Below are 48,109 nucleotides of genomic sequence, written 5' to 3' on the forward strand. Positions count from 1 at the left end.
CCAGGCCCGCGATCGGGTTCTGTTCGGGGGCATGGCCCGCTCCTACAGGGGTGAGCAGTTACTGCTAGAAGAGCAGAGAATGGAGTCAACAAGTACCCATATCAAGTTTGGACCGCCATGGACCCACAAGACGTCGGAAATAGCGAAGAACCTTCAGAGACGACAAATTCTCATATGGGCCCACCGATGTACCACAGTACTATAGGGATTCCACGAACCTTGCAACTCGTCGCGGAAGCTGGCTCCGTGTGCAGGCATTTGGAGTACGATCAGTATCCGGAACTACACGTCTACATCGTTTGCCAGCGTAAATGATAAGCAGAGGACGGGCAAAGGCGCGCAGCGGCGTGCCCATCCTCCGGGCTGTTTTCATCGCGTGACCACCACCGGCGTCCCCACCGGCGCATGCCGGAAGAACTTGGTCGCCATCTCCGGTGGCATACGCACACAGCCGTGGGAGGCGGGGTGGCCGGGTACGTCGCCGGAGGCGTGGAAGCCGATGCCGCCGTTGAAACGGATAAAGTAGTTCATTTTGGCGCCCCGGTAGTAGGTGCCCGGCGGGCGGCGGTGGCGCCTGGTGTCCACGTCGGAGCGCACCACCTGGTGGGTGTCCTTGTCCACATAGCTGCCGTAAAGGGTGGAGCGGTGACGCCGCTTCTTCCCTCGCACCCGGAAGTGGCCTCTGGGTGTGCGGTAACCGGACCTGCCGGAAGAGACTCGCGATACTCCCACCAGCTCATTCCCCTTGTAGAAATAGGCCCGCTGCTCACTCAGGTCGACCCGTATCGAAGGGGAACCGGGTGCGCTGGCGGCAGCCTGGTCATCGAACCAGCTGGCAGATTTGGCATCGGCCGGGAGCGGTGTCAGGGTGAAAAAACACAGCACCAGGCCGGACAGAAACAGGGAGTATTGCCTTTTCTCGCGCATAGGTCCCACCTCTGCTGTCGAGCCTAAGATGGTGTTACGCGAATGCTTAGATGAAATGCTTCTTTGCGAGGCGGGTTTTATTGGGAAGCAGTCTGAGGATCACCTCTCCCACCGCAATTGATGGAAATTGAATTCCCTGCTCTCATTTACGCCCGAAAAACCAGTGGTCCAGGGAGATGACGCCCGCTCCCCGCGCCATCAGGTAGAGCAATACGGCGGCCCAGACTCCGTGGGTGGGGTAGGCGTCCGGGTATACAAAAATCTCGATCACCGCGGTCATTATCAATAGCGCCAGCGCGGCGAAACGCGTACCCAGGCCGAACAGCAACATTATCGGGAAGATATGTTCGGCGGTGGCGGCCATCACCGCCGCGGTCTCCGGTGGAATCAGCGGCAGCTGGTATTCGTTGCGGAACAGGTCCACCGCCGAATCGGAGAGTCTTGGCCAGCCCAGTTTGAACACGCCGTGCACGATGTCGATGTTGAGCCCCGTCACCTTGGTCTGTCCGGACAACCAAAAGACCGCGGAGATGGAGAAGCGCCCCAGCAGGGCGATAAAACTGTGCGGAATCCGCTCGCACCACTCAATCAGTTTTTTCATCGCAAGTTAACCGTCATGGTCACCGGCAGTAGGGTGCGCCATGCGCGCCGCAATGCCGAGCGGTGCGCGCGGCGCACCCTACACCGGATCACAGTTCACTGAAGTCACCATCCCCCACCGCAACAGCGCCTCCAGACAGCGGCCCAGATCGAATTCGCGATCCCCCCCGGCGGCTTCCGCCGCCTCGCCAAAGGAGTCGCCGCGGGCGAGTGCCTCGACAAAATCGCAGTCCCCCGCGCACATGGGCAACAGCCGCACTTCCAGGCCGCTGCGCAGTATCCAGCCGCACTCGGCGGCAACGGGGTCCACCTGGGAGATATCCAGTTCGCCCCGATGCGCATCCCACAGGGAAAAGACTGCGAATTCCGAGCGCAGGCAGTGCAGCGACGGGTGCAGCCCCAGACGCAACGCGGGCAGGCACTCCGGTTCCCGCAACGCCGCCTCCAACACCTGGGGCGCCGCCGGGTCGGCGTCGGCGGCGTGCAGTGCGACCAGGCAGTGCATTTCCAGGCGCGCCATATCCGCCAGGTAGGGGACGCTGGCGGCGGGCGGAAAACTGTCCACGAATTCCGCGAATCCCTCGCCGTAGCGCGCCAGCAGCGTCGAGCGCGGCGGCCGCGCACGCACGAACTCGCGGCCCATGGCGCGGAAGAATTCCTCGCCCACTAGTTCGCAGGTGACCGGGAAAGTCTGCGCCAGGGATTCCACCAGCGACACCACGACGTTGTTGCGGTAGACGGCGAAGCGCTGCCCCGGGTCGGAGCCGTTCCAACTGGTCAGGTCCGGGGGCGTCGGCGCTTCCGGGTCCAGCAGTGCGGCGGCCCAATGCTCTTCCACGGTCAGGCCTCCCGCACCGCACAGGCGCTCAGATAACCCTGCGCCCGCACCGCCTCCGTGCACAGGGTCTCGAATGGCGGAATATCGTTGTCCCACTCGATCAAGGTGGGTAGCGGGCCGGTCCGCTCCAGCACCGATTCGTAGGCCCGCCACACCGCCCGGTCCACGGCGCTGCCGTGACTGTCGATCAGCAGCGGGGCGCCCAGGCTGTCGCGGTCGCGGTAAAACCCGGCCAGGTGAATCTCGCCCACCGCGTCCAGCGGCAATGCGGAGAGAAACGCCTCCAGGTCACGGCCGTGATTGGTGCAGGAGATATAGGCGTTGTTTACATCCAGCAGCAGGCCGCAGCCGCTGCGCTTTACCAGTTCGCCGATAAACTCCGCCTCGCTGTAGCTGGACCCGGAGAACTCCACATAAGTGGAGGGGTTCTCCAGCAGAATCCGCCGGCCGAGCGCCTCCTGCACCTGTTCGATATGCTCGCACAGGCGCTCCAGGGTGCGCCGGGTGTAGGGCAGCGGCAGCAGGTCATTGAAAAAGGTGCCGCCGTGAGAGGACCAGGCCAGGTGCTCGGAAAAGACCGCCGGCCGGTAGCGGTCGAGCAGCGCGCGCAGGGCCTGCAGGTGCCTGCGGTCCAGGGGCTCGTCGCCGCCGATAGACAGGCCCACGCCGTGCACCGACAGCGGGTATCGCGCGCACACCCGCTCCAGGTAGTGGTGCATAGGGCCGCCCGCCACCAGGTAGTTTTCCGCGTGGATTTCAAAGAATCCCAGCGGCGGCGCTGTCTCGAGCACCTGGCGGAAGTGCTCCGGCTTGAGACCGACACCGGCCGCCACTGGCAGGCCGGGGTTTTCGTCCGCAATCATCGGTGATCAGCCCTTCTCCTGGAACGGCTGCAACTGGCCCTTGCCGGTGGGGGAGCTGGGCGATGGGATTTCCTTGCAGGTGCCCTTGGGCACATACTTCCAGGTATTGCCCTGGTAGTCTCTCTTGGAGGAGCCCGCGCAGGTGGTGCCGGGGCCGTCGGCACAGTCGTTCTTGCCGGCCTGGGCCACGCCGTAGCACTTCTCCTTGTCGCCTTTGTCCTTGTCACCGGCCGCCAGCGCCGGGGAAGCCGCCAGGGTTACCGCGGTACTGAAGGCAAGCGCCAGCGCGGCCGGGGTCACTTTGCGATTCATATTCGTCTCCGGAGTCGGAAGTAAAGTCGAACGGTGCCTCAGCGAGTGGCCGCTCCCTCTGACGCCGCCGCGGCGATTTCACCAATACGGCTCCCTGACAGAACAACCCGCCCAAGGAAGTATAGCCAGCCACTTGTAGGACATTTATAGGGAATGGTCACGGGAATTGCGAAAGGGCCACAGGGGTGGCAGGAGGTGCGGGTCGAGAACACCTGCCCTACGTCGCCAAGCTTGCAATCGCCGGAGGCTGCCCCTAACCTTTCCGCATTCTATTGCCCCGAACGGTTTCGGCTACATGCGCATCCTTACGGCAAAATCAGTGCTGCTGCTCCTGTTGCTGGTCCTCTGTGGCCAGGCGCTGGCAGCACCCTGTGCCGAAATGGATAGCCACGGGGAGGGGCAAACCCCGGCCGGGTCTATGCACGACACAGGCCGCGACATGCATTGCGACAAAGCTGCCGGGGCAGATCACTGCACTGAGACCACTGCGGTCGGTGAGAACACGGACTGCGACCAGACCTGCGGCTGCTGCCCCGGCCACTGCGTCGGCGCCCTGCCCGCCGGCGACTTCCAGGCCACAGCGCCGTTGCGCAACACCCCGGCCACCGCTTACGCGGAAATCAATTCCTCCCCCGAGCCCGAAACGGCCATTCGCCCACCCATCCACCCCTGATACGGGGTTGGTGCGCCCGTCGCTGGCACCTTTTCTTTGTTTCCTGATCCCCGCGCGCCGGAAAGCGGCTGCGCCTGTCCAATGACCCGAAATGAGGCCATTCCATGAACCGCAAACTGTTCGCCGCCTACCTGGGCGGCCTAACCCTGCTGGCACTCTCCGCCTGCGCTGAAGACAACTCCGCCGACAACGCTGCCGCTGTCGAACTGACCACCTACAAAAGCGCCACCTGCGGCTGCTGCAAGCTCTGGGTAAAGCACGCCGAAGACCTCGGCTTCGCCGTCACCGCCCGTGATGTGGACGACCTGGGCGCAGTGAAAAACCGTCACGGTATAGAACCCCAATTCCAGTCCTGCCATACCAGTGTGACCAGCGACGGCTATGTTTTCGAAGGGCATGTCCCGGCAAAACTGGTCCGCCGCTTCCTGCAGAACCCACCCGCCGGCGCCCGCGGCCTCGCGGTGCCGGCCATGCCCCTGGGCAGCCCGGGCATGGAGTACGAAGACAAATTCACCCCCTACCAGGTATGGCAGCTCAACCGGAACGGCAGCCGGGAAATCTACGCCGAGATCACCACCGCCGCAGAACAGTTCTGAGGTCAGAAAAAGTGAAGAAACCGAACAACGGCAGAATCCAATTACCACAACTGTCCCGGCGTACTTTTGTTATGGGCGCCGCTGCGAGCGCGGCCCTACTGTCGCTGCCGGGCGGCCTGCGCGCCGCTTCCCAGCAATCGGGGCCCCGCCAGGCGGTGCAGACACTGCGCGGCAACCACTTCGATCTGGACATCGGCTACACCAGGGTGAATTTCACCGGCCGCGAGCGGCAGGCCACCACGGTCAACGGCAGCTTGCCGGCGCCGATCCTGCGCTGGAAAGAAGGACAGAAGGTCACCCTGAATGTCACCAACCACCTGGCCCACGACAGCTCCATCCACTGGCATGGCATTATCCTGCCCACCAATATGGACGGTGTACCCGGCCTCAGCTTTAACGGTATCCAGCCGGGGGAGACCTATCACTACCAGTTCGAAGTCCAGCAGAGCGGCACCTTCTGGTACCACAGCCACTCCGGCTTCCAGGAACAGACCGGTCTCTACGGCGCCATCGTGATCGACCCGGCGGAGCCGGACCCGGTGGCCTACGACCGCGAATACGTCGTACTGCTGTCCGACTGGAGCGACGAATCGCCGCTGGATATCTACGGCCACCTGAAAAAGGAGAGCCACTACTACAACTTCCGCCGGCGCACCGTGGGCGACCTGTGGAGCGATATCCGCGAAAAGGGCGTGGCACGCACTTTCCGCGAGCGCGGAATGTGGAACCGGATGCGCATGTCCGATACCGACATCTCCGACGTCACCGGCTACACCTACACCTATCTGATGAACGGCCAGACTCCGGACGACAACTGGACCGCGCTGTTCAAACGCGGTGAGAAGGTGCGCCTGCGCTTTATCAACGCCGCCGCCATGACCATCTTCGATGTGCGCATCCCAGGCCTGAAGATGACCGTGGTGGCTGCCGACGGCCAGAATGTCGAGCCGGTCACCGTGGACGAATTCCGCATCGGCGTGGCCGAAACCTACGATGTGATCGTCGAGCCCGCGGACGACCGCGCCTACACGCTGTTCGCACAGGGTATCGATCGCACCGGCTTCGCCCGCGGCACCCTCACCCCGGAATTGGGCCTGCACGCGGAGGTGCCCGCGATGGACTATGCACCGGTACTCACGCACCGCGACATGGGGATGGGACACGGGAACCACGGTTCCCCCCGGGAGCGCGGAGCTCCAGCTCCGCATGCGGGCCACGGGCCCGCCGCAGACTCCGGGGAAATGCACGGCGGCATGGACCATAGCCAACACCAGATGGGCGATATGGGCGGCATGGCTCACAGCCAGCATAACGGCATGGACAATATGGACCACAGCCAGCACCAGGTGGGGCCCGCCGACTACAGCCTGCACGGCGGCCGCGGCAATCTTGGCGGTATGCAGGGGGTGTGGTTCACGGAAAACCTGGGCCGTGCCGGCCACGGCAGCAACAAACCCATAGTGCACTTGCCCAGCGAGTTCGCCTACACCGTGGACATGCGCGCGGAACAACCCATGGATGGCCTGCACGATCCAGGCATAGGGCTTCGCGATCACAAGCAGCGCTATGGCCGCCGGGTCCTCAACTACGGCGATCTGCGCAACCTCACTCCGACCATCGACAAGCGCGAACCGGAACGGGAACTGCAGCTGCATCTCACCGGCAATATGCACCGCTATATCTGGTCCATGGACGGCATCCAGTTCGACGATGCCGAACCGCTGATGCTCAAGTACGGCGAGCGGATTCGCATCACCCTGGTCAACGACACCATGATGACCCACCCCATCCACCTGCACGGCATGTGGAGCGAACTGGAGACCGGGGATGGGAATCGCATTCCGCGCAAGCACACGGTGCTGGTGCAGCCGGGGGCCAAGATCAGCTACCTGGTGACCGCGGACGCCTACGGCCGCTGGGCCTACCACTGCCACCTGCTGTACCACATGCCCGGCATGTTCCGCGAAGTGCGCGTGGTCTGAGGAGATGAAAGCAATGAAAAAAATTGTTTTGCTGGCAGCGATGGTCGCGGCACAGGCCAGTGCGCAGAGCGACTATAACGGCACCCAGGCAGAGAAACCCATGGAAAACGGCAAACCGGACAGCCACGAACGGCTGTTTACCATGGTTATGCTGGACCAGTTGGAGCTGCGCGAAGAGGACAGCGATGCGCTGAAAGGCCATCTCTGGTTCGGCGGCAACCGGGACAAGCTGTGGCTCAAGGGCGAGTGGGAACGGGAGGACGGCGAAGCCGAGAACGCCGAACTACAAGCACTGTACAGCCGCGCGGTGGCACCCTTCTGGGACCTGCAGATGGGCCTGCGCCACGACTTCAGGCTGGAGGACGGCCCCAGCCGCACTTGGGCGGCCATCGGCTTGCAGGGTCTGGCGCCCTACTTTTTTGAAGTGGACGCGGCGCTGTTTATCGGCGAGGGCGGCGACAGCGCCATGCGCTTCGAGGCCGAGTACGAAATGCTGTTTACCCAGCGATTGATTTTGAGCCCGGAAATTGAACTCGATTTCTACGGCCAGAATGATCCGGCCACCAACACCGGTTCCGGCCTCTCGGACATGGAAGCCGGCCTGCGCCTGCGCTACGAAATCACCCGTCAGTTCGCGCCCTATATTGGCGTACACTACGAGAAGAAATTCGGCGAAGCGGCCAGCTTCGCGCGCGCAGACGGAGAAAGCGTCAGCGAAACCACCTGGGTCATCGGCCTGCGCGCCTGGTTTTGACGGACTTGACCGACGCACCCTTGTAGGAGCGGCCCATGGCCGCGATCAGACTCTGCCGACCGGCAAGATCGATCGCGGCCAGCGGCCGCTCCTACACAACCAACAATAAACTCTTAGGAGAAACCAAAATGAAAATTCCCTTGTTCGCTATCACCCTCACAACCCTGACCTTTGCCATTTCCGCCCAGGCCCACGATCCAAGCCAGCACAAAGACAAGGCAGAAAAACCCCAGTGCGCCGCACTCAAAGACATGGATATGGAAAAAATGGACAAACAGGACCCGGTCACCCAGGCACTGATCAAGAAATGCATGAAACAGCTGCACCCGGAAGAAAAGCCCGAAACAGAAAAATAACGGAGCCGACAATGACGGCGATAAAAACCCTCCTGCTCACCGCGATTGTCCTCTGCCTCGGCTTCGTGGCCTTCATCTACTCCGGCACTTACCCGGTCGGTGCTGACGCGCCACACACCGCGTTTACCAACTGGGCACTGGAAACCCTGCGCGACCAATCCATCGAGCGCGCATCGAAGGATATACAGGCACCGACCCTGGACGACCCGGAACTGCTGATCAAAGGCGGCCCGGATTACCACGAGATGTGCTCTGGCTGCCATTTGAAACCGGGCAAAGACGAGAGCGATTTCACTGTCGGCCTCTACCCGGCGCCGCCCGATCTCACCGAACGCACCGGCGATCCCCGCCGCCAGTTCTGGGCAATCAAGCACGGTATCAAGGCCTCCGGCATGCCCGCCTGGGGCCCCACCCACGACGACCAGCGTATCTGGGCCATGGTGGCCTTTCTGCAAAAACTGCCGGAGTTGACGCCACAGCAGTACCAGATACTCACCGCGCGCGACGAAGAGGCCCCCGGCCACCATCACTGACCAGGAAAAATACAATGCAAAAACTATTCAAGGTTCTCTGCGCTTCGGGATTTTCAGTTTTACTGGGCGCAATTCCTCTCGCCGCCACCGCCCACGGCGACAAACCCCACGCAGAAAAAGACCCGGCGATGTTTTCCGGCATGAAAACCGGTGCGGGGAAAACCGTACAGGAATTCCACCGCGCGTTACGCGAAGGCGACGAGAATGCCGTACTGAGTGTACTGTCGGACGCAGTGGTTATTTTTGAAGGAGGTTCGGTGGAACGCTCGGCACAGGAATACGCCGGCCACCACCTGCCGGCGGATATCGCCTTCCTGAAACAGATGGACGTTTCCCAGCAGGAACTGCAAGTACGGGAGGCCGGAGACCTGGCCTTCGCCTACGGGCGCTCACGCCTGAAAGGCGATTACAAGGGAAAGGCCCTGGACCTGCAGAGCATGGAAACCCTGGTGCTCAAACGCAGCGGCGGTGAGTGGAAGATCGTTCACGTGCACTGGTCGAGCAGATAACCCGGGAGCGCGGAGCGGTTTATCTTTCAGCGCTGAAGGCTCCAGCTCCGCTTGCGAGCCGAAGGCTCTCCTGCCGATTTGTCCCAGGGTGCGCCAATCCGCATTTATTTCTCTAACACTGCCTCCACCTTGTCCGGCGTTACCTCCACCCCGCTGTTGTCCCAGCGGCTGTAGACGAAGGTCAGCACATTGGCGATTTCCTCGGCGGCCAGGTTCAGGCGCGGCATCACATTGTTGTAGGTTTCGCCGTTGACCAGGATCTCGCCCTGCAGTCCCTCGCCGACAGCACGGATAGCCCGCTCCACATCCGCGTTCAGGTAGTCCGAAGCAGCCAGCGGTGGAAAGGTGCGGGCCACACCGCGGCCATCCGGCATATGGCAGGCGGCGCAGGCGCTCTGGTAGATGCGCTCGCCGCGGGCAATGCGCTCTTCCCGGCTCTGCGCCCCGACCGGTTCGGGCGCCTTCTCTTCCGGTATGGATTGAACTGCCGCCCCCTCGGCCAAGTAGACCCTCTGCCGCCGCGGCCCTGAGAAGAGGGTTTCGTCCTCCTCGCCCTCTACCACTACCTTGCCCAGGGCGCCCTTGTTGAAGGCACGGAAGATGGAATGGTCCACCAGCAGGAATTCGCCCGGCACTTCCACCCTGAACTCCACGATCACCGCCCCGCCCGCGGGTATCAGCGTGGTCTGCACATTGTGATTGGCTGTGGTTCCACCCTCGATCATTACTGTGTCAAAAATCTCACCGATCACGTGAAAGGAACTCGCGAGACTGGGGCCGCCGTTGCCCACGTAGAGACGAATCGTCTCGCCCTTGTTCGCCCTCAGTGCATTGTCACCGCTGAGAGCCCCCACCGAGCCGTTGAAAACCACATACTCCGGCTGCTCCCGGAGCGCCTTTTCCATATCGAAGGGCTGCAGGCCGCGCTCGCCGTGCTTCCCCTTGGTATAGAACTCCCCCTGCACCACGTAATACTCCCGGTCGACCGGCGGCAGGCCGCCCTCCGGCTCTACCAGGATCAGCCCGTACATGCCGTTGGCGATATGCATCCCCACCGGGGCTGTCGCGCAGTGGTAGATGTAGAGACCGGGATTCAGGGCCTGGAAGCTGAACACGCTCTCCATGCCCGGCGGCGTCAGGGACGCCGCCGCGCCGCCGCCCGGGCCGGTGACCGCGTGCAGGTCGATATTGTGCGGCATCCTGCTGTCGGTGCGGTTGGCCAGGAGGAATTCGATCACATCGCCGCGCCGCGCGCGGATAAAACTGCCGGGCACAGTGCCGCCGAAAGTCCAGAAGGTGTAGTCGACGCCATCTGCCAGCCGCATGATCTTTTCCTGGACCTCGAGATGGACGATCAACCTGGTCGGGTAATCCCGCTTTATAGGCGGCGGCACCTGCGGCGGCGGCGTGAGCACCGCCACCTCCTCACCGCGGATCTGCGATGCCGCGGGCGGCGACCAGGCGCTGTCGCGGGAAGATTGCCTTCCGCTCGCAACCGGGCCGTCTTCCTCCCCAGGGCCACAGGCGGCAAGCGCCAGCAGGCACAGAAATGCGAGACACGATAGCGAAGCCGGTTTGGTATTTTCGGGATGGAACACCAGATCACCTCCTCTGCGGGGAAGGGCCGCATGCTCGATCACACCAGCATGGACGCAAATCCGGTGCGCTTCCAAGCGGCGGCGGTGGAGCAGGCGCCATTCCGATCCCGCCACCCTCGCCTTCCTAACGCCACTGTCCGTACCGGTCCGTAGTGCCGGTTCATTAACCAAATCCCAAGCCATCCAGCGCGCCTGTTACACCCCGTTCGTGAGTGCCGACCACATGGGTATAAATCGTCGTGGTACGAGAGCCAACGGAAAAATGATCACCGAGACCGATATCTCCGCGCAGAATCCGCAATTGCCAGAAATCAGAATAGAAACAAGTGGTTACACTTCCCCTCTGAAAATGAGATAGGAGGCACGGTGATCACCTTGTCAAAAGCGGGAACCATACAAGAATCCCCTACAGCCTTGACCCAATGGGGCTTTGCGGGCATTCTGTGCGAAATTCCACCAAGAGATATCGGCCTGGGGAAAAGTGGCCTTGGAGGCCACTATATAAATATTATGCTCAAGTAGGAAAAATCATGAAGCACGTATTTTTAGCCGCAATGTTTTTGATTGTTAGTGGTTGTGCATCCCAAGAACAGAGAGAGATTGAGCTTCCTAAGATTGTAAGTATTAAAGGGGAAAATTTTGTTTCGGCCGCGATTTTCAGAGAACATGAAGTAAATATCAGGAAGCCAGATAGTGGTGAATTCTCTATAAATATTCCTGAAAAAGAAGCGCCAAATTATTTTGTTTGCGGTGGTGTATACTGGGATGGCCTCACTCAAGGCCAAAGAATTCTTGATGAGGCCAATTTGGTACTGGATTTCAAAGGAGTAAAGGAGGTTTGGGTTCCAATTGAAGGTAAGCCCAAGAAACTATATATATTCGAAGTTCGATAGCATAACCAGGCCATGCTGACGGTCGTCCTTCACAACACGCTTCGCGCCAAACGTTACGGCCGCCGCAGATGGTAAGGTTACCCAATAATTACAGAATAGAATTCTTATGAAATTTTCATTGATAGCGGTAGCTTTAATCTTTATAAGTAATTTTGCAACGGCAGAATCGAGCACTTTAGAATCCAATAAGAAGTTGGTGGTTGATTTTTATACTGAGGTATTGTTTTATGGAAAATCTGAGGCTATTGATAAATACATTGGCGAAGTATATATACAACACAACCCGAATTTAGGAGATGGAAAGGAAGCCCTTCGCCAACTAATTAAAAGTTTTCCTCCAAGAGAAAAGGGTGCCCCGCCCACTGGCGAAATCGTTCGCGTGGTGGCAGAAGGCGACTTGGTCGTATTGCATGTAAAAAACTACGGCTGGCCTGCACCAAATGGCGGAGCAATTGTTGATATATTTAGAGTCGAGAATAACAAAATAACTGAGCATTGGGATGTAATTCAAGCAATTCCAGATAGCTCAAAGAACAACAACACAATGTTTTAGGTATGGCTAATAAAAATACCAATTTGATCTCATTACGCTGCGCTTCACCCGGCAAATTACATTGGCGTTAGCTATGAAGAAGGTAGTTGGAGTGATCATACTCGGTGTCCTTGCAATAGCAGGATACATGTTGGCGACTTCGTTATATGTACCCGAACCAGGGGGCGCAGATGTTGACAGAACGGTATCGCAAGCCGCCACACCACCATCTCTTGAATGGCTCAATGATGTGGATATGGCAGCCGATCCGATGACGTTGCGAGGTAATAATATTTACAAGGTTATCTGCCAGGTGGGACACCCGGTGTTGGTGTCGCGTCAGGATCTCGATACTGCATACCTCGTCCACTTCAAGGGACCTTTCGTCCAGACAGTGGGTGACGACGACAAGCACCGTTTCGCTCATCTGGCACTGGAAGATGCTGATACAGGAAGCTGGACGACCACGATTTACTACGACCGTATCGAGGGATACCTGGACAACGCGATCAAGGGAGAGCTGTTGCAGACCCTAAGAATACCGATGATTGATTCTCTACTTCCCTCGGAAGGTGCATTGGTCGACAAGCTGGGGCGCTGGGATTACGAGCATCCCCGTTCAGGCAACAAAAAGAGAGTTGTGTACGCACAAAGAGTCTGTATGCAAGGGCAGCTGCGACCGGGTGCCTATTTCGATATAGTCGACGGTCGGTTGACCAGAGCCAAGGCAGTCAAGGATCGCGAGAGACTTACCCAGGTCATTTACGATCAGCGAACCTATTCCGAAGAGAACCCCATCTATTCCATTCAGGATGATTTCATCGCCTACGGCGAAGAACCCGTTGCACGGGACGGGGCGCTGGATGTCCTCCTCGAGTTTGTGGTGGCCAGGGAGCTGGGGCAATGGGATAAGGCTTACGAGCATCTCGGCATGGAGCGTGGCACCGATGAGTCCTTGCGAAGGCTCTCCCGTCCAACAGAAGAGGGAGTCGAGATGGATGTGGCTTCGCTGAAATACCGGACGGTCGGGTACCAGGATGAGACGTTGGAGGTACTTGTCGAATACAACCTCATGAACGGAACCCACGTCCAGCATCGTTATGGACTCCGGCCGTTTAATGGCCGTTGGCGGATCGACTATTAAAGCGGAAACAGCCGGCCGCCGTCGGTAAGTGCGATACTGATGCGGTGCAGAATGAGTTGAAAGCCCGAGAACGCTCAACCGCAGACGCCCTGCAACAGTGCTATACCGCCCTGTCCCGCAGGACCTGCGTCGGGTACTGGATGCGGACATCAAGGGCTGCTTCGACCAACTCAGTCACGAATGGCTGTTGCAACAGTGGCCGAAGTGCGGCTATATCGATCGACAGGTCTACTACCACACTGACGAAGGTACGCCGCAGGGCGGTATCATAGGGCGGGTTCAACTACTACCGCCCCTGGGTATCCAAGGCGACCTTCGCCCTGATCGACACCCTGGTCTACCGGGCGCTGTGGTGGTGGATGCGACGGCGACACAAGAACCGCCAGGAACGCTGGCTCTACGGCCATTACACCCGCCCACAGCGTACGCCAAACGGCAGCTACCGGCGAGTGTTTACCGGCCAGACCCGCACCGCTCCGGGGGTCACCCGCCGGGTGACCCTGTTTAAACCGGGCGACCTGCCGATCCGGCGCCACAGTAAGATCGTGGCAAAGGCTACCCCATACGCGCCGGGCTATGGAAGCTACTTCCGCAAGCGCTGGCAACAGGAGCGGACCAACCGGAGGGCAGACCGGGCCTATCTTGCCAGATACCGACTGGCGGCGTAATGTGGAGCGCAAATTTGTTGATAACGAGTCAAACCGCCGGGTTCAGCGAGCCCTAGAGGGACTTGAGCCGTATGCGGGGAAACCCGCACGTACGGTTCTTAGAGGGCTGGGAGCCGGTAACGGCTTCCCACCGCCTATCCGTCGCTGGTGGAGGGTGTTGCGGAGCAGAAGCCGATAACCCACTTCCGGCAAATACTGAAATTTATCGCCAGGGAGGGTGTGGAAACGCCCAGCCCGCAAACCTATATGGAAACGCAGGAGGGCCTCAAACATTGAACACTTTTTCCCGATAAGAGTTAGTAATGCAAAACAAAATAAAGAACATTGTCATTGTCGGCGGCGGCACCGCCGGCTGGATGACCGCCGCCGCCCTGTCTCGCGCCATGGGCACCCAGCTCTATAACATCACCCTGGTGGAATCCGAACAAATCGGCACCGTCGGCGTCGGCGAGGCCACTATTCCGCTGATCAAGTTCTTCAACAATATGCTCGGGCTGGATGAAGATGAATTTGTCCGCGAAACCAAAGCCACATTTAAACTGGGCATTGAATTTAAGGACTGGAAAACACATAACCACAGTTACTTTCACCCATTTGGCAATATCGGCGTCAATATGAAAGGCGTCAACTTTATGCACTTCTGGCTGCGCTGGCGCGCCCAGGGCGGCAAACTCGACTTCCTCGCCTTTAACGCCGAATCCGCCGCCGCCGAGGCGAAACGGTTTATGCGGGTGGGGGCGCAACCCGGACCGAAACTACTACCCGATATCAACTACGCCTACCATTTTGACGCCACCCTGTACGCGGCCTATCTGCGCCGCTACGCCGAACAACGCGGCACCCAACGAATCGAAGGGAAAATTGTCAATGTCACCCAACACCCCGACAGCGGCTACATCGAAAGCCTCCAGCTCGATAACGGCCAGACCGTTGCAGGCGACCTGTTTATCGACTGTTCAGGCTTCAAGGGGCTGCTGATCGAGGAGGTCTACAAAACCGGCTACACCGACTGGAGCCACTGGCTGCCGGTCAACAGTGCCGCCGCGGTACCCAGTGAAAACACCGGCGATCTCTTTCCCTATACGCTCACCACCGCGCGCGAAGAAGGTTGGCAGTGGCGCATTCCCCTACAGCACCGTACCGGCAACGGCTATGTCTACTGCGATCACTATATCAGCGACGATGAAGCCGCCAGCAAGCTGCTCAACAACCTCGACGGCAAACCGCTGGCCGAGCCCCGCACCTTGAAATTCACCACCGGTATTCGCAATAAATTCTGGGTTAAAAACTGCGTTGCCATCGGGCTGTCGAGCGGCTTTCTCGAACCCCTGGAGTCCACCAGTATCCACCTGATCCAGCGCGCCATATTCCAACTTCTGGAACTGTTTCCGAAGAACGAGATCAGCGATCTCCTCAGCAACCGTTTTAATCACGAGATGCAGACTGAATATGTCGAGACGAAGGACTTTCTTATTGCCCACTATGCGGTCACGGAGCGGGAAGACACACCCTTCTGGCACTATGTGAAGAACATGGAGCTTCCCGATTCGCTGAAGGAAAAACTGGAAATGTTCCGTTTGCGTGGCGAAGTCATGGCCGACAAAGACGCTTTCTTTAATGAGGTGAGCTGGTTTTCCGTACTGTTCGGCCAGGGGCTGCGACCGGAAGGTTACCACCCGGTTGCGGACACCCTATCGGAGGACGAACTGAGCACGCGCCTGACCAAGGTACGCGCCGGTGTGCAGAAGCGAGTAGAAATGATGCCCTCACACTCCACCTACCTTCGCTCCGGGAAACTGAAAGCATCCGATCTGAGTTAATTATCCAAGCCCTGCATTAGCCGTGCGGGGCCGCATCGCTGTGGCGTTGGTGCGACAAGAGAAGCTTGGAACATTCTTGCAGGGTGAAAGTCCCTGTCGGGTAAGGTTGGCCAGCTACCCGTATCGAGTCTTGCGCGCTGCGCGGAGCATCGCGAGAGAGGCTGGAGAACTGATTTTATGGGGGAAAGCAAATAACGGCGAGCGGGGAGCACCCGAAAACGGACAGGCCGCGTTCCAGTGCCGGTGCGCCCCCAGCGAGAGCGGCGAGCCAGACCGGGTTCTCATAGCCTTTGAGTGGCTTGAGCTGTATGCAGGAAATCCGCACGTACGGCTTTTAGAGGGCTGGGAGACAGTAACGGCTCCTGGATACCCAACGTTTTATTGTGGTTATGGAGTAATCGCCAGCTGCTCCATAGTTGTTTCATGGTAAATTTAAAGGAAATATAGCATGCCAGAATACAATCAGAAAATTCAGCAAAAAGTTGAAGAAATAAAAGCTAAATATAAAAGTAGAATTGAAGATATCCAAAAAGAGGGCGCTGCAAGAATTAAGCGTATTAACGACGACGCACCTGACCCGTCAAACTTTGAAGCAGCTATAAATTTTACCTTTGATGTTAAATGGAAAATTACGTCTATAAAGTTTGATATTCCAAAATTTTCTATGGAGCGAGAAACGCTGAAGTTTGATATCCCTGAAGTCAGAATGAAAACAGAAAGCATAAAATTTGATGTTCCAGCAACTCGCATGAAAAGAGTGTGCCTTTTCAAAAAGCCTGTTTTTCGCAACTGGAAATGGTATAGCGAGTGCGTATACGGAAATAAGCCAGAAGTGTATATGAGGAGAGTAGAAATAAAAACCGACATTCCGGTTTTTAACAGTAAACGAGTAGATATCAAATTTGACAAGCCTGTTGTTAGTATGGAAACCACTGAAATAAAACTGCATTTGCCGCACTTCTATCTCAAGCAGGTTGATGTCCAAATTGATGAACACAAACAAGATATAGAGGATGTTGCTTCCGATATGGCAGGTGAACTTTCTTCTGTTCAAGGAGGCATGAAAGAGGAGCTAAAGGTTGAGATCACAAAAGAGATGGTTGTCATGTTTGATGACATTCAAAAATCAATAATGGATAATCGAGCCGATGTATGCAAAAGCTATGAAGATGCAATCTCAAAAACAAAGCAAGCGATTAAACGACTTAAAGAGAATAATGCTACTGCGGAAGTAGAAAGGCTTGAAGCACAGTTAGCTAGAACTGTTTCCGAATTTGAAAATACACTTAAGTCAATTGATGCATCTCTAGAGGATCTCAACAGCCAAGAAGAAGAGGCACTTCGAGGGTTAAGCTTTGGTTGAAGTTAAAACCTAACAGGCGTCTGCTGTCGGGCTGGCAAAAGTCCCGGCTTCGCCTCCACTTTTGCCAGCCGCAGAGCCGGGCGTTAACAGATAAAGGAGATATACGATCATGTCATGGTTTTGGGATGCATTTCAGCAGAGCCAGATATCAGACAACCAACAACGAAGCAGTGACGCAAAAAATGACGCTGCATCAGCACTTCGATCGGCTCGAGAACTTGAAGACAAAGTGGATCGTCTTTCTTTGCTATGCCACGCATTGTTTGAGGAACTCGAGCGAACAACAGGCTTTTCTGAAACGCAGCTTAAAGAAAAAATGATTGAAATTGACCTGCGTGACGGAAAACTGGATGGAAAGTTTGATCCTTCAGTGGGGAAGAGCTGTCCAGATTGTGGTCATCAGATAAAGAGATCCCGCCCAAACTGCTTTTGGTGTGGCGCCAGCCTCCAAGGTATCGGTTGATCTCTGTCTGTTAACAAGGCAACGCAGCCACGTCTTATTTTCTGCACGGTCGCTACGTTCCCTTTTTCGTGCAAAAAACACACAAATCAAGCCGCGTCTGATTGCGGCTTTACACGTGAGATAATAGCCGTAAATTCGGACGCTGATAATTACTGATAGTCATGAGAAAGCTTCTATTTTCATTGGTATTTTTCCCGTTAAGCTCTATGGCCAGTGAAATCCTGCCATTCGAATCTGACGGGTGTAGCTCCTTTCCAAACGGGACCTTTCAACAGAACAAATTATGGCTTTCGTGCTGTGTTGTTCATGACTACGCTTACTGGAAAGGTGGCACATACCAGGATCGCCTGGCTGCAGATAAGGACTTAGAAGCTTGCGTATCTGCTGTAGGGGAGCCAGAAATTGCTCTTCTCATGCTCGCTGGTGTTAGAGTCGGCGGCACGCCATATCTTCCCACCAGGTTTCGTTGGGGGTATGGCTGGCCTTTTCCAAGAGGCTATAAGACATTAACTGAAGACGAAATAATGCAAATAAAGGTAATGGAAGGTAACCATTAACAAACGAAAGGATACTCTGATGACCGACCTGTTCCTCACCACCTTCGATTGGGTTCCCGAGATGCCGCGGGGCTATGTGCGTGACATACGTGTGCGTTGGGCGCTGGAAGAGGCCGGATTGTCCTATCGCGTCAATAGCGTGCCATTTCGCGCTCGGGGTCCCGAGCATTTCTCGCACCAACCCTTCGGTCAGGTACCCTGGTTGACCCATGGAGACACCTCAATCTTCGAGAGCGGCGCGATCCTGCTTTATCTGGGCGAGCGCAGTGACACGCTGATGCCTGCGGATCCGCGCAGTCGCAGCGAGGTTATTGAATGGTTGTTCGCAGCGCTCAATTCAGTCGAAATGGCGAGCCTGCCTTGGTCCATATTTATGTTCTCTGGTGATACCGAAGATACGCCAGGACGGAAAAGCCTGGACAAGTTTTTAGAGTCCCGACTCCAGCACCTGGAGTCGGTCTTGGCTGGACGCAAATGGCTGGTCGGGACCTTCTCCGTCGCCGACATACTCATGGCGGATGTGCTGCGCCTTGTCGATCGGTTCGACGGGCTGACGGGATACCCGGCCTGTCGAGACTATGTCGCGCGCGCTACGGCTCGCCCGGCCTTCGTGAAGGCGCACGCAGACCAGATGGCGCATTTCGCTGCGGCAGACTGAACGACATGCTGACATTTCTATTGGGCTCTGTAGTTTTTGGAATCGGCGGGTTCGTGGCTTCCAGGCTGTTTGCAGGGGCAGGCAGGACCATCGTCGATAATCTTGCGGTTCTCGTCACGGGCGTGTTCGTGGCAGGTTTGCTGTGTCTGCTCATCAATATTGAATGGGTGCTGGATTGGCGGAAGGCTGGGCTCATTTCATTCGCGTACTGTTTTTTTTGGGACCGCGGCCGCATGATCCAGGAGATGTTTCCAGAGAACCGGTGACCACAATGGCCGCCTCAGGTTTTAGCGGGCCTCCTGACGAGAAGGAACAAGGACTTCTATAGCCTGGAAGCGCCAGGCGGTTTATAGAGTGATGAACCCGCCACACAACCTGACCAGCGACAAGTACAAAGCTCCGTAGCCGTTCGCCTGCAAGCAGGCTCCTACAAGAAAAGGTTAACTCAGCATACTGGCTGCTCGGCCGGCAAGGTGCGCCAAGTTGTCCAGTTCGCACTCCATGACTTGTGATGCCAGCTGAGGTCTTCGGCTAATCCAGATCGTTGGCGGCGGTTTGAATCTTTTCCCGCACCCAGCGGTGCAGGGGATCGTTCTCCAGTGCCCGGTGCCACTGCAGGTGTTCACGCATTGCCGGCAACTTGACCGGCGTCGGTAGCAGGCGGATGGGAAGGTATTGGGCGTAATACCGGGCCAACCGCTGGTGCATGGTGGCGATGCGCTGGGTACCCACCACCAGTTGCGGCAGGGTATTGAAGTCGCTGGTGATGACCTCGATGCGCCGCGTGACGTCGTATTGCTTGATAAACCAGTCTTCAATACTCAACTTCTGACTGCTGCCAAAACCCACGGTCACGTGGCCCATTTCTATATACTGCTCGAAGGTAATCTGCTCGCCGACCAGCGTATTGTCCCGCCAGACCACACAGACATGGTCTTCGACGAACAGCAGCTCCGAAGGGTGGCCTTCCACGGTAAAGCGTTCGGGAACGATCAGGAAATCCGCCTCACCGCGCTCCAGCAGATTCTCGGTCTGGTGGAAGTAGCTGAGCACCTCGAAGGTCAGGTTGGGAGCTTCCCGCTGTACGGTCCGAAACACCCCGCTGAGCAGCACAGTGATGGCGAAATCGGCGCTGATGATGCGGACATGGCGTTTGCTGGTCGACGGGTCGAAGGAATGCTTGGCGATAATACTGGAGCGGATTTTCAGCATGACCTCGCGGACCGGTTCCCGCAACTCCTGCGCATAAGGCGTGGGCTGCATTTTTCGGCCTACCTGCACCAGCAGATCGTCGTCGAAAAAAGTCCGCAAGCGCCGCAATACACCGCTGGTGGCGGATTGCGTCATATTCAAGCGTTCGGCGGCCCGGGTGATATTGCACTCTTCCAACAGTACATCCAGGGCCACCAGCAGATTCAGATCAAGGTGTTCATAGCGCATAGCGGAGCTCTCTCAGTGGGAGGAACGGCACAAGCCGGCCACCGAATCATCACTTGGCGATACCTTCCTTCGCCTATCAATCTGTCAACTAACGGTCTCGCCCATGCCTAAGGTATCGCGATTGTAGATACATATCATCATTATAAGTGATTTTTGAATAGGGTGTTTTCGACGTAGCCTGTTTCGCACTGTCGGAGAGTGCCGGCTGTTACAACATCCGCCACTTGCCGGCGGCGGCCTGCAGGCAGGAAAGGTTCCCGATAATGAAACTAGCCACCCTGAAAAACCCGACGCCGGACGGCCGCCTGGCCCTGGTATCGAACGACCTGACACTGGCTGCGGAGGTGTCTCATCTGGCGCCCACCCTGCAATACGCCATCGAGCACTGGTCGAGCCTCGAGCCGGCCCTGCGGGAAGTCGATCGGGCGCTCAATAGCGGTTCGCTGGATACTGCGTTGACCTTTGATCCTTCGGCGGCGGCAGCGCCCCTGCCGCGCACCTGGCAGTGGCTGGATGGCTCCTGTTTCCTGAGTCACGGTGAGCTGATGCAGCAGGCGTTTCAGCTGGACCCGATCGAAGGGATGGACCGGATTCCCTTGATGTACCAGGGTGCGGGGGACGATTTTCTGGGTCCCTGTGAGGACATCGTGCTGCCCAGCGAGGAACACGGCATCGACTTCGAGGGTGAGTTCGGGGTGATTGTCGATGAAGTGCCCATGGGCACACCGGCCGGGCGGGCCCTGGATCATATACGTCTGATTACCCTACTGAACGACGTCAGCCTCCGCGCCCTGGGGCCCCGCGAGATGAAAACCGGTTTTGGCTTCGTACAGGCCAAGCCGTCCACCAGTTTTGCCGCGGTCGCCGTCACGCCCGATGAGCTGGGCGATGCCTGGCGCGACGGCCGCGTTCACCTGCCGCTGAAGGTGAGCTGGAACGGGGAGTGGTTTGGCCATCCCCATGGCGGCGCCATGCACTTCGGTTTTCATGAACTGATCGCCCACGCCGCCCTGACCCGCCGCCTGAGCGCCGGCACGGTGATCGGTTCCGGCACCGTTTCCAATCACGACCGCAGCGCCGGCTCGGCCTGCATCTCCGAACGGCGCGCCATCGAGATGATCGACTTCGGGGAGATCCGCACCGGCTTTATGCGCTTTGGTGATCGTGTACGCATCACGGCCACGCTGCCCGACGGGAGTGAATTGTTTGGCGCCATCGATCAACGGGTGGTGGCCCCTTCGACCGAATAACGCAGGTCGCTAATGATGGCTATCACGACAAAAGAGAACAACCTTATGAGCCTGAACAAGCGCAAGCTGATTGATCTGTCCGTCACCCTGGACAACAACCCGCACACGGATCCGCCCCCGCTGTTGCCGCAGATTGACTATGTCGATCACCAGCAGGGCTGGCCGGAACTGGCCGCCATGTTTCCTGGCCTGAAGCTGGAGGATCTGCCCGGCGAGGAGGCCTGGGCCGCCGAGCGCCTGCAGATCACCACGCACAGCGGCACCCATATGGATGCCCCCTGGCACTACGCATCCACCACCGATGGCGGCAAGCCGGCCTATGGCATCGATGAGCTGCCCCTGGAGTGGTGCCTGCAGCCGGGTGTGAAGCTCGATTTTCGCCATCTGCCCGACGGCCATGTGGTGACCGCTGCGGAAGTGGAGGCTGAACTGGCGCGTATCGGTCATGAGCTGCAGGCGCTCGACATCGTTCTGGTCAATACCCGCGCCGGCGCCATCTTCGGAGAGCCCGGCTATTTGAGCGCCGGTGTCGGCATGGGGCGGGAAGCGACCCTGTACCTGCTGGAACGCGGCGTGCGCGTGGTAGGCACCGATGCCTGGAGTTGGGATGCGCCCTTCGCCTTTACACGGGAGCGCTTCGCTGAAAGCGGCGACGCCTCGATCATCTGGGAGGGTCACAAGGCCGGTCGCGATATCGGTTACGGCCAGATGGAAAAACTGACCAACCTGGAAAGCCTGCCGGATCACGGTTTCCTGGTGTCGTGCTTCCCCTACAAGATCAAACACGCATCCGCGGGTTTTGTGCGCGCGGTTGCGATTATCGCAGGCTAATGACTGATTGAGGAATCCTTATGTTCAAGTACTTCCCGACAAACTATGTCTGGAACCTGTCGGTCGGCCTGGCCATCGAAATGGGCGCCCGCATGGGCGAAATCGAAGCGATGTGCGGCTCCCTTCAGGAAGCGGCGAAACAGCCGGATGCCGAGGGCACCCAGGCCTTTCGCGACACCTGGGGGAAGATGGCCAACAAGCTGTGCGAGCTGGCAGAGGAAGACGAAGCTCGCGGTCGCCTGCTGTCCGCCGGCGAGAAGTACTCCCGTGCCGGCATTTATCTGACGACCTGTGAGCGCCTGCAGGCCCACGGCGCACCCAATCGGCAGGAACTGTACAAGGAATCCCTGGCGCTGTTCCAGAAAGGCGTAACCCTGTCCGGTGAACCCTGTGAGCGGGTGGAAATTCCCTATGAGGGCACGCACCTGTCGGCTCTTTATGTCCCGGCGCAAGGGGTAGAGGGGCCCGCGCCAATTCTCGTGCAGGTGAACGGTCTGGACTCCACCAAGGAACTGGCCTATCGCGTCGGCATGCCGAAATGGCTGGCTCAACGTGGCGTGGCTTCCCTGGTCCTGGACCAGCCCGGCACCGGTGAAGCCCTGCGCCTGCAGGGCCTCACCGCCCGCTACGACAGCGAGCACTGGGCCAGCCCCGTGGTGGACTGGCTGGAAACCCGCAAGGATGTGGACAGCCAACGGATTGGCATGGAAGGCGTATCGCTGGGTGGTTACTACTGCCCCCGCGCCGTGGCCTTCGAACCGCGCTTTGCCTGCGGGGTGGTCCTTGGTGCCAATCACGACTGGCGCGATGTGCAAAAGCGCCGCCTGGAGAATGAGGGTGACTTCCCGGTTCCGCATTACTGGGAGCACGTTTGCTGGGTGTGGGGCGCCCGGGATATCAATGAGTTCATGGAGATTGCCGAGAACGTCCATCTCGACGGAGTGGTCGAGAAGATCAAGGTGCCCTTCCTGGTCACCCACGGTGAGAAAGATAGCCAGATTCCCCTGAAGTGGGCCCAGCGCACCTACGACCAGCTGGTCAACAGCCCGAATCGTGAACTGAAAATTTTCACCGAGCGCGAAGGTGGGGTGCAGCACGCCGCCTTCGACAACGCCATCAACCCCGGGCACTACATTGCCGACTGGGTCGCCGAAACCCTGGGCGGACGCACGGCCAACTGAATTACAAAAACAAGAGGAAACAGCATGAATATTATTGGACCTGATGCTCTGCTCTTTGGCGTCGACGATATTGACGCCTGTACCCAATACCTGACCGACTACGGCCTGAAACAGGCGGGCAACGGCCGCTTTGAAGCTCTGGACGGAACGGCGGTGATGATCGCACCCAAGGACGATCCCTCGCTGCCGGCGCCGCTAGGAACCGGCAGCCTGTTGCGCAAAACCATCTACGGTGTTGCCGACCAGGCGACGCTGGATGCCATCGCCGATGAATTGGGCCGGGACCGCGAAGTTAAACAGCTACAAGACGGTTCTCTCGAAGTCACGGACGACGTCGGCTTTGTACTGGGTTTCCAGGTCACTGTGCGCAACCCCCTGTCCCTCCCTGCGGAAGCGATTAATGCCCCGGGCGCACCCCCGCAGCGACCGGCAAACGTCATCGGTGTTGAGGACGGCGCGCAACCGCGACCCCGCACCCTGTCTCACGTGGTGTACTTCGTCCCGGATTTTGCCCGGGCGGAAGCGTTTTATGCCGAGCGCCTGGGCTTTGTGACTACCGACCATTTTATCGGTGTGGGCCCCTTCATGCGCCCGGCCGGCACCCGGGATCACCACACCCTGTTCTTTATCAAGACCCCGCCGCACATGCAAGGCTGCGAGCACTTTACCTTCCATATGGGCGGGCCGACGGAGGTGATGCAGGCCGGCACCCAAATGGTCAACAAGGGTTACCAGAGCTTCTGGGGCCCGGGCCGACATCTGTTTGGCTCCAACTGGTTCTGGTATTTCAAAAGCCCCTTCGGTTGCAACATGGAATACGACGCGGACATGGACCTGCACGACGAGCAGTGGACTGCCCGCGAAGCGGCCATGGGCGCCGACACTTCGCAGGCATTCCTGTTGCAGCCCCGCGAGAAGTGGGCACCCGGAGGACCGCCGCCGAAGGCGGGTAAGTAGAAACCGCTGCTGGTTACGGGGAAACAGCCATGTCGAGCACGCTAAGGCTATGCACACTGGAAGAGCTTCCCGAACGGGGCGCCCGGGGTTTCGATCCCCGGCAGCGGGGGCGTGACACATTGTTCGTGGTGCGCCGGGGGCGGTCGGTGTACGCCTATCGCGACCTCTGCCCCCACTATGGCAATACGTCACTGCCCTGGCGCAAGGACGCCTACCTCGATGTGAAAGGAGAAGCCATTGTGTGTGCCGCCCACGGTGCCCGCTTTGAAATAACCACCGGCCTGTGCACATCGGGACCCTGCCTGGGTGAATCGCTTGTCCGGGTGCCACTGCGGGTCAGCCATGAGGGCGAGGTGCTGGCAACGCTTGATACGAATGACATTTGAGGAGAAAGCCCGTGCGTGAATCCGTGAGTAAGGTACTGATTATTGGTGGTGGCTTTTCCGGCATGTCCGCCGCCATCCAGTTGCGCAAACAAAACATTGAAACCCACCTGCTGGAGATAGACCCCGGATGGGGGGCCGACGGCGCGGGCATCAGCCTGGGTGGCGCGACTTTGCGCGCGTTCGGAACGCTGGGAATACTGGAATCATTTCTGGAGCAGGGCAGCGCACAGGATGGGGTGGAGGTTACCGCGCCCAACGGGCACCTGATCGACACCATTCCCACCGCCCGCGTCGCCGGGCCTGATATTCCTGGCGCCGGAGCGATTATGCGCCCGGTACTGGCCCGCATCCTGGCCGACAAGGTGGTGGCGTCCGGTACCCGGGTACGCCTGGGGCAGACCTACGAATCCATCGAGCCCGACGCGGACGGCGTCACAGTGACGTTTACCGATGGCAGCAGTGGCCGTTTCGACCTGGTGATCGGCGCCGATGGGCTCTACTCCAAACTACGGGAATGGCTGTTTCCAGAGGCGCCAAAGCCGCAGTACACCGGCCAGGGCGTGTGGCGGGCAGTCGTACCGCGCCCCGCCGAAGTGAATACCCTTAAGATGTGGGTGGGGCCGCACCTGAAGCTGGGTCTGAACCCGGTATCCGCGGAACAAGCCTACCTGTTCCTCACCGAGCACAGCGGGCAGCGCCAGCACATCGCCGAAAGCGAGCAGGCCGCCAGGCTAAAACACCTGTTAGTGAATAACTTTACGGCTCCCATGGTGCGCGAACTGGCGGCGCAAATTACCGGGGACTCTCACGTCATGTACCGCCCGCTGGACTCGCTGTTGCTGCCGCGCCCCTGGTATCGCGGTCGGGTCGTGCTGATTGGCGACACCGTGCACGCCACCACGCCCCACCTGGCCTCGGGGGCCTGCATCGGCATCGAGGATGCCATCGTCCTGGCCGAGGAGCTGGGCCACCACGAGAGGATGGAGGCAGCCTTCGAAGCTTTCCAGAATCGCCGTTGGGAGCGTTGCCGCATGGTAGTAAATAACTCCGCCCGTTTGGGTGAAATCGAAATAGAAGGTGGCGACAAAGTCGAACACGCCAACATCATGCGCGACTCCACCATCGCCCTGGCGCAACCCATTTGAGCGGCCCGCGCCTGCGGGTCACAACTTCATAACAATAAAACCCAAAATAGCGAGGTGCACGATGACATCAGCAACAGCTTTGCCCTGGCGCAAGGGGAAACGGGTGGCGATTATCGGCGCGGGCCCGGGTGGGGTATCCGCGGCGTTGGCGTTGCATCGCCGGGGTTACGATGTTCGCCTCTATGAGAAGAGCCCCGAACCCAAACCACTGGGTGGCGGTGTGTTATTGAGCTCGCCGGTGCTGGCGATACTGCGCGAGTATGGCGTTGATCTGAACAACTTCGGCTCCCATACCTACACGGAATTTCGCAACCATCGCGGTCGGGTTCGAACCTGTGTGCCCTCCAATCCACGGGTTGAAAAGGCCTTCGGGCTCAAAGGCTGGCACTACGGCATGCTGCGCTCCAATGCCTTCGCCCGGATGATGGAGTGCCTGCCGGAAGGCATCCTCGTGGCCGATCATACGTTTCAGTCATACCGGGAGGGCAGCGATGACATCCAGGTCTCATTCACCAATGGCAACCGTGTGGAAGCGGATATTCTGGTCGGGGCCGATGGTATTCGCTCGGGGGTTTCCCGGCAGGCCTTTGGCGAACCGGACCTGTTTCATGTCGGCCTGCGGGTCTGGCTGGCCTGGTGTGATGCGGCCGGCCTTGAGGACATTCCCCCCCATACCGCAGCGGTTACTCACTCGAACAAGTACCAGGCCAGTTTCTTCCCCATGCTGCACGACGGCAAACCGGGCTATGAATGGTGGATTGTCGAGCCAGTGAAGGAGAATGCCCCGGAGCCAGAGAACGTCAAAGCGTATGTCCAGGGGATACTGAAAGACTGGGCGGACCCCTTGCCCCGTTTCCCGGATTTCACCGATTTCAACAAGCAGATTTTCTGCTGGAATATCTACAACCGCCCGTCACTCAAGAAATGGAGTCGCGGCCGGGTCGTGTGCCTGGGAGACGCGGTGCACCCGGTATCCCCCTACGCGGCCTACGGCATGGGCATGGCCATTGAAGACGGGTATTTTCTGGGCAAAGCGCTGGGCCAGCGGAATTTGAGTGATAGCGATTCCGTCACCCAGGGCTTTGCGGCATTCGAAGCGCAGCGGGTCGATTACGTGAATCACCACGTGGAATTTGCCCGCAAGCTGGGCAATCTTTTCCACTATTTGCCCTGGCCCCTGGCCAAACTCAGGGACTTGGTTTTTGACCACACGGGTTTTCTGGAAAAGATGATCACTCGGGACTATCTCAAAGATCAGGAGGCGATGAGTCTGTCTCTGCATGAATTGCATGTCAGTTAGGCATCAAGACATTCAATAAATGGTTACTTGCTTTGTATAAATAAGAGTTTTTTATGCTGGAAGTTGTGGTTGCCCGCAAGCATCTCGAAGCGGACAGTATCTTTTCCTTTGAGCTTTGTGGTGCGCTTGGCCAGCAGCGGTGCGAAGTTCGTGATTCCGGCGGACAAGACCATCGCCGAAGTCCTGCTCGGCAACGGTGTCGACGTACCGCTGTCCTGCGAGCAGGGCATCTGCGGCACCTGCATGGTACCGGTGCTCGAGGGCGAGCCTGAGCACCGGGACTTCTTCATGAGCGAATACGAGCATACCAAAAACGACCAGATGACCTTGTGCTGCTCCCGGGCCAGGAGTAAGGAGTTGGTGATCGACCTGTAAGTCCTTAGCCCCCACAAGTGACCTGGTACCAGAAAATACCCTATCAGGTGTCGCGGTGCACTTTCACATAGTCCCGTGGCGCCATACCAAATCGCAGACGAAACGCCTGCCGAAAGGCACGCTCGGATCGATAGCCCACGGCCTCCGAAATGTCGCTGACCGACAATTGCCGTTCCAGCAGGTAGCGGGCCGCAAGCTGGATGCGGCAATCCACCAGATATTCCATGGGCGACTGGCCCACCAGGTGACGAAAGGCGCGGGCAAAGCTGGAGCGCGCCATGCCGACTTCGTCTGCCAGCAGTGACGCTGTCCAGTGTTCGTCGCAACGCAGATGCATGATGGCCAGTGCCTGGCCGATGCGCCGGTCCGACAGCCCCTTCAGCCAGCTTGGTGTCAGTGATTTTTCCGTGTTCAGGTGAGCGCGCACAAAGCTGGAGAAAATGAGTTCTGTCAGGTGCAGCGACGTCGCGCTAAAACCCGGCGACCCCTCGAGTGATTCCCGCTCACAGAAGCGCATGGCCGCATCCATCCAGATATCCAGGTCACAGGAGCCGCGCTTTATCGGGATGACAGTCGGCAGTAGCGCAAGTAGCGGATGCTGTGCCGGCTCCTGAATGGTAAACAGCATGGTGAACAATTGTGTGTCGGGGGAGCCGCTACCCCATTTGAAGTGAATGGGCTCGTTGCGCACCTCTCCAACATGGGGCAGGCCCTGTTGCAGCCAGGCTGGCACGAAGTCGGTCGGCGGCAGGCCCGGGTCTGAACCGAATTGAAAGGACTTTCCTCCCGTCAGTAACACGAAATCACCGGATTCGAGTTTTACTGGCGTACCGTTGTCAATGTTGAGCCAGAAGTTGCCTTGGGTCACCGAGAAAACATAGGTGAATCCCGGTGGAAATACCGGCATCAGCAAACTCCAGGGCCCCGCCAGGGAGAAAGTCCCCATCGAATGGGAAAAAACACTCAGGGAGCGCAGCACATCACCGAGGAGATCCATAACCAAGAGGATAAATAGTTGAGAGTATTTAGCCGAAATAAAGTAAAAAAGAGCATAACGGCGTAAAGCTGCGGTGTCTACACTGGCCGAAATGCATAATAAAAAGGTGGAGAATATGTCTTACCTGAAAAATGCGTGGTATTTGGCGGCCTGGGATTATGAGGTGCGCGACAAGCCTCTGGGGCGGGTAATCGCCGAGCAGCCCGTTGTCATTTTCCGCCAATCGAACGGTGAACTGTGCGCCATCGGTGATCGCTGCCCGCACCGTTTTGCGCCGCTGCACATGGGGAAGGTTGTAGGCGATGTCATCGAGTGCCCCTATCACGGACTCAGATTTGGTGCCGATGGGAAGTGTGTCCACAACCCTCACGGTAATGGCAGAATTGCCCGAGCGGCAAGGGTGCCCGGGTACGGCGTTGCGGAACGTCACCGCGGTGTCTGGATCTGGCTGGGTGACAAGGATAAGGCCGACACCTCCCTGATTCCGGATTACTCGATAATGGACGACATCCAAGACACCGGCGTTGTTCAGGATTACATGCGCGCTGAAGCCAACTATCAACTCCTGACGGACAATATCCTCGATCTGACTCATGCAGATTATGTGCATGCGGGGTCCCTGGGAAACGGCAGTATGACCAAAACCCTGCCAAAGGTCTGGGAAGAAGGCGAGGCGGTTTTCGCACATTGGTGGATTGTTGGCGAGAAGGCAATTCCCGCTTTGGCCCGCCAATTGCCAGACCCGGAAGCGCCAGCGGATCAGTGGCTTGAGGTGAAATGGAATGCACCCGGGAATATGTCGCTCAGGGTGGGCGCCACCCCGACGGGCCGCCCTCGTGAAGAGGGTATCGATTCCACCTCGTTTCATATCATGACGCCCGAAACGGCGACCACTACCCATTATTTCTTTGCCAATGCCCGCCGGTTCCAGGTTGATGATCCAGCGATAGACCAGGTGTTAAAGGAAATTATTGCCAACCAGTTCCTGGGCGAGGACAAACCGATACTTGAAGCGCAGCAAAAAATGATGGGCACGAGCGATCTTTTCAGCCTCAAGCCGGTATCACTGCCTCAGGATGTGGCGGCGGTGCGGGTGCGGCGTAAGATCGAGGCCATGTACGCAGAGGAAAATCAATAGGTAAGGGGATGGTTGACGCCCCCCCTTCCTAAAGGGAGGGGATTCCTCCGGCGAGACGCTCATTCCCAAGCGCGATAATGTTCCTGGCCGCGTCCCGGTACCAACGGCCGGTCTCCAGCTTCAGGGCCAGGTCAGTGGTGGGAGCGACGTCCTTGAGACCCAAAGTCGATGTAGCGACCTTGCCGCAGCCAGGCTGCAGCTGGACCTCCACCGCCACATTGAAATACCAGCGCCCGCGGGCGCCCTCCGAAAACTAATGGCCTCGTCCATGCCTAATGTATCGTGATTGTGAATACATCTCATCGCAATAAGTGATTTTTAAGCAGGGTATTTTCGACGTAGCCTGTTTCTCGATGCCGGAGAGTGTCGGCTGTAACAACATCCACCGCTTGCCGGCGCCAGCCTGCAGGCGGGAGAGGTTACCGATAATGATAATGAAACCAACCCTACGCCGGATGGCTGCCTGGTCCTGGTGTCGAGCGACCTGACACTGGCCGCGGACGTGTATCATCTGGCGCCCGCCATGCGATACGTCATCGAGCACAGGCGTGACGGAGAACAGCAATGATGAAAAACAATCCCTTTACAAGACGCAACACCATCGCACTCGCCATCCTGACTGCCGCCGCACCGCTGACGGCCAGCGCCGCCACGCGTGAGATTGAGGAAGTCGTGATCACCGCCGAGCGCAAGGAGGCCAGTATCCAGGACACTGCGGCAGCTATCACCGCCGTTTCCGGCGACAAACTGGAACAAATGGGGGTGGATTCCCCCGAAGATCTCAATGTCGCTACGCCAAGCCTCCAAGCCAGTATGGGCGGCGGCATGATGCAGTTTTATGTGCGCGGGGTTGGAACCTTCGCCGCCAATGCCTTTGCCGAAAATGCCGTATCGTTCAACGTGGACGGGGTCTATGTCTCCCGCACCGATACCTACGAAGGTCTGTTTTACGACCTGGAGCGCATTGAGGTTCTGAAAGGACCTCAGGGCACCCTGTACGGTCGCAATTCCACCGGTGGGGCCATCAACCTGATCAGCCGCCGCCCCGACATTGGCGGCGATATGGGGGGGTATATCACCACCGAGGCCGGTAATTATGACCTGAAGCGGATCGATGCGGCGGTCAACATTCCCGTGAATGATGTCTTTGCCATGCGAGCCGCCGCTCAGAAAATCGATCGCGACGGTTATTTTGATGACGGTACCGACGACGCTGACTCCACCAGCTTTCGCCTGTCCAGTCTGTACGACAGTGACGATTTTTCTGCATTGGTGATCGCCGACATCCAGCGCGTGGATCGCACTGGTCCAGGGGCTACAATTTCCGGGCCCAGCAGCGAGGTCAGCGGTGAGTTTCTCGACAGCGATGACCCCTGGAGCGCCGGCGCTCTGTCAGATGCCGTCGAGCAGGCGCTCACCGTGCCCCGCGGCCCATTTGGCATCTTCACACGGGGGGCGCTGGCCCAGGGCACGGCTCTCTCTCCCGAGCCCGGGTTCGAGATGGATGCCGGTAGCATTGTTGCCGAGTTCAACTGGCATACGGATATGGGTACCTTTACTCTGATTCCCGCCTACCGGGAAAGCGAAGTTGGCACCCAGAACTACGTGCCCGGTTTGCTGATCGATAGCGTAACCGACTCCGATCAGACTTCACTCGAATTCCGTTGGGCCCACAATTCAGGCAACCTGGATTGGGTAACCGGACTGTTTTACTTCGATGAAAATACCATCAATGATGGGTTCTTCTTCCAGGACCTCCCCGTTTTAAATCAGATCAACACCTTTGGTCTCCAGACGGTGAACTCCTCTCTGCTCGATCTCGATCTCGGCACGGAGACAACGGCGATTTTTGCCGAAGGCACCTATGCCCTGACCGACAAGCTGGGGTTCAAGCTGGGCGCCCGCTACACCCAGGAAGAAAAGACCATGGCGGGCAATGCCATTGTCGCCGCACCCACGGGGCCATTCCCGCCCTTTGCCGACCAGGCGGTTTTTGACCTGCAAGGCACGGGCGTGGATGACGATGAGGTCACCTGGAAGCTGGGGCTGGAATACGATTTCGACGACGATAACTTCGCGTATTTTACCGTCAGCACCGGCTTCAAGGCCGGCGGCTACTATGCGGAGCAGGAGCAATTTGGCAATTTCTACGACCCGGAAACCATCACCGCCTACTCCCTGGGCAGCAAGAATACCTGGCTGGACGGTGCACTGAGGGTCAACGCTGAGCTGTTCTACTGGGACTACGAGGACCATCAGGAATCCCACCTGGCGGACAGCCCTGGAGGTTATGCAACCTTCTTCACCGAGAATGTCGGGCAGGCAACCATGAAAGGTTTGGACCTTGAGGTAGACTATCTGCTGACTGAGGTGGACCTTCTGACTTTGAATGCGCAACTGCTGGATGCTACGTTCGACGAGTTCAGCTTCACTGCCTTCTCTCCCACAGGCGCACCCAACACCGGCTGTGATTTCTCTCCGGTAACCGGAACGTCCGACTATGTCATCGACTGTAGCGGCAAGGACGCGATCCGTGCGCCTGAATGGTCGTTCACGCTTGCTTACGAGCATATCTTCGATCTGCGTGAAAACGGTGAGCTGGCATTTACGCTGCGCACCAAGGTATCCGATGAAACCTATACCGGCATCGATTACCTGCCTTCACAGCTCACCGATGGTTATACCCGGACCGATATGTACCTGAACTACACCTCGCCCTCCGGCCAATGGAATGCGGCCATCTGGGGCAGGAATCTGGAGAACGAGGCCACTACTTCCAGTGGCTTTATCGCGCCGTTCACTGATTTGATGTTCTCGACACTCATGGCACCGCGTACCTATGGCGCCAATATTCAGTACAACTTTTAATCTGTTACGTCTTGTCCGCGCCCTCACGGGCGCGGCTTTTAGATCCTGTGCGTAACCCTACACCCGGCGGGTCAAGGCCCTGTACAAGGGGGCGGTTACCATGGCCAGGGGCCTGGATCGGTTCTAATACGTTTGGTCCTGACTGAAGCGAGGTAGCGCATTGCGGGTTTTAGTTATTGGCGCCAACGGCTACGTAGGCCGGGCCCTGGTTGGCAAACTGCAGTCCAGTATGGCCATCGGTGGGCGCCCGATATCGCAACTGTTACTGCTGGATCGGGATCTGTCGCACTTTTCCGGGCATGCGGCGCTGTGTTGTCACGTCGGGAGCCTCGCCAATAAAGCTCTGCTGCGTCGGATCCTGGCTGATAGCCTCGATGTGGTGTTCCACCTGGCCAGTATTCCGGGAGGGCTGGCCGAGCGACAATATGCACTGGGCCATGAAGTCAATCTGATGGCCACGCTGGAGTTGCTCAACCAGCTAAGAAGCCAGCCCGGGGCACCGGTATTGGTGTATGCCAGCAGCGCTGCCGTGTACGGCGGTAACTTGCCTCCGGCTATGAATGAGCATCATCCACCCCGTCCGGAACTGTCCTATGGCGCTCACAAACTGATGATTGAGACGGCAATCAATGACCTGGCCCGGCGTGGCGAGATCGATGGGCGCGCCCTGCGCTTGCCGGGTATCGTCGCCCGTCCGCTCCAGCCTACCGGTTTGCGATCGGCATTTATGAGTGAGCTGATGCACGCGGTGGCGAATGACCGGCCCTATACCTGCCCGGTTTCCGCCGAAGCCACCGCCTGGTGGATGTCGGTGGGCTGCTGTGTCCAGAACCTGCTGCACGCGGTGGCGCTGGACCCCGAATCGGCCAACCGTGTCTGGCAGCTACCGGTCCTGCATCGCTCCGTTACCGAAATCCTGGAGGCGCTGTGCGATCGTTTCGGCGAGGATCGTCGTTCGCTGATCAGCTTTGAGCCGGAAAGCGATCTGGAACGCTTGTTCGGCCGCTATCCCCCCCTGGAAACACCGGAGGCGCTGACAGTGGGCTTTGTGCACGACGGCAATGAATATGAACTGGTGAAACGGGCCTTACACTATAATTGAACCCACTTCTCAAAAGGGACCAGGCCCGTTGCGGCTCCCTGTGGATTGCCGCCAGTGCCCGGCTGATATGGCGGTCCAGTAAGCTCTTCACCCAGTTGTTTGCGGGAACGGTATCGGAAGGTACAGTGGAGTGAATCAGGCTGGAGACAATCAGTTCGACCAACTGGTCGGCCACGGCAATATATCCGGGCTGGTCGTACTGTCCGCAATACCCATGCCCGACGCGATCCGAATCCTTTATACTCGGGTGCAAATCATAAGCGCCTGACACAGGGCCCCTGGTGGTACGGAGAACAGTGGAGTGCCATGGATGCCTACCTATACTGGATCCACTGGCGGGTTGTCGGGGCCAATTACGATAGCAGCCATTTCCCCCGCTTCGACGATCACGCCCGCCGCATGGAAGAACGCCCCGCCGTCAATCGCGCCCTGGCCCGCGAAGCCCAATTGCAGGCGACCCTGGAAGCAGAAGGCCTGGTATTTACACCGCCGCCCGACGCCTGAATAAAAAAGAAAGAAAAATCCTCGCGAGGTTGCCTAATCCTCAGAGCTGAATCCATCGGGGACATATTCAAGGATATCCCCTGGCTGGCACTCCAATACCTGACAAATCTGCTCAAGTGTTGAGAAGCGCACGCCCTTGACTTTGCCCGTACGCAGTAACGACAAGTTTTGTTCGGTAATACCGATTTGAGCGGCCAGTTCTTTGCCGCGAACTTTCCGTTTGGCCAGCATGACATCCAAGTTAACGACAATAGACACAGGAAACCTCTAGACGAACTGCCTGTTTTCGGTTTCGAGTTTACCGCCCTTTACCAGTAGATCGCTCGTTACCCACAGAATCATGGCCAATGCGATCACCTTGACTTCACTGCCACCCAACGAAATTGAGAGCATCTTCTGGTCAGCAGGATGATTCATCGATAACAGTAAACTGGAAAGAGCGAAATGCAGCGGCTTGGCAAGTGCCTGTGCAAACAGGAAGATCGAGAACAGCCGCAGATCGCGGCTATTGCTCGGGTTGAAGAACTCCCCCCTGGCGAAGTTGGTGAATGCGCGGTGCAGAAAATAGAGGCCAGCCAGGCCAACGGAAAGGTAGACCATGGTCAACAACCACAAGCCGTACCATTGCTCCGTGGAGACCGTCTGCCATTGTATCGGCAGGCTCAGACTACGCTTGGCCATGGCGGCGAAAGCATCAATATCGATAAAGAAGAACAAGGCGATCACAGGGGCAAGAACAAGTATCGCCAGGCAGCCCCGGGCGATTAACAGGGAAAAGTGTCGGGCCATGTATCCCTCTCCTTGACATAGCTGTTTAAAGTTAATAAATTATCGTTTTACGATAATTTTATCAAGAAGGATATGTCTATGACTGTTCGATTACTCACCACCGCTATTCTGGCGCTTTTTTCATTTCAGGCAGCCTGTGCGTCCGCGCTTACTATGGAGCAGTTTTCCAAAATCTGTGAGTCGTCCTCCGGTGCGTGCAGCGATCATCCTGTCCTTCAGGCCTATGTCGGTGGAGCACTGGATCTGCTCGCGACACTCGATGAAGAGACAAACTATCTGGAGAAGCTGTATTGCGGAGAACCCAAAGAGGTATTCGATGTGCCGGCCATTATCCGCTTCATGCAGGAACATGGTGAACAGTACGACACGCGTAACGCCATGCTGCTATTGGTTCGTTACTTTGAAAAAAATGGTGGCTGCCGGCCATGAAAAGATTACCGATTATATTATTGTCTCTGGCGATCGCAGCGTGCAGTAATAGAGCGATATATGACAATATACGCATCCATCAGCGTAATGAGTGCCTCAAGGAGCCGCCATCACGCCACAAAGAGTGCATGGAGCGTGCAAATAAACCCTACGAGGAATATGAACGTGAGCGTAGAGATATGAAACAGTTCCTAGAAAAATAGACTCTGAAGATCGGACGGAGCTCGGTAGCCGTTCGCCTGCAAGCAGGCTCCTACAAGAACGGGGCAATGCAACAATACCGGCTTTAGGAATTTATGCTCGGCTGGCGAGATCAAGGACGGTAATGACTGGCCAAGTGCGCCAGATTGTCCAGCTCGCACTCCTCACTGTAGTGGATCATTGCCCGGTGAATCCTGTCCACTATTCCGTCGCTCAAGTTGCCGGCTTCCGCAGCGATCACCGCTTCGATATCGCTCAGGGAAACCTGCATCAGGTCGTAGGCGACCACTATCTCTTCTCCGCTGATTTCCACCGCTTCGACCCCCATCAGAGACTCTATCGCCTCCTTGAGTTCAGACAATCGCTGCCCGCCAACCGGTTCGACCAGTTTTATCCTGTGGGATTTTCTCACCACCTTGCCCCGCTGTTTCTCCGACAGGCCGTGGGTGGGATCTCCGACGTACAGGTGAGGCCATTTTTTGAAGCGCTCCCGGCAGTGTTCCGAACAGAATGCATAGCGGATATGGAGGTGAGTCCAGGGGTGGGAATCTTCCGCCACCATGGCGCGGCAAACGGGGTCCCGCCGCAGCATCAGGTTTAAATCCGTCATTATTATCGTCCCGCCGTCGCAAAGGTCAGACCAGCCGATTGTATATCCAGGCCAGCAGCCAACCGATAAAACCCGCGACAATCACCCAGGCGATCAGGCCGATAAAGACCCCCATGGCGGTGAGATGCCAACCCATATCCGTGATATCCATGTGCAGCATATCGCCGGACACACTCATCGCCATGCCAGGGAGAAGCATCACCAGCAGGCTGCACAGCAGCCAGGCAATGCCGAAGCTGATTCCGGCAGCGATACCGAATTTACAGGCGTGTAATTTCATCTCGAAACTCCCTTTTCTATAAAATGAAAACCGATCGTTTCGATCCGCAGGGTAGCTACATCTCCTGCATCCGGTTGGCACCCTGGCTTATCTGCCTGGCCGCCTGCTCCTCCAGCGATTCCAGCTCTTCCATCAGCTCGCGGGTGGCTTCAATGTCCGCCCTGGCATGGAGGTAGCGGTAGAGGTCAATCACCTGCTCGTGCTGGTCGGTGACAACGCCCATGATTTCATCCGGTTGGAGATCCTGGAAAGGCGCGTCGCAGTGCGCGCTGTGCAGAATCGGATGCTTCTCCATGTAGTCGTAGCACCAGGTATTCAGTGCTCTTGTTTCCGCGGTTTCCACGAACCCGGAAACTATCTGCGAAAGCTCCTGCTCGTGCTGCGCCAGATAGTCGAGCAGCATCTTGGCGCGGGAGTTCTCATTGTTGAGCGCGCAATGGTGCAAACAGTCGGATAAATTCCTGTGGAACTCCCGGTTCCACACCAACACATCCTTCAGGGTTTCAACCTGCATCGCCGCTCTCCTGTGAAGATGTGGAATTTGACGCAGAGTTCGGTCGCACCAATGCCACGCCTTCAACAAATTGTAGCAACCGCAGCGACTAGTCTATTACTCTTCACACGACGGCCGCCGTCGGTAAAACATCCCGGGGAACCCCCTTATGCCGCAACACTCGCACTCTCCCGCACAGGATTCCCGCCACCGCTCCGATAGGGAGGACAGCGCCACCTACACCTGCCCGATGCACCCGGAGGTCGAATCGGAAGGCCCGGACAGCTGCCCCAAATGCGGCATGGCACTGGAGCCGAGGGCACCCGCCGCCGGGGCGACCGAATGGGTCTGCCCCATGCACCCGGAAATTCTGCGCAGCGAACCCGGCGACTGCCCTATCTGCGGGATGGCGCTGGAACCGCGCAACGTAACGGCCGAAGAGGAAAATCCGGAACTGAAGGATATGCGCAGGCGCTTCTGGATCAGCGCCCTGCTCACGGTTCCGGTGGTGCTGCTGGCAATGTCCAAGTTCATCCCCTTCCTGCCGCTGCACGAGTGGATTCCGCCCGGGGTCGGCGGCTGGCTGGAAATGATTTTCGCGACGCCGGTGGTGCTCTGGGGCGGCTGGCCCTTCTTCGTGCGCGGGGTGCGCTCGGTCATTACCCGCCAGCTGAATATGTTTACGCTGATCGGTCTCGGGGTCAGTGTGGCCTATTTCTACAGTGTGATTGCGCTGCTGTTTCCCGACTACTTTCCGCAGTCCTTTCGTGAGGAGGGCGGCATGGTCGGCGTCTATTTCGAGGCTGCCGCAGTGATCGTCACCCTGGTACTGCTCGGCCAGGTGCTGGAACTCAGGGCCCGCAGCGCAACCAACGCCGCCATCCGCGCGCTGCTGGAGCTGGCACCGAAAACCGCGCGGCGGATCAACGACGACGGCAGCGAGGAAGACGTTTCCCTGGATCGGGTAAAAGCCGGCGACAAGCTGCGGGTTCGCCCCGGCGAAAAAATACCGATCGACGGCAAAGTGCTGGAGGGCCGCTCCAGTGTGGACGAATCGATGATCACCGGCGAGCCGATTCCAGTGGAGAAGACCGAGGGAGAAAAAGTAATCGGCGCCACCGTCAACAGCACCGGCAGCCTGGTCATCGAGGCGGAGCGGGTGGGCACCGAGACCCTGCTGTCGCAAATCGTGCAAATGGTGGCAGAGGCGCAGCGTTCCCGCGCGCCCATCCAGAACCTGGCGGATGTGGTAGCCGCGTATTTTGTACCCGCGGTCGTGATCATCGCGCTGATCAGCTTTGCGGTCTGGATCACCATCGGTCCGGAGCCCCGCAGCGCATATGCAATGATCAACGCGGTGGCGGTGCTGATCATCGCCTGCCCCTGCGCCCTCGGCCTGGCCACCCCCATGTCGATCATGGTGGCCACCGGCAAGGGCGCCGGGCTCGGGGTGCTGTTCAAAAACGCCGAGGCGATCGAGACCCTGCGCCGGGTAGATACCCTGGTGGTGGACAAGACCGGCACCCTGACCTTAGGCAAACCGCGGCTGGTCAGCGTCGAGCCCGCGGAGAATTTCGACGAGGAGTCGCTATTGCGCATGGCCGCCTCCCTGGAACGCGGCAGCGAACATCCCCTGGCCGCGGCCATAGTGCGCGGCGCCGAGGAAAAAGATATCGAACTGGCGAAGGCCGAGGATTTCGACTCGATCACCGGCAAGGGCGTGCGCGGGCGCGTGGACGGAAAATCCGTGGCGCTCGGCAACAAAGCGCTGATGGAGGACCTGGGGGTAAATATCGACGGCCTGCTGGGCACCGCCGAATCCCTGCGCACCGAGGGCCAGACCGCAATGTTCGTCTCCGTGGACGACGAGGCGGCCGGGCTGGTGGGCGTCGCCGACCCGATCAAGGACTCCACCCCGGAAGCCATTGACCTCTTGCACAGCGAGGGAGTGGAAATCGTGATGATCACCGGCGACAGCCGCACCACCGCCGAGGCGGTGGCGCGCAAGCTGGGTATCGACAAGGTGTTCGCGGAGGTTCTGCCGAACGAGAAGGCGGAGTCCATCAAACGCCTGCAGGGAGAGGGACGTATCGTCGCCATGGCCGGCGACGGCATCAACGACGCGCCGGCATTGGCCCAGGCCCAGGTGGGCATCGCCATGGGCACAGGCACCGATGTGGCCATGGAGAGCGCCGGAGTCACCCTGGTCAAGGGCGATCTGCGCGGCATAGCCCGGGCCAAACGCCTGTCCCACGCCACCATGCGCAATATCAAACAGAACCTGGTGTTCGCCTTTGTCTACAACGCCACCGGCGTGCCCATCGCCGCCGGTGTGCTCTACCCGGCCTTCGGCCTACTGCTATCGCCGATGATCGCGGCCGCCGCCATGGCCGCAAGCTCGGTGTCGGTAATCGGCAACGCGCTGCGCCTGAACCGCAGCGATGTGTGATTTGTAGGATGGGCAAAGCGCAGCGTGCCCATCAGCGCGGCTGAAGATGGGCACGTCGCTGCGCTCCTTTGCCCATCCTATGAGAAGAAATCACTGAACACCGGGATACCCGGCCACAGGAGATAAATCTGGTATGGCCCACCCTCTTCGCGGACAGCAGGCGCTCGCGGTCAACCTCGGCAGTTCATCGCTGAAAATAACCGGCTTTGCCCGCGAGCAAAACCGCACTTGGAAGCGCCTGCTGTATCGCAACTGGCCGCTGCCGGAAGCGGACCCGGAAGAGATCGCGGAACTGCTCGCCGGTTCGGGAATTCGCGAAGATCAATTGCTGTGCATCGCCCACCGCTATGTGCACGGCGGTGCGATACTCCCCCGCAGCGCGGTGCTGGACGGGAAGCTGCTCGAGCGACTGGGGTCCACCGCGGCGCTGGCACCGCTGCACAACCCCCCGGCGCTACAATGGATGCGCGAATTCCTGCGCCTGTATCCCTCGGCAACACAGATTGCCGTTGCCGACAGCGGCTTCTTCGCGGACCTGCCGGAAGCCGCCCGGCGCTACCCGCTGCCCGCGGAGCTAGTCGCCGAACACGCGCTGCGCCGCTACGGCTTCCACGGCCTGGCGCACGGTGCCATGTGGCGCCGCTGGTGCGAAATCACCGGGCGCAGCCGGGGGCGGCTGATCACCCTGCAGCTGGGCGCCGGCTGTTCCGCGGCGGCGATCAAAGACGGCAAGCCACTGGCCACCTCCATGGGCTTCACCCCGCTGGAGGGCCTGGTGATGGGCCGGCGCGCCGGCGACCTGGACCCGGGGCTGCTGCTCTACCTTCAACAGACAGCCGGGCTCGAAGCCGCAGCACTCGACGATATGCTGAACCGCCGCGCGGGGCTGACGGCCCTGGCGGGCAGCGACGATATGCGCACACTGCTGGGCCGCGACGACAGCGAGGCAAAACTGGCGGTGGATATTTTCTGCCGGGGAGTGCGCAAATATATCGGCGCCTACCTCGCGGAACTGGGTGGCGCCGACGCGCTGATCTTTTCCGGCGGCATCGGCGAGCACCAGCCCCGGGTGCGCGCGCAAATACTGGCACCGCTGAAACCGCTCGGCTTTCCCCTGGATGCCGCGGCCAACGCGTCGGCGAACTCGGGGGAGGCGGACATCGGCACCGCGGGCGCGGATATCCGCGTGCTGCCCGCAGACGAAGCGCGGGAACTGCTGCGCAGCGCCGAACAACAACTACAGGGAGGTGACTCGTGAATTCGACACCATCGCGCGAGAACCATCAACGGCACCGGGACGAGCGCCTGGCGCGCAGTTACCGCGGGCACGACCGGGAATTTGCCGCCTGGGCGGAGGGCATCGAACTGATCCGGCATCGCGCCGACACCCAGGTCAGGGTGTTCCGCCTGGCCTGCGACCTGGAACAGCGCGGCGCGGTGGCCGACAGGGCCGAAGTCTTCCGCCTGCTGGCGGCGGCGGACCGGCTGACCCGCGCCGCCATGTGGCTGGTGGTGCACATGACCTATGCAAAACAGGTCTACGCCGACGGCCGCACCCTGGCCGCCGGGGATTTCAAGGCGGACCCCCAGGGCCACACCGGCGGCTCGCTGAACATGGTGCCCGCCTATATCGGCTACCTGGCGGCCAATGCGCTCTGCGGCATCACCCGCAGCTGGCTGATGGGCCAGGGCCACTGCGTGGCCGCGATCGACGCCTGCAACCTGCTGGTGGGCAATATGGAAGAGGCCCACGCCGCCCGTTACGCCTGGACCGATGCCGGACTCACGCAGTTCGTGCGCGATTTCTACGCCTACGCTATCGATGCCCGGGGCCGGCCCGCCTCGCCCCTGGGCAGCCATGTGAACGTAAACACCGCGGGCGGCATTTCCGAGGGCGGCTACCTGGGCTTCGCCGAATTGCAGTATGTGCATATGCCCCTGCCGGGGGAACGGCTGGTGGCCTTCCTCAGCGACGGCGCCTTCGAGGAACAGCGCGGCAGCGACTGGGCGCCGCGCTGGTGGCGCGCGGAGGATTGCGGACTGGTCACTCCGGTGATGATCGCCAACGGACGGCGCATCGAGCAGCGCTCGACCCTGTTCCAGCAGGGCGGCGTGGAGTGGTTCGCGGCGCACCTGCGCCTGAACGGATTCGATCCGCTGCTGATCGATGGCAGGGATCCGGCCGCCTTCGCCTGGGCCATTCTGGAGGCGGAGGAGCGGCTGCTCAGCTGTGCGGATGCAGTGGCAAACGGCTCTGGCGGCTATCCGGTGCCGCTGCACTACGTGATCGCCGAGGCGCCGAAAGGCTACGGCTTTCCCGGCGCCGGCACCAACCGCGCCCACGGGCTGCCGCTGCAGGGAAACCCGGCGGAGGACAGCAGCGCCCGCCGGGAATTTACCGACGCCGCCGCCAAACTGTATGTGGAGACGGAGAGCCTGCACCGCTCGCTGCCCTATTTCACCGCCCACGCGGCGCAGGGCCGGGCGCTGGAAAAAGACCACCCGTTGCACAGGCGCAGCGTCACCCTGAAGCACGCCCCCGAACCGGACTGGCATCCCGCCGGCAGCCATGAGTCGCCGATGGCCGCGCTGGACGGCTATTTCGTTGCCCTCGCCGACGCCAACCCGGAGTGGCGGGTGCGCGTGGGCAACCCCGACGAACTGAGCAGCAACCGCTTTTACCGCACGCTGGAGCACTTCCGCCACCGGGTCTTCCAGCCGGAGGCCGGCAGCGACGAGGCCATCGACGGCGCGGTGATCACCGCCCTCAACGAGGAGGCGGTGGCCTGCGCGGCGCTGGGCAACAAGGGCGGCATCAACCTGGTGGTGAGCTACGAGGCCTTCGCGGTGAAGATGCTCGGCATCATGCGCCAGGAGATCATCTTTGCCCGCCACCGGAAAGAGGCCGGAACGCCGCCGCAGTGGCTGTCGATCCCCTTTCTGCTCAGCTCCCACACCTGGGAAAACGGCAAGAACGAACAGTCCCACCAGGACCCCACCCTGTGCGAGGCGCTGCTCGGCGAGATGTCCGACACCAGCGTGGTGCGCTTCCCGGTGGATGCCAACAGCGCCCTGGCCGCACTGGCGGACTGCTACCGGCGGCACGGCGAACTGCACGCGCTGGTGGTGCCGAAACGGAAATTGCCCGTGCTGTTGGACCAAGAGCAGGCCCGGCGCCTGGTCCGCGACGGCGCCCTGCGCCTGCGCGGCAACGCGGACGCCCCAGTGCGCCTGGTGGCCGTGGGCGCCTACCAGCTGCAGCAATGCCAGTTGGCCTGGCAGCGGCTGTCGGAGTACGGCGTCGACGCCGCGCTGGTCTGCCTGCTGGAACCCGGGCGGTTCCGCCGGCATTTCCGCGACGAACTGGAGCGGCAGGCCGGCGCGGACGCCGCGCTCGCAGCGGAGCTGTTCCCGGAAAACGCAAGCGCCACCCTGGTCGCCAGCCACACCCGGCCCGAAGCCCTCGCCGGGCTGCTGCCGCGCAACGCGTTACTGCTCGGCTACCGCAACCGCGGCGGCACCCTGGATACCGAGGGTATGCTGTTCGCCAACGGCTGCAGTTGGCTGCACCTGCTGGCCGCGCTGGCCGGCGCGCTGGACCTTCCACTGTCCGAATGGCTGGGCACGAACGAACTGGCGGCCCTCACCGGCAGTGAAGATCCGCGTCCGCTGCTGCGCGTGGGGGAAGTCGCCGCCGGGGGGCGGCTTTGACACCGCGAGCCCAACAAAGCACGCCTCCTTCACCGGCCATTGTCCTGCACCAAGGCACGCTGCCGGCGTCGTATCAAAACTGGCTATCGCAAAAATAGAAAAGCATTTGCTTTTCTTATTGGCGCATTACTGCTACCTTAATAAAAAAACAAACTACTTATTTTATCTCTCATGCCGCTCACCAACGCAAAAACCACTCTGGTGGCGGTGATGCTGGTTACCCTAGTGGGTACTGCCGGCATCGCCCTGCCCTACCCGATACTGGCACCTCTGTTTCTGGACAGCCCGGCCACTAACCTCACCCAATTTATGGGAATTCCACCCAAACTGCTGCTGGGGCTGGTGCTGGCGCTGTTTCCGCTGGGGCTGCTGCTGGGCAGCAGCGTTGTGGGCGCCCTCTCCGATCACTTCGGACGCAAGCGGGTACTCACTCTCACCCTGCTGCTGGCTGCCATCGGCTATGCGCTCTCCGCCTTGGCGCTGATCTGGCAAAACTTCATTCTCTTCGCGCTGGCCCGCTTCCTCACCGGACTCTGTCAGGGCAATATCGCCATCGCCCGCGCCATTGCCGCCGACCTGCATCCCACCATTGAGCGCACCCGCGCCCTGTCTCTGGCCATGGCCTGTTCCTACGCCGGTTGGCTGCTGGGGCCCCTGTCCGGGGGCTACCTGGTGACGCTGGGGACGGAGGTGGTTTTCTGGGCCGGAGGGCTTGCGGTTATTTTTTGTGCGCTGCTTGTACAGATCAGCATTGATGCGGACGGGCCCGTGCCGGACGGCAAAGTCAACCTGCTGGAACTGGCCCGCGCGCAGAACTCCCTGAGCCTGTGGAAGGAATCGGCAATCTGGCCGCTGGCGCTGTTCAACCTGCTGTTCTGCCTGGGAGTCAACGCCTTCTACGAGTTCTACCCCTTCTGGCTGGTGGAGAAATTCGGCTTTGCCCCCCACCAGATCGCCTGGAATACGGTGACAGTTACCGGCTTGATGATCGCCACCAGCGCCCTGGCGATTCCCGCCCTGAAGCGGCGCTTCGGCGGCAACTCCCTGGTGCTGAAAGGTACCCTGGCCCTGGGCACACTGCTAATTCTGCTGCCGCTCGCAGGCAAAGTAAGCGTTTACCTTGTATTCGCGCTAATCGGCGTCGGTATCGCCACGGTGAACGGCATCTTCCCCGCGCTGATGTCCGAGCGCTTCGAGCGCTACGGCCAGGGCCGGATTATGGGGTTGCTCACCGCCAACTTCTGCCTGGCCAGCTTTGTGATCGCCCTCGCCGGCAGCGGCGTGGCGCTGATCGGCAGCCACTGGTCGCTGGTGCTGGGTGGACTGCTGTGCTTCGCTGGCGCGGCGCGGTTTGCATTGCACCGGCCGGCGCTGGAAGATTGGCCGATAACAGAACAATCACCGGCGCGCTAGATATGTCCACCCCTTCCAACAACAGTCGCGAGCAGATCCTCTACCTGCTGAAGACCCGCGGCCCCCAATCCGCGCAGTTTCTCGCCGGCGAGTTGGGCATCACCCCGGTGGGCACCCGCCAACATTTGAAACAGCTTGCCGACGATGGCCTGCTGGAGCGGTTCGACCGCGCGGAAAAGGTGGGCCGCCCTTCCAGCTACTGGAAACTGACGGAAAAAGCCCAGGGCCGCTTCCCGGATCGCCACGGCGATTTGACTCTGAAACTGATCGATAACGTACGTCAGATCTTTGGCGAGGAGGGGCTGGAGGCTCTGATCGACAAGCGTGAGAAGGAATCCCTGGAAGACTATCGGCGGGCTTTGGCGGCCTGCGCCAGTCTTGGCGGCAAGGTCAAGAAGCTGGCGGAGCTGCGCAGCCGCGAGGGCTACATGGCCGAGGCGGTGCGGGAGCAGCGCGGTGTCTGGTTGCTGGTGGAGAACCACTGCCCCATCTGCGCGGCGGCGCACAAGTGCCGGGGGTTTTGCCGCTCTGAACTGGAAGTATTCCGCCAATGCCTGGACGGAGCGAGGGTGGAGCGGTGTGAGTATTTGCTGGAGGGAGCGCGGCGCTGTGCCTATCGGATAGCGGCTTCCGGGGATTGATCGGGCGGACCTGGAGGCTGCATGCGGAGCTGGAGCTCCTCGGTCCCGGGAGTCCCGAGTCCCCAAGGGTGTTATCATCCCGCCCATGAAACACCCCCTGCTCCCGGAAAGACCCCTGTGCATCTCCCCCACCCTGGCCGCCACCCTCGGCCTGGAGGAGGCGGTATTGCTCACCGCCCTGGGGGACCTGCTGCCGTTCCTGCCCGTGGAGCCCCACCCGGGGCGGGACTGGTACACCGTCGAGGGCGAGCAACTGCAGCAATTGCTGCCCTTCTGGGAGCCGGCGGATATCCAGCGGGTGGCCACCAGCCTGCGCAACCAGGGCACGCTGCTGCTGGGCGCGGCGCCCTACGGCAGCAGCCACACCCTGAAGTTCTCCCTCGGCGGCGGCGACGGCCGCGCGGCCGAGACCCCCGCCCGCCGCAGCGCCAACACTATCTCCCCCAGTTGGCAGCCGGACCGGGAAACCCTGGCGCGCATCGCCCAGTTGGGCGTGCCGGAGCACTTCGTGCGCGAGCAGCTGCCGGAGTTCGTCACCTACTGGCGCGAGCGCGGCGAGTCCCGCCACTCCTTCGGCTCCCTGTTCCTGAAACAGGTGAAGAGCAAGTGGGAGACCTACCGCGCCACCACCCAGCGCAAGCAGCCATTGCCCCCGGGCTGGCAGCCGGACGGGGAGACCCTGCGCAAACTGGCGGACGAGGGCGTGCCCAGCACCTTCGTGCAGCGCTGCCTGCAGCGCTTCGTGGACTACCACCGCTCCAGCGGCAAGCACTCCATCTCCTGGGAGCTGGAGTTCAACGACTGGGTGCTGGGGGACTGGGAAAAACAGGACACGCCCTTTATCGAAAAGGCCAAGCCAGTGGCCATGAGCCGCGACTGGCAGCCCAGCGAGCACACCTGGGAGCAGTTGCAGCGCCTGGCCATCAACCCCGCCTTCGCCGCCGAGCTGCTGCCGGAGTTTATCTACAAATGGCTCGAGCGCGGCGGCCACAGCGCCCGCTGGGGCGAGCTGTTTATCGAATACGCACGCGAGGAGTGGGCCTACTACTGCCAGGGGATCGAAAAGAACCCGGTGGCCAAGCCCATCACGCGCAACTGGCAGCCGGGGGTGGACTGCTTGAGTCACCTGGTGAACCAGTGTGAAATAGACCGCGACTTCGCCCTCTCCCTGGTACCGGAATTCCGCATCTACTGGCGCGACCAGGGGGCCGCGCGCAAGAGCTGGGACGCCGTCTTCGTGCGTCACGCGCGCCACCAGTGGGCGGAGCGCAACAAGCTGGCAATAGGACACGCATATGGCAAGCCACAAAACACCGCTGACTCGACAAACCAGCGCACCCGCGACAGGTCAGTCCTCGACATCGTCACGGACACGAACTGGTAGCGCCCAGCAGGAACAGCTCAGTGAAAAGAAGCGCGCGCTCAACGAGGTCTTCGGGCTGCTAAAGCTCAGCTACCACAACCAGTTCAATGCCGCCTTTCCGGATACGGAGACACTGCACCACGCCAAGCGCCTGTGGTTGGAATCGCTGGACGCCTTTACACCAGAAGAAATAGTTGCCGGCGCCAAGCGCGCGATTAAGCAAAGCGAATACCTGCCCACTGTGCACAAAATGCTCACACTCTGCGCGGCGGGTGAAAACGGCCTGCCGGAACCCCGCGCCGCCTACCGCGAGGCCTGCAACGCTCCCAGCCCCAAGGCCAGCCACAACTGGAGCCACCCGGCGGTGTACCACGCCGGGCGCGAGGCCAACTGGTTCTTCCTGGCCAACAACGCGGAATCCGTGGCCTATCCGGTGTTCGCCGAGCACTACCGCAAGATCTGTGCGCGGGTGCTGGAAGGGGAACAACTGGCGCCACCACAACAGGAGAAACTGGAACAGAATCCCGGGAAACCTCTGTCCAAGGCCGAGAACGCGAAAAAGCTCGCGGAATTGCGCGCGGAATTAGAGCTGTAATACTTTTACCCTGTAGGAGCGGGCCATGCCCGCGATCGACCTGTGCCAAAATCCGAAGCTGATCGCGGCCATGGTCCGCTCCTACAAGGAAAAATAAAGAAATAAAGAATAATTCACAACAACCCAGCAGGTAACGCCATGAACAGGCAACTCTTTCTGTTAGTGGTACCCGCCCTGGCGCTCGCCGCGCCGGCACAGGCCGATTTCTATTCCCACCGTTACGCCGGCGTCAGTTACAGCGATACAGGCCTGAGTGGTTTTTGCACCGGCGGCGGGAAAACTGTCCAGAACCTCAACTCTGACGAGCAAACCGCAAGACTCGGCAATTGCAGCGAAACGGGAAGCGGCTGGAAAATTTACAGCGGCTGGCGGTGGACCCCTTATCTGGCGGTAGAAGGCAGCTACCAGAGACTCGCCAGTGGCACTGTTGCCGTAGAGAGGACCAATGTACAGTTGTTTCCCATCGGATTTTTCCCCGAGTGGCGCGAGCGTAATGAAATAAGCACAAGCTTGGGTAATGTATTTATGGTCGGACACTGGCCACTTTTCGAGGGATTCAGTCTATTCGGCAAACTGGGCGGAGGTTTCTGGAATTCCAGAATCAAACAGAGAGTCGATGCTGTTGAATTGCGCGCACAGCCGCTTCCGGAAGAGGAGGTTGTGGAGGGTGAAGACGACTTCATCCTTATCGAGGTCCCTGCGTCGGGAACGTTTGAAGACAGCCAAAATGGCTTCCACTGGGGCTACGGTGCCGGTATCAGCTACCGCCACCAGAACAGCTGGACCATACGCGCCGAGTGGGAGGCATTCTCCGATGTAGGTAGTGATGACTTTTTCTCCTCCTTCGATGTACAGAGTGCATCGTTGGGGTGGAGTATGCATTTCTAGGCGAGATCGATCGCGGGCATGGCCCGCTCCTACAAAGGTATTTTTTACCCCCTGTAGGAGCGGGCCATGCCCGCGATCGATAAAAATATTTTTACCCCTGTAGGAGCGGGCCATGCCCGCGATCGATGGAGATA

The 48,109-nt window shown here is 59.4% G+C and carries 50 protein-coding genes and 1 pseudogene; 37 read left to right on the forward strand and 14 right to left on the reverse strand.

Annotated elements, in window-relative coordinates; genetic code table 11:
• Positions 1–369 precede the first annotated feature (369 nt).
• From ACRC0P_RS17055 to ACRC0P_RS17075, 5 genes are all read right to left on the reverse strand, one after another.
• Positions 370–927 carry a L,D-transpeptidase gene (locus tag ACRC0P_RS17055; RefSeq protein ID WP_438632501.1) on the reverse strand — a complete coding sequence of 186 codons (558 nt, stop codon included), beginning with the start codon at positions 925–927 and terminating at the stop codon, positions 370–372.
• 142 nt (positions 928–1,069) lie between these two features.
• A complete protein-coding gene (locus tag ACRC0P_RS17060; RefSeq protein WP_438632502.1) occupies positions 1,070–1,528 on the reverse strand; it encodes a DoxX family protein in 459 nt (152 codons plus the stop codon).
• A 78-nt stretch (positions 1,529–1,606) separates the two neighbouring features.
• Positions 1,607–2,365 (reverse strand): HvfC/BufC family peptide modification chaperone, encoded by a 759-nt coding sequence (locus ACRC0P_RS17065; RefSeq protein ID WP_438632503.1) that lies wholly within the window; start codon positions 2,363–2,365, stop codon positions 1,607–1,609.
• Between the two features lie 2 nt (positions 2,366–2,367).
• Positions 2,368–3,228, reverse strand: coding sequence for an MNIO family bufferin maturase (gene bufB / locus ACRC0P_RS17070; protein WP_438632504.1), 861 nt, complete (start codon positions 3,226–3,228; stop codon positions 2,368–2,370).
• 6 nt (positions 3,229–3,234) lie between these two features.
• Complete coding sequence (locus ACRC0P_RS17075) at positions 3,235–3,540, reverse strand: BufA1 family periplasmic bufferin-type metallophore (protein WP_438632505.1); 306 nt, start codon at positions 3,538–3,540, stop codon at positions 3,235–3,237.
• 319 nt (positions 3,541–3,859) lie between these two features.
• On the opposite strand from ACRC0P_RS17075, the gene ACRC0P_RS17080 reads away from it, so the two are divergent.
• From ACRC0P_RS17080 to ACRC0P_RS17110, 7 genes are all read left to right on the forward strand, one after another.
• On the forward strand, positions 3,860–4,213 hold the full coding sequence (locus tag ACRC0P_RS17080; protein WP_438632506.1) for a hypothetical protein: 354 nt from the start codon (positions 3,860–3,862) through the stop codon (positions 4,211–4,213).
• A 104-nt stretch (positions 4,214–4,317) separates the two neighbouring features.
• Positions 4,318–4,809 (forward strand): DUF411 domain-containing protein, encoded by a 492-nt coding sequence (locus tag ACRC0P_RS17085; protein ID WP_438632507.1) that lies wholly within the window; start codon positions 4,318–4,320, stop codon positions 4,807–4,809.
• Between the two features lie 71 nt (positions 4,810–4,880).
• The gene (locus tag ACRC0P_RS17090) at positions 4,881–6,791 is read left to right on the forward strand and encodes a copper resistance system multicopper oxidase (RefSeq protein ID WP_438632549.1); all 1,911 of its coding nucleotides are present in this window, start codon (positions 4,881–4,883) and stop codon (positions 6,789–6,791) included.
• Between the two features lie 13 nt (positions 6,792–6,804).
• Positions 6,805–7,545, forward strand: a complete 741-nt coding sequence (locus ACRC0P_RS17095) for a copper resistance protein B (protein WP_438632508.1) — start codon at positions 6,805–6,807, stop codon at positions 7,543–7,545.
• A gap of 35 nt (positions 7,546–7,580) precedes the next feature.
• On the forward strand, positions 7,581–7,901 hold the full coding sequence (locus ACRC0P_RS17100) for a hypothetical protein (RefSeq protein ID WP_438632509.1): 321 nt from the start codon (positions 7,581–7,583) through the stop codon (positions 7,899–7,901).
• Positions 7,902–7,912: 11 nt separating this feature from the next.
• Positions 7,913–8,434, forward strand: a complete 522-nt coding sequence (locus ACRC0P_RS17105; protein ID WP_438632510.1) for a c-type cytochrome — start codon at positions 7,913–7,915, stop codon at positions 8,432–8,434.
• 14 nt (positions 8,435–8,448) lie between these two features.
• Positions 8,449–8,943, forward strand: a complete 495-nt coding sequence (locus tag ACRC0P_RS17110) for a YybH family protein (protein ID WP_438632511.1) — start codon at positions 8,449–8,451, stop codon at positions 8,941–8,943.
• 104 nt (positions 8,944–9,047) lie between these two features.
• On the opposite strand, the gene nirK is transcribed toward ACRC0P_RS17110, so the two are convergent.
• The gene (nirK, locus tag ACRC0P_RS17115; RefSeq protein ID WP_438632512.1) at positions 9,048–10,541 is read right to left on the reverse strand and encodes a copper-containing nitrite reductase; all 1,494 of its coding nucleotides are present in this window, start codon (positions 10,539–10,541) and stop codon (positions 9,048–9,050) included.
• A gap of 530 nt (positions 10,542–11,071) precedes the next feature.
• Between nirK and ACRC0P_RS17120 the strand changes: the two genes are divergently transcribed.
• The 9 genes and pseudogenes from ACRC0P_RS17120 to ACRC0P_RS17160 all read left to right on the forward strand — a co-directional run bounded on the left by ACRC0P_RS17120 (position 11,072) and on the right by ACRC0P_RS17160 (position 18,905).
• Complete coding sequence (locus tag ACRC0P_RS17120) at positions 11,072–11,434, forward strand: hypothetical protein (protein WP_438632513.1); 363 nt, start codon at positions 11,072–11,074, stop codon at positions 11,432–11,434.
• Positions 11,435–11,540: 106 nt separating this feature from the next.
• Entirely contained in the window at positions 11,541–11,987 is a 447-nt protein-coding gene (locus tag ACRC0P_RS17125) for a nuclear transport factor 2 family protein (RefSeq protein WP_438632514.1), read from the forward strand.
• Positions 11,988–12,060: 73 nt separating this feature from the next.
• On the forward strand, positions 12,061–13,110 hold the full coding sequence (locus ACRC0P_RS17130) for a hypothetical protein (RefSeq protein WP_438632515.1): 1,050 nt from the start codon (positions 12,061–12,063) through the stop codon (positions 13,108–13,110).
• Positions 13,111–13,400: 290 nt separating this feature from the next.
• Positions 13,401–13,778: pseudogene (locus ACRC0P_RS17135) on the forward strand (hypothetical protein); the annotation flags it as partial.
• Between the two features lie 302 nt (positions 13,779–14,080).
• Positions 14,081–15,598, forward strand: coding sequence for a tryptophan halogenase family protein (locus ACRC0P_RS17140; RefSeq protein ID WP_438632516.1), 1,518 nt, complete (start codon positions 14,081–14,083; stop codon positions 15,596–15,598).
• 448 nt (positions 15,599–16,046) lie between these two features.
• Positions 16,047–16,961, forward strand: coding sequence for a hypothetical protein (locus ACRC0P_RS17145; RefSeq protein ID WP_438632517.1), 915 nt, complete (start codon positions 16,047–16,049; stop codon positions 16,959–16,961).
• Positions 16,962–17,070: 109 nt separating this feature from the next.
• The gene (locus ACRC0P_RS17150; protein ID WP_438632518.1) at positions 17,071–17,424 is read left to right on the forward strand and encodes a hypothetical protein; all 354 of its coding nucleotides are present in this window, start codon (positions 17,071–17,073) and stop codon (positions 17,422–17,424) included.
• Between the two features lie 576 nt (positions 17,425–18,000).
• Positions 18,001–18,639 (forward strand): glutathione S-transferase family protein, encoded by a 639-nt coding sequence (locus ACRC0P_RS17155; protein ID WP_438632519.1) that lies wholly within the window; start codon positions 18,001–18,003, stop codon positions 18,637–18,639.
• 5 nt (positions 18,640–18,644) lie between these two features.
• Positions 18,645–18,905 (forward strand): hypothetical protein, encoded by a 261-nt coding sequence (locus ACRC0P_RS17160; protein WP_438632520.1) that lies wholly within the window; start codon positions 18,645–18,647, stop codon positions 18,903–18,905.
• Positions 18,906–19,170: 265 nt separating this feature from the next.
• Here the strand turns inward: ACRC0P_RS17160 and ACRC0P_RS17165 are convergent, their stop codons facing one another.
• The gene (locus ACRC0P_RS17165) at positions 19,171–20,079 is read right to left on the reverse strand and encodes a LysR family transcriptional regulator (RefSeq protein WP_438632521.1); all 909 of its coding nucleotides are present in this window, start codon (positions 20,077–20,079) and stop codon (positions 19,171–19,173) included.
• A 263-nt stretch (positions 20,080–20,342) separates the two neighbouring features.
• Here ACRC0P_RS17165 and ACRC0P_RS17170 point away from each other — a divergent pair, with 263 nt between their 5' ends.
• The 8 genes from ACRC0P_RS17170 to ACRC0P_RS17205 all read left to right on the forward strand — a co-directional run bounded on the left by ACRC0P_RS17170 (position 20,343) and on the right by ACRC0P_RS17205 (position 27,504).
• A complete protein-coding gene (locus ACRC0P_RS17170) occupies positions 20,343–21,329 on the forward strand; it encodes a fumarylacetoacetate hydrolase family protein (RefSeq protein ID WP_438632522.1) in 987 nt (328 codons plus the stop codon).
• 45 nt (positions 21,330–21,374) lie between these two features.
• Positions 21,375–22,160 (forward strand): cyclase family protein, encoded by a 786-nt coding sequence (locus ACRC0P_RS17175; protein ID WP_438632523.1) that lies wholly within the window; start codon positions 21,375–21,377, stop codon positions 22,158–22,160.
• 20 nt (positions 22,161–22,180) lie between these two features.
• A complete protein-coding gene (locus ACRC0P_RS17180; protein WP_438632524.1) occupies positions 22,181–23,341 on the forward strand; it encodes an alpha/beta hydrolase family protein in 1,161 nt (386 codons plus the stop codon).
• A gap of 24 nt (positions 23,342–23,365) precedes the next feature.
• Positions 23,366–24,298 carry a VOC family protein gene (locus ACRC0P_RS17185; RefSeq protein WP_438632525.1) on the forward strand — a complete coding sequence of 311 codons (933 nt, stop codon included), beginning with the start codon at positions 23,366–23,368 and terminating at the stop codon, positions 24,296–24,298.
• A 29-nt stretch (positions 24,299–24,327) separates the two neighbouring features.
• On the forward strand, positions 24,328–24,684 hold the full coding sequence (locus ACRC0P_RS17190) for a Rieske (2Fe-2S) protein (protein WP_438632526.1): 357 nt from the start codon (positions 24,328–24,330) through the stop codon (positions 24,682–24,684).
• An 11-nt stretch (positions 24,685–24,695) separates the two neighbouring features.
• Entirely contained in the window at positions 24,696–25,829 is a 1,134-nt protein-coding gene (locus tag ACRC0P_RS17195; RefSeq protein WP_438632527.1) for an FAD-dependent oxidoreductase, read from the forward strand.
• Between the two features lie 61 nt (positions 25,830–25,890).
• The gene (locus tag ACRC0P_RS17200; protein WP_438632528.1) at positions 25,891–27,129 is read left to right on the forward strand and encodes an FAD-dependent oxidoreductase; all 1,239 of its coding nucleotides are present in this window, start codon (positions 25,891–25,893) and stop codon (positions 27,127–27,129) included.
• Positions 27,130–27,249: 120 nt separating this feature from the next.
• Positions 27,250–27,504, forward strand: coding sequence for a 2Fe-2S iron-sulfur cluster-binding protein (locus ACRC0P_RS17205; protein ID WP_438632529.1), 255 nt, complete (start codon positions 27,250–27,252; stop codon positions 27,502–27,504).
• 43 nt (positions 27,505–27,547) lie between these two features.
• On the opposite strand, the gene ACRC0P_RS17210 is transcribed toward ACRC0P_RS17205, so the two are convergent.
• Positions 27,548–28,501 carry an AraC family transcriptional regulator gene (locus ACRC0P_RS17210; RefSeq protein ID WP_438632550.1) on the reverse strand — a complete coding sequence of 318 codons (954 nt, stop codon included), beginning with the start codon at positions 28,499–28,501 and terminating at the stop codon, positions 27,548–27,550.
• A 115-nt stretch (positions 28,502–28,616) separates the two neighbouring features.
• Here ACRC0P_RS17210 and ACRC0P_RS17215 point away from each other — a divergent pair, with 115 nt between their 5' ends.
• The gene (locus ACRC0P_RS17215) at positions 28,617–29,639 is read left to right on the forward strand and encodes a Rieske 2Fe-2S domain-containing protein (protein WP_438632530.1); all 1,023 of its coding nucleotides are present in this window, start codon (positions 28,617–28,619) and stop codon (positions 29,637–29,639) included.
• Between the two features lie 28 nt (positions 29,640–29,667).
• On the opposite strand, the gene ACRC0P_RS17220 is transcribed toward ACRC0P_RS17215, so the two are convergent.
• Positions 29,668–29,856 carry a hypothetical protein gene (locus tag ACRC0P_RS17220; RefSeq protein ID WP_438632531.1) on the reverse strand — a complete coding sequence of 63 codons (189 nt, stop codon included), beginning with the start codon at positions 29,854–29,856 and terminating at the stop codon, positions 29,668–29,670.
• A gap of 347 nt (positions 29,857–30,203) precedes the next feature.
• Between ACRC0P_RS17220 and ACRC0P_RS17225 the strand changes: the two genes are divergently transcribed.
• From ACRC0P_RS17225 to ACRC0P_RS17235, 3 genes are all read left to right on the forward strand, one after another.
• Positions 30,204–32,507 carry a TonB-dependent receptor gene (locus ACRC0P_RS17225; protein ID WP_438632532.1) on the forward strand — a complete coding sequence of 768 codons (2,304 nt, stop codon included), beginning with the start codon at positions 30,204–30,206 and terminating at the stop codon, positions 32,505–32,507.
• Positions 32,508–32,667: 160 nt separating this feature from the next.
• On the forward strand, positions 32,668–33,609 hold the full coding sequence (locus ACRC0P_RS17230; protein ID WP_438632533.1) for an NAD-dependent epimerase/dehydratase family protein: 942 nt from the start codon (positions 32,668–32,670) through the stop codon (positions 33,607–33,609).
• Positions 33,610–33,915: 306 nt separating this feature from the next.
• Positions 33,916–34,113 carry a hypothetical protein gene (locus ACRC0P_RS17235; RefSeq protein WP_438632534.1) on the forward strand — a complete coding sequence of 66 codons (198 nt, stop codon included), beginning with the start codon at positions 33,916–33,918 and terminating at the stop codon, positions 34,111–34,113.
• A gap of 33 nt (positions 34,114–34,146) precedes the next feature.
• Here the strand turns inward: ACRC0P_RS17235 and ACRC0P_RS17240 are convergent, their stop codons facing one another.
• Positions 34,147–34,371 carry a helix-turn-helix domain-containing protein gene (locus ACRC0P_RS17240; protein ID WP_438632535.1) on the reverse strand — a complete coding sequence of 75 codons (225 nt, stop codon included), beginning with the start codon at positions 34,369–34,371 and terminating at the stop codon, positions 34,147–34,149.
• 9 nt (positions 34,372–34,380) lie between these two features.
• Positions 34,381–34,902 carry a DUF2975 domain-containing protein gene (locus ACRC0P_RS17245; protein ID WP_438632536.1) on the reverse strand — a complete coding sequence of 174 codons (522 nt, stop codon included), beginning with the start codon at positions 34,900–34,902 and terminating at the stop codon, positions 34,381–34,383.
• 78 nt (positions 34,903–34,980) lie between these two features.
• On the opposite strand from ACRC0P_RS17245, the gene ACRC0P_RS17250 reads away from it, so the two are divergent.
• Positions 34,981–35,331: a hypothetical protein gene (locus tag ACRC0P_RS17250; protein WP_438632537.1), complete on the forward strand. Its 351-nt coding sequence runs from the start codon at positions 34,981–34,983 to the stop codon at positions 35,329–35,331.
• A gap of 313 nt (positions 35,332–35,644) precedes the next feature.
• On the opposite strand, the gene ACRC0P_RS17255 is transcribed toward ACRC0P_RS17250, so the two are convergent.
• From ACRC0P_RS17255 to ACRC0P_RS17265, 3 genes are read right to left on the reverse strand one after another with little or no spacing between them, the layout of a single operon-like run.
• Positions 35,645–36,142: a hypothetical protein gene (locus ACRC0P_RS17255; protein ID WP_438632538.1), complete on the reverse strand. Its 498-nt coding sequence runs from the start codon at positions 36,140–36,142 to the stop codon at positions 35,645–35,647.
• Between the two features lie 25 nt (positions 36,143–36,167).
• Complete coding sequence (locus ACRC0P_RS17260; RefSeq protein WP_438632539.1) at positions 36,168–36,422, reverse strand: DUF5676 family membrane protein; 255 nt, start codon at positions 36,420–36,422, stop codon at positions 36,168–36,170.
• A gap of 55 nt (positions 36,423–36,477) precedes the next feature.
• Positions 36,478–36,936, reverse strand: a complete 459-nt coding sequence (locus tag ACRC0P_RS17265; protein WP_438632540.1) for an ATPase — start codon at positions 36,934–36,936, stop codon at positions 36,478–36,480.
• 148 nt (positions 36,937–37,084) lie between these two features.
• Here ACRC0P_RS17265 and ACRC0P_RS17270 point away from each other — a divergent pair, with 148 nt between their 5' ends.
• The 8 genes from ACRC0P_RS17270 to ACRC0P_RS17305 all read left to right on the forward strand — a co-directional run bounded on the left by ACRC0P_RS17270 (position 37,085) and on the right by ACRC0P_RS17305 (position 47,975).
• Positions 37,085–39,364, forward strand: coding sequence for a copper-transporting P-type ATPase (locus ACRC0P_RS17270; protein WP_438632541.1), 2,280 nt, complete (start codon positions 37,085–37,087; stop codon positions 39,362–39,364).
• A 133-nt stretch (positions 39,365–39,497) separates the two neighbouring features.
• The gene (locus ACRC0P_RS17275) at positions 39,498–40,622 is read left to right on the forward strand and encodes an acetate/propionate family kinase (RefSeq protein WP_438632542.1); all 1,125 of its coding nucleotides are present in this window, start codon (positions 39,498–39,500) and stop codon (positions 40,620–40,622) included.
• Positions 40,619–43,075: a hypothetical protein gene (locus ACRC0P_RS17280; protein WP_438632543.1), complete on the forward strand. Its 2,457-nt coding sequence runs from the start codon at positions 40,619–40,621 to the stop codon at positions 43,073–43,075. The genes ACRC0P_RS17275 and ACRC0P_RS17280 overlap by 4 nt, the downstream gene beginning before the upstream one ends.
• A 210-nt stretch (positions 43,076–43,285) precedes the next feature.
• On the forward strand, positions 43,286–44,488 hold the full coding sequence (locus tag ACRC0P_RS17285) for an MFS transporter (protein WP_438632544.1): 1,203 nt from the start codon (positions 43,286–43,288) through the stop codon (positions 44,486–44,488).
• A gap of 2 nt (positions 44,489–44,490) precedes the next feature.
• Positions 44,491–45,129 (forward strand): helix-turn-helix transcriptional regulator, encoded by a 639-nt coding sequence (locus tag ACRC0P_RS17290; protein ID WP_438632545.1) that lies wholly within the window; start codon positions 44,491–44,493, stop codon positions 45,127–45,129.
• A gap of 85 nt (positions 45,130–45,214) precedes the next feature.
• Positions 45,215–46,513, forward strand: a complete 1,299-nt coding sequence (locus ACRC0P_RS17295) for a DnaT-like ssDNA-binding domain-containing protein (RefSeq protein WP_438632546.1) — start codon at positions 45,215–45,217, stop codon at positions 46,511–46,513.
• Positions 46,425–47,087, forward strand: a complete 663-nt coding sequence (locus ACRC0P_RS17300) for a replication protein P (protein ID WP_438632547.1) — start codon at positions 46,425–46,427, stop codon at positions 47,085–47,087. Before ACRC0P_RS17295 ends, ACRC0P_RS17300 begins: the two co-directional genes overlap by 89 nt.
• Positions 47,088–47,225: 138 nt before the next feature.
• Complete coding sequence (locus tag ACRC0P_RS17305; protein ID WP_438632548.1) at positions 47,226–47,975, forward strand: outer membrane protein; 750 nt, start codon at positions 47,226–47,228, stop codon at positions 47,973–47,975.
• Positions 47,976–48,109 lie beyond the last annotated feature (134 nt).

Origin of the sequence: Microbulbifer sp. (assembly GCF_051659245.1) — a bacterium.
Classification (GTDB): domain Bacteria; phylum Pseudomonadota; class Gammaproteobacteria; order Pseudomonadales; family Cellvibrionaceae; genus Microbulbifer.

Excerpts from the sequence above, each read along its gene's own strand:
- ACRC0P_RS17110 (WP_438632511.1), top strand. The coding sequence starts at position 8,449 with ATGCAAAAACTATTCAAGGTTCTCTGCGCTTCGGGATTTTCAGTTTTA.
- ACRC0P_RS17295 (WP_438632546.1), top strand. The coding sequence starts at position 45,215 with ATGAAACACCCCCTGCTCCCGGAAAGACCCCTGTGCATCTCCCCCACC.
- bufB (WP_438632504.1), bottom strand. The coding sequence starts at position 3,228 with ATGATTGCGGACGAAAACCCCGGCCTGCCAGTGGCGGCCGGTGTCGGT.
- ACRC0P_RS17105 (WP_438632510.1), top strand. The coding sequence starts at position 7,913 with ATGACGGCGATAAAAACCCTCCTGCTCACCGCGATTGTCCTCTGCCTC.
- ACRC0P_RS17265 (WP_438632540.1), bottom strand. The coding sequence starts at position 36,936 with ATGCAGGTTGAAACCCTGAAGGATGTGTTGGTGTGGAACCGGGAGTTC.
- ACRC0P_RS17075 (WP_438632505.1), bottom strand. The coding sequence starts at position 3,540 with ATGAATCGCAAAGTGACCCCGGCCGCGCTGGCGCTTGCCTTCAGTACC.
- ACRC0P_RS17255 (WP_438632538.1), bottom strand. The coding sequence starts at position 36,142 with ATGACGGATTTAAACCTGATGCTGCGGCGGGACCCCGTTTGCCGCGCC.
- ACRC0P_RS17275 (WP_438632542.1), top strand. The coding sequence starts at position 39,498 with ATGGCCCACCCTCTTCGCGGACAGCAGGCGCTCGCGGTCAACCTCGGC.
- ACRC0P_RS17235 (WP_438632534.1), top strand. The coding sequence starts at position 33,916 with ATGGATGCCTACCTATACTGGATCCACTGGCGGGTTGTCGGGGCCAAT.
- ACRC0P_RS17120 (WP_438632513.1), top strand. The coding sequence starts at position 11,072 with ATGAAGCACGTATTTTTAGCCGCAATGTTTTTGATTGTTAGTGGTTGT.
- ACRC0P_RS17250 (WP_438632537.1), top strand. The coding sequence starts at position 34,981 with ATGACTGTTCGATTACTCACCACCGCTATTCTGGCGCTTTTTTCATTT.
- ACRC0P_RS17215 (WP_438632530.1), top strand. The coding sequence starts at position 28,617 with ATGTCTTACCTGAAAAATGCGTGGTATTTGGCGGCCTGGGATTATGAG.
- ACRC0P_RS17300 (WP_438632547.1), top strand. The coding sequence starts at position 46,425 with ATGGCAAGCCACAAAACACCGCTGACTCGACAAACCAGCGCACCCGCG.
- ACRC0P_RS17285 (WP_438632544.1), top strand. The coding sequence starts at position 43,286 with ATGCTGGTTACCCTAGTGGGTACTGCCGGCATCGCCCTGCCCTACCCG.
- ACRC0P_RS17145 (WP_438632517.1), top strand. The coding sequence starts at position 16,047 with ATGCCAGAATACAATCAGAAAATTCAGCAAAAAGTTGAAGAAATAAAA.
- ACRC0P_RS17270 (WP_438632541.1), top strand. The coding sequence starts at position 37,085 with ATGCCGCAACACTCGCACTCTCCCGCACAGGATTCCCGCCACCGCTCC.
- ACRC0P_RS17175 (WP_438632523.1), top strand. The coding sequence starts at position 21,375 with ATGAGCCTGAACAAGCGCAAGCTGATTGATCTGTCCGTCACCCTGGAC.
- ACRC0P_RS17305 (WP_438632548.1), top strand. The coding sequence starts at position 47,226 with ATGAACAGGCAACTCTTTCTGTTAGTGGTACCCGCCCTGGCGCTCGCC.
- ACRC0P_RS17125 (WP_438632514.1), top strand. The coding sequence starts at position 11,541 with ATGAAATTTTCATTGATAGCGGTAGCTTTAATCTTTATAAGTAATTTT.
- ACRC0P_RS17090 (WP_438632549.1), top strand. The coding sequence starts at position 4,881 with ATGGGCGCCGCTGCGAGCGCGGCCCTACTGTCGCTGCCGGGCGGCCTG.
- ACRC0P_RS17260 (WP_438632539.1), bottom strand. The coding sequence starts at position 36,422 with ATGAAATTACACGCCTGTAAATTCGGTATCGCTGCCGGAATCAGCTTC.
- ACRC0P_RS17095 (WP_438632508.1), top strand. The coding sequence starts at position 6,805 with ATGAAAAAAATTGTTTTGCTGGCAGCGATGGTCGCGGCACAGGCCAGT.
- ACRC0P_RS17100 (WP_438632509.1), top strand. The coding sequence starts at position 7,581 with ATGGCCGCGATCAGACTCTGCCGACCGGCAAGATCGATCGCGGCCAGC.
- ACRC0P_RS17055 (WP_438632501.1), bottom strand. The coding sequence starts at position 927 with ATGCGCGAGAAAAGGCAATACTCCCTGTTTCTGTCCGGCCTGGTGCTG.
- ACRC0P_RS17290 (WP_438632545.1), top strand. The coding sequence starts at position 44,491 with ATGTCCACCCCTTCCAACAACAGTCGCGAGCAGATCCTCTACCTGCTG.
- ACRC0P_RS17155 (WP_438632519.1), top strand. The coding sequence starts at position 18,001 with ATGACCGACCTGTTCCTCACCACCTTCGATTGGGTTCCCGAGATGCCG.
- ACRC0P_RS17245 (WP_438632536.1), bottom strand. The coding sequence starts at position 34,902 with ATGGCCCGACACTTTTCCCTGTTAATCGCCCGGGGCTGCCTGGCGATA.
- ACRC0P_RS17130 (WP_438632515.1), top strand. The coding sequence starts at position 12,061 with ATGAAGAAGGTAGTTGGAGTGATCATACTCGGTGTCCTTGCAATAGCA.
- ACRC0P_RS17140 (WP_438632516.1), top strand. The coding sequence starts at position 14,081 with ATGCAAAACAAAATAAAGAACATTGTCATTGTCGGCGGCGGCACCGCC.
- ACRC0P_RS17225 (WP_438632532.1), top strand. The coding sequence starts at position 30,204 with ATGATGAAAAACAATCCCTTTACAAGACGCAACACCATCGCACTCGCC.
- ACRC0P_RS17160 (WP_438632520.1), top strand. The coding sequence starts at position 18,645 with ATGCTGACATTTCTATTGGGCTCTGTAGTTTTTGGAATCGGCGGGTTC.
- ACRC0P_RS17165 (WP_438632521.1), bottom strand. The coding sequence starts at position 20,079 with ATGCGCTATGAACACCTTGATCTGAATCTGCTGGTGGCCCTGGATGTA.
- ACRC0P_RS17060 (WP_438632502.1), bottom strand. The coding sequence starts at position 1,528 with ATGAAAAAACTGATTGAGTGGTGCGAGCGGATTCCGCACAGTTTTATC.
- ACRC0P_RS17185 (WP_438632525.1), top strand. The coding sequence starts at position 23,366 with ATGAATATTATTGGACCTGATGCTCTGCTCTTTGGCGTCGACGATATT.
- ACRC0P_RS17210 (WP_438632550.1), bottom strand. The coding sequence starts at position 28,501 with ATGGATCTCCTCGGTGATGTGCTGCGCTCCCTGAGTGTTTTTTCCCAT.
- ACRC0P_RS17190 (WP_438632526.1), top strand. The coding sequence starts at position 24,328 with ATGTCGAGCACGCTAAGGCTATGCACACTGGAAGAGCTTCCCGAACGG.
- ACRC0P_RS17150 (WP_438632518.1), top strand. The coding sequence starts at position 17,071 with ATGTCATGGTTTTGGGATGCATTTCAGCAGAGCCAGATATCAGACAAC.
- ACRC0P_RS17180 (WP_438632524.1), top strand. The coding sequence starts at position 22,181 with ATGTTCAAGTACTTCCCGACAAACTATGTCTGGAACCTGTCGGTCGGC.
- ACRC0P_RS17085 (WP_438632507.1), top strand. The coding sequence starts at position 4,318 with ATGAACCGCAAACTGTTCGCCGCCTACCTGGGCGGCCTAACCCTGCTG.
- ACRC0P_RS17200 (WP_438632528.1), top strand. The coding sequence starts at position 25,891 with ATGACATCAGCAACAGCTTTGCCCTGGCGCAAGGGGAAACGGGTGGCG.
- ACRC0P_RS17170 (WP_438632522.1), top strand. The coding sequence starts at position 20,343 with ATGAAACTAGCCACCCTGAAAAACCCGACGCCGGACGGCCGCCTGGCC.